Source organism: Dietzia natronolimnaea (assembly GCF_002289575.1).
GTDB lineage: Bacteria > Actinomycetota > Actinomycetes > Mycobacteriales > Mycobacteriaceae > Dietzia > Dietzia natronolimnaea_A.
The window spans coordinates 1-57,671 of the sequence record NZ_NTGA01000006.1; the positions used below are offsets into that span (position 1 = coordinate 1).

The following is a 57,671-nucleotide window of genomic DNA, read 5'->3' on the forward strand; positions in this document are numbered from 1 at the left end:
CCACCCCAGGGAGTCCAGCGGATCGGCGAGTTCCAGGTCGGGATCGTCCTCGGCGAAGGTCCGCATCCTCCCGGGACCGGTGACCGCCGTCTCGAACCTGACCGACACCCGGCCGTGGCCGGAGCCCTGGACCCAGCCGTGCCCGAACTGGGGATGGCGCACGTCCGAACCCGTGCGGAACCTCTCCTGCAGTCCCTGACGCCACGCGCCGATCGCCGGTGGGGCGGAGAGCGGGTCATCCGCGGCCTCCGCACCCGGGCCCGAGGCCTCGTCGTCTGTCGTGACCGTGGTGCCGACCCCGAGGATGTCGGGGAGCTCGTCGAGTTCGTCCTGCCCGGGTCCCTGCCGCGTCCCGGGCAGGAACTCGTGCTCGAACAGGGCGTCCTGGTGGATCTCGGTCAGCCCTGACAGGCCCACGCCCAGCAGCCGGATCGCGCCGAAGTCCAGGGGGTCGGGGGCCAGCGACCGCGCGACGGCGATGATCGTCTCCAGCGAGGTCGTACCCACCGGCAACGTGAACGACCGCGTCATCGACGTGAAGTCCGTGCGCTTGATCTTGACCGTCACGGTCCGGGCCGCCCGCCCGTCGCCCAGTAGCCGCCGGTGTGCGCCCTCCGCCGATCTGCGCACGGCCGCCGCGACCTGTCCGGCGGTGGTGAGGTCAGCCGCGAAGGTGCTCTCGGCGCTGATCTGTTTGGCCTCGGCCCGTTCGTGCACCGGCCTGTCGTCATATCCCCGTGCGATCCGGGCGATCGCCGGCCCCACGGTCCTGCCGAGCGCGTGGACCACGTCGTCGTCGTCCATCGCGGCCAGATCGCCGATGGTGGAGATCCCGAACTGGGAGAGCCTCTCCCCCGCCACCGGCCCCACGCCCCACAGACTCCGCACCGGGAGCGGATACAGCACGTCCGAGTGATCGCGTCGGGGCACCACGGCGATCCCGTCGGGCTTGGCGAGCTCGGAGGCGATCTTGGCGTACTGCTTTCCCGCCCCCGCCCCCACCGAGGCCGGCAGTCCGGTGGACTCGCGTATCGCCGCCCGCAGGTCCTCCGCCCACCGGCGGGTCCGCTCGGCGTCGGCACCACGGAGCTCAGGCGGTTCGAGGAAGGCCTCGTCCACCGACACCTGCTCGACCACCGGAGCGTGCGCGGAGAAGACCTCGAACACCCGGCGGCTCAACGCGCGGTACACCGCCATCCGGGGGAACACGAAGACGGCCGAGGGGCCCACGAGCCGCCTGGCCTGGTGCGAGGGCATGGCGGAACGCGCCCCGCGGGCACGCGCCTCGTACGAACACCCCGCCACCACACCGCGACCCCCCACGCCTCCCACGAGCACCGGCCGACCGCGCAGCGTCGGCCGGGTGAGCTGCTCGCAGGAGGCGAAGAAGGCATCCATGTCCACGTGCAGGACCCACCGGTCCTGCCCGTCAGCCATGCCGGTTCCCGTCTCGGCTCAGGACCGGTCCGTGTCAGACCCGGGCCAGGGTCATCCTGACACCGTCACCGAGCTCCTCGGCGTCGCCGTCGCCCGGGGCCGACGCCTCGACGACCTCGAAATCCGTGGCCAGGACCTCGTCGGCGATCAGGCGGGCGTGACGGTCAGCCCACTCGCGACGGTCCGCCGGGACCTCCAGGCGTACCCGGATGCGGTCGGAGATGTCGAAGCCGGCGGCGCGCCGGGCCTCCTGGATCTCGCGGATCCGGTCCTTGGCCCAGCCCTCGGCCTCCAGCTCCTGCGTGACGGTCAGATCCAGCACCACCAGACCGGCCCCGCCGGGAAGCGCCGCCGTGGACTCCGGATCCGCGGCCACGAGGCGGTGCTCGTACTCGCCCTCCTGCAACTCGACGCCCCCGGCCACCACCACGCCGTCGACCTCGGACCAGTCGCCCGTCTTGGCGGCCTTGATGCACGCCTGCACCTGCTTGCCCAGCCGAGGCCCCGCCGCCCGCGCGTTGACCGCCAACTCCATCCGCCCGTGGGCGGCCACGTCGCTGGTCAGCCGCACCTCGCGCACGTTCACCTCATCGGCGATGATGCCGGTGAACGGCTCCAGCCGCTCGGCGTCGGGCATCGCCACGGTGAGCGCGTTCAAGGGCAGGCGCACGCGCAGGTGCTTTGCCTTACGGATCGAGGACACCGTGGAACACACGTCGCGGACGGCCTCCATCGCCTCGACCAGCCCGGCGTCGTGCGGGAGCTCGTCGTCGGCCGGCCAGTCCGCCAGGTGGACGGACTCCCGCCCGGTCAGCCCGGTCCACACGACCTCCGACATGAGCGGCAGGAGCGGGGCGGCGAGCCGCATGGTCGTCTCGAGCACCGTGTAGAGGGTGTCGAAGGCATCGCGCGAATCCTGCCCCGACGACTCCCCCGCCCAGAACCGCGACCGGGACCTGCGCACGTACCAGTTGGTCAGGGCGTCGGCGAACTGGCGCAGCTCGTCGCAGGCGGCGGCGATGTCCGTGGTGTCCAGGGCCCGGGTCATCGCGTCCCGGGTCGTGGCCAGACGCGACAGGATGTAGCGGTCCAGCACGTGGGGCGAATCCGTCCGCCAGGTGGCGCGCTCGGCGGCGTACAGCTGCAGGAAGCTGTAGGAGTTCCACAGCGGGAGCATGGCCTGGCGCACGCCCTCCCGGATGCCCTGTTCGGTGACCACGAGATTGCCACCGCGGAGGATGGGGGAACTCATGAGGAACCAGCGCATGGCATCCGAGCCGTCGCGGGCGAACACCTCGTTGACGTCCGGGTAGTTGCCCTTGGACTTGCTCATCTTGAGCCCGTCGTTGCCCAACACGATGCCGTGCGCGGCGACGTGAGTGAACGCGGGCCTGTCGAAGAGGGCCGTGGCCAGGACGTGCAGCGTGTAGAACCAGCCCCGGGTCTGGCCGTTGTACTCCACGATGAAGTCGCCCGGGTTGTGGGTCTCGAACCACTCCTTGTTCTCGAAGGGGTAGTGGACCTGGGCGAACGGCATGGACCCGGACTCGAACCAGCAGTCGAACACGTCGGCCACCCGCCGCATGGTGGACCTGCCGGTCGGGTCGTCGGGGTTGGGCCGGGTCAGCTCGTCGATGTACGGACGGTGCAGATCCGTGGGTCGCACGCCGAAGTCGGCCTCGAGCTCGTCGAGAGACCCGTAGACATCCACGCGCGGGTAGGCGGGGTCGTCGGACTCCCAGACGGGGATCGGCGCGCCCCAGTACCGGTTTCGGTTGATGTTCCAGTCCCGCGCGCCCTCGAGCCACTTGCCGAACTGCCCGTCGCGGACGTGCTCCGGCATCCAGGTGATGTGCTCGCGGTTGAGCTCGACCATCCGGTCCCGGAACGCGGTGACCTTGACGAACCACGCGGGCAGCGCCATGTAGATGAGCGGCTGACCCGAGCGCCAGGAGTGCGGGTACGAGTGCTCGATGGTCTCGTGCCGGATCAGCCGGCCCGCGGTCCGCAGGTCGCGGGAGATGGGGGCGTTGGCGTCAAAGACCAGCTGGCCGGCGTACGGCGGCACCTCGGAGGTGAATTTGCCGTCCGGCCCCACCGGGATCACCAGCTCGATCCCGGCGGCGTCGCAGGCGTCCTTGTCCTCCTCACCGAAGGCGGGTGCCAGGTGCACGATGCCGGTACCGGACTCGGTGGTGACGTAGTCGGCCGACAGCACCACGTGCGAGTTGGGGTGGCCGGCGAAGAAGTCGAACGGCGGGACGTACGGCAGCCCCACCAGTGCGGAACCCTTGGCCGTGGCCACCACCTCCGCGTCCTCACCGAACTCGGGGGCGTACACCCCACGGCGGGCCTCGGCCACGACGAAGCGTCGGCCGGCGAGCTCACCCGTGTTCACCTGCACCACGCAGTAGTCGATGTCGGGGTGGACGGCGGCGGCCAGGTTGGACGGCAGGGTCCAGGGGGTGGTGGTCCACACCAGCACCTCGGCCCCGTGGAACGGGCTGGACTGCGGGGCCTCGAGCGGCAGGCCGACCGTGACCGCGGGGTCCTGTCGCATCTTGTACGCGTCGTCCAACCGCGTCTCCTGGTTGGACAGGGGCGTCTGCTCGTACCAGGAGTACGGCAGCACGCGGAAGCCCTTGTAGACCAGGCCCTTGTCGTAGAGGCGTTTGAACGCCCACAGGACGGACTCGGTGAAGTCGATGTCCAGGGTCTTGTAGTCGTTCTCGAAGTCCACCCAGCGGGCCTGGCGGTGGACGTAGTCCTCCCACTCGTCGGTGTAGCGCAGGACCGACGTCTCGCACGCCGCGTTGAACTCGGCCAGACCCATCTCGAGGATCTGCGACTTCTCGGTGATCCCCAGCTGCTTCTCCGCCTCGAGCTCGGCCGGCAGACCGTGACAGTCCCAGCCGAACCGGCGCTCGACCAGGTACCCGCGCATGGTGCGATAGCGCGGGATCACGTCCTTGACGTACCCGGTGAGCAGATGCCCGTAGTGGGGTAGGCCGTTGGCGAACGGGGGGCCGTCGTAGAAGACGTACTCGTGGGCGTCCGCTCGCCTGCGGACGGACTCCCGGAAGGTGTCGCGCTCGTCCCACCGGGCCAGGACGGTCTGCTCGAGCGCGGGGAACGACGGCGACTGCGCGGTGGTGCCGCCGGTGAGGTCGAGAATCGGGTACGCGCTACCCGTTGCGGTGGGCTCGGTGTTCACAGACTCGGTGTTCACAGACTCGGTGCTCATGTGGGCGGACTCCTCGAGGTACGGGCCCGCACGAGCTGGTACCCGTGGGGCCGACAGGCCTGCGCTCGGGGACGAACCGGACGCGACTGGCGCATCCGTCCGCGGTACCACCCCGTTTGGCGTCGACGGTGCGACGCCCACTCGTGGGTCGGGGGCCCTGACTGGCTCCCCCGGTTCGGTTCTACTGAGCCGCCCCCACCTCGGGGCCGACCGTTCTTCCGAGCGCTCCCCGGTGATGGCCGGATCTCAACGCATCCGGCTCAGCGCCGGACATCGGATGATGTTACCTGTCGCTGTGGGCGTCCGTCTCCTCCGCCTCGTCGCTCGCGTCCGGCGGAGTCGCGCCGGAGCCGTCACGGGCCGTCCTCCCGCGGAGAAGATCCATGAGCAGCAACAGCAGGCCGAGGGCGCCGGCCACGATGCAGGCCCACGCCCACCCGATCTGCCCGGTCGCCACGGCCGCGACCAGGAAGGCGAAGCCGAGCAGCGTCAGTCCGAGTGCGGCGACGAGCATGCGTTCCTCCTGCCGTGGTGCGAGTCGTGGAATGCACCGGCTCCGGGGCGGACCCACTCCCCGAATATACGTCGGTCCCCGCACCCTGGGCAGGGGCGGGGACCGGACGCGACGGTGCGGGGTCTACTCGGCGCGGTGGCCGCCGTCCTTCTTGCCACCCTGATCCGGCGCGCCGGCGTTCTCGGCCGGTGCGGTGGGGGCGGCGGACCCGGACTTGCCGAGTTCGGTCAGTTGGTTCTCGAGGTAGCTGGTGAGGCGGCTGCGGTAGTCCTTCTCGAAGGTCCGGAGCTGCTCGATGCGACCCTCCAGCACCCCGCGCTGCTGGTTGATGGTGGCCATGATCTCGGTGTGCTTGCGCTCCGCGTCGGCCTGCAGGGCGTCGGCCTTGGCCTGTGCTTCCTTGATCTGCTGCTCGGAGCGGGTCTGGGCGTCCTTGACGATCCCGTCGGACTTGGTCTTGGCCTCGCCGAGGATCTTGTCGGCCTCCCTGCGGGCATCCCCGACCATCTTCTCCGACTGGTTCTTGGCGTCGCCGACGAGGCGATCGGACTCGCCACGGGCCTTGGCCATGAGTCCGTCGGACTCCTTCTTGGCCTCGCCCGTGAGGCGGTCCGCCATCTCCTGTGCCATCGCGAGGACGCGGGCCGCGCGGAGATGGGTGTCCGAGTTCGCGGAACCGCTGTCCTCGCTCGCGAGGGACGGGGTGGCCGCAGGCGCCGGGGTCGGCGCGGGGGCGGCGGGCGCGGGAGGCGGGGTGGCGGCCCGCGGTTCCTCGACGCGGCCGGCACCCGAACCGCTCGCGGAGTCGCCGGAGGCCTTGTCGGACTTGTCCGCCGACTTGCGGGCCTTCTCGAGGTCCTTGGTCAACTCGTCGACACGCTGACGGAGGTCGTCGTTGTCCTCCACGAGGGTTCCGAGCTCCTCCTCTACCAGGTCGAGGAACTGGTCGACCTCGTCCTCGTTGTAGCCCCGCTTACCGATCGGCGGCTTTGAGAACGCGACGTTGTGCACATCGGCTGGAGTCAAGCGCATGGGATACCCCTCGTGGTCGTCTCGGGTGCCGGCCCGGCGTTCTCGAACCGGACCCACGACTTCATTACTACCTTAACGCGTGCCAATCTAGTCACATTCGGCCCGCGCGTCACCAGCGGCCCGCCTACACGCGTCACCTGTGTCCCGCCACGCCCCTCACGCGACGCTGGTGATCATGATCCGCAGGACCAGTTGGATCACGATGATGATCACGAAGAGCACCAGCACCGACAGGTCCAGGGAGACCTGTCCGAGCCGGACCGGCTTGATGACCTTGCGCAGCGCCTTGACCGGAGGATCGGTGATGGTGAACAACCACTCGAGGACCACCGCCAGGACACCGCGGGGGCTCCAGCCACGGGAGAACGAGGCGATCATCTCCACGACGATCCTGGCGAGGAGCAGATACCAGAAGACCTGGGTGATGATGTAAAGGACCAGCAGGATTTCACGCACGGGACAAGCCTACTGGCAGCGATCGACGCCGCGCCGCGGGCACCCGGTCAGACGGGGTGACCACCCGGGGTCAGCGACGGAACGCGCCGTTGACCGCGTCCCGGACCTCCGCCTCGGTGAGGTCCATTCCGGCCGGCTGCAGCAGGAAGGTGCGCTCGCGATCGGTGACCTTCTCCATGCGGCCGTCGAGGCCGAAGACCAGACCGGCGGCGAAGTCGACCATCCGGCGCGCGTCCCCGGAGGCCATCGTGGACAGATCCAACACCACGGCGCGGCCCGCGCGGAAGTGCTCCCCGAGGCTCTTGCCGTCACCGAATCCCCGCGGACGCTCGACCACGGTCTCGGGGAGGGTCACCAGGCCGTCCTCGACGAAGTCCTCCTCCGGGGCCAGGGCGACGGCGCCGCGGGTGACGGGGACGCCGCGGAGCGAGGCCCGGGCCCCGGCCTCGGCGGCGTGGTAGCGCCTCGGGCGCGGGGCGGGGTCGTCGAGACCGCGGTGGCGACGGTCCGGGGTGGGCTCGTCGACGGGATCGAGGTCACCCAGCCGGGGCCGGGGGGTCGCCTCGTCGCCGTACCGATCGGCGGCGTACCCGTAGTCCGCCCGGCGATCGCGGGCGACTCCGCCGAGGTCGTCGGCCTCGTGCAGCGCACGGGAACCGCGGATGTCGTGGTGGATCGGGCGGTCGTAGTCGTCCAGGTACTCGTCCTCGTACGCCGCGACGGGCGACATTCCGAAGTACTCCTTGAACCGGGCGATTGCGCTCATCTTCCGGGGACCTTCCTGATACGGGTCGTCGCGGGCCGTTCCTCGTGGGGAAGGCCCCACGATGCTGGACCTCAAACTACTGGCCGTGGTCCCAGGATCGCCGTTCCGACACGCACGCAGGTCGAACCGGCGGCGATCGCGGATTCCAGGTCGCCGGACATCCCGGCGGAGAACTCGCGGGCCCCCGGGTGATCGCGCCGCAACTCCTCCGCCACCCGGGCGGCCTCGGCGAAGTGCGCGGCGGGCGGTCCGCTCAACGGCGGCACCACCATGAGCCCGGCCAGCCGGAGGTGGTCCAGCCCCGCGACGTGATCGGCGAGCGCGGGGAGGTCGTCGCGGGCCACTCCGCCACGTGAGGTGTCCCCGTCGAGGCTCAGCTGGAGCAGCACCGGCAGCACCCCGGGGTGGTCGCCGTCCGCCGCGGCCCGGCCCCTGCCCTTGTCGAGGCCGCTTGCGACCTTGACCGAGTCGACCGAGTGCACGCGGTCCGCCCACCCGGCCACCGCGGCGGCCTTGTTGGACTGGATGTGGCCGATCATGTTCCACCGCACGGCCCGCGCCAGGTCCGGTTCGGTCGCCGACAGGTCGGCCACCTTCGCGGCCGCCTCCTGCACCCGGTTCTCCCCCAGGTCGCGCACCCCCAGGCGGGCGAGTCGTGCGACGTCGCCGACCGGGTGGAACTTGGTGACGACGACGAGGTCGACGCCGTCCTGACGGCCCGCCGCCGCCAGCGCCGCGTCCAGTCGCTCCCTGGTCTCGGCGAGCCTGGCGGCCAGTTCCTCGGTCCGGGGATCAGACACGGCTACCGGACACCGGACTGGCGTTTCGCTGCATGTCCGTAACCTAGCGGAGGATCGCGGCCGGTCGCCAGCCGGTCATACCTGCCGCCAGATCACGCTGGCCTGGCGTCCCGTGCGGCCCTGCCTCCGGTAGGAGAAGAGGGACTCGTCGGCGATGGTGCACCGCGGGTCGCTGTCCACGCGGTCGACGCCGAGCCCGGCGAGCTGGCGCGTCAGGCCCGCGCGCAGGTCCACCCCGGACGTCCCCGCGACGGTCCGGGTGAGACTGCCCGGCAGCGCCTTCTCCACCTCGTCCGCGAGCTCGTCGGGCAACTCGTAGTGCTGACCCGCCGCCGCCGGTCCCAGCAGGACGCTGATCCGCTCGGGCTGCGCGCCCAACGAGGTCATGGCCCCGATCAGCGCGGGGACGATACCCCCGACCGCCCCCGCGCGGCCAGCGTGCACCGCGCCGATCACACCGGCCTGCTCATCCGCGGCCAGGACGGGCACGCAATCGGCGCTCAGCACGGCCAGCGCCAACCCTGGCCGGTCGGTCACCAGTCCGTCGGTGGCCGGTACGGCTCCGCCCGTGGGGCGGGTGACCCGGGCGATCCGGGTGCCGTGGACCTGGTCCATCCACACGACGTCCGAGGCCTGCAGTCCCAGTATCCGCGCGAGGCGGGCCCGGTTGGCCGATACCGCGGACGGGGCGTCGCCTACGTGGTCACCGAGATTGAACGAGTCGAAATCCCCCGTGGACACGCCACCGCGCCGGGAGGTGACGACCCGGCGGACCCGGCCCGGGGCGTGGGGCGCCATCCGGTCAGTGCCGCATGAAGGGGGGGACGTCGATGTCGTCGTCCTCGTCCCTGCGGCGCGACCCCTGGGAACCCGCACCGGACTGGCCCGCCTCGCGGCGCTCCTCGCGACGGCCCCCGTCGAGAGGGGTCGACCCGAGCCCGGGGGCACCGCCGGTCTCGCCGGACGCCCCGGGGACCTCCTCGTCGTCGAGATGGTGGCGGCCCCGCCGTGCCCCGCCCGAGCCGGAGGTCTGACGGGAGCCGCCCTCGAACCCCGCGGCGATGACGGTCACCCGCACCTCGTCGCCGAGGGAGTCGTCGACGACGGTGCCGAAGATGATGTTCGCGTCCGGGTGCGCCTCCTCCTGCACGAGGGTCGCGGCCTCGTTGATCTCGAACAGGCCGAGGTCGCTGCCGCCTGCGATCGACATGAGTACGCCCTTGGCGCCCTCCATCGTCGTCTCCAGCAGCGGCGAGTTGATGGCGGCCTCCGCGGCCTTGTACGCCCGGCCCTCCCCCCTCGAGGAGCCGATCCCCATCAGCGCGCTGCCCGCCCCGGACATGACGCCCTTGACGTCGGCGAAGTCGACGTTGATCACGCCGGGGGTGGTGATGAGGTCGGTGATCCCCTGGACGCCGTTGAGGAGCACCTCGTCGGCGGTCTTGAACGCCTCCATCATCGACACGCCGGCGTCCCCGAGCTGGAGCAGGCGGTCGTTCGGGATCACGATCAGGGTGTCGCAGGCCTCGCGCAGGCCCTCGATCCCCGCTTCCGCCTGTCCCCCGCGGCGCTTGCCCTCGAAGGAGAACGGGCGGGTGACGACGCCGACGGTGAGCGCGCCGAGCTTGCGCGCGATGGCCGCGACGACCGGCGCGCCGCCCGTGCCGGTGCCGCCGCCCTCACCGGCCGTGACGAAGACCATGTCGGCGCCCTTGAGGACCTCCTCGATCTCGTCCTTGTGGTCCTCCGCGGCCTTGCGTCCGACCTCCGGGTCCGCGCCGGCACCGAGGCCCCGGGTCAGTTCGCGACCCACATCGAGCTTGACGTCGGCATCGGACATGAGCAGCGCCTGAGCATCGGTGTTCACCGCGATGAACTCGACGCCCTTGAGGCCCTCGTCGATCATCCTGTTCACGGCGTTGACACCGCCGCCCCCGATTCCGACGACCTTGATGACTGCGAGGTAGTTGTGCGGTGAGCTCATCGAGGCCCGGCCTTCCTTTGGGGTGTCGTGCTCGGTTGCATGCTGTCTCGACGAAAGACTCTCGCCCAACTCTCACCCTCTACTTGAGGGTTAAAGTTGCTGGTCAGAGGCGGTTTCCGCCGTCGGGTCACACGGTAGGGGCACCGGACCCGCCCGTCCACGAGGCTCGCGGGCGTGTCGGTCTACCGCGACGCCGGCAGCGCCGGATTGGAGACGTTCCAGATCTCGCCGGGCTGCTCGAGGACCATCTCCAACGCGACCGCCTTCTCGTGGTCGCGGCCGGCGGCCCCCCACTCGACGATCCGACCGTCGACGAGGGTCAGGACGATCGACGCCGGCGTCTCCACGTCCACCGAGGCGATCTCCTGCCCCGCGGTCCCCCGGACCTCGGAGAAGACGACGGACAGGTCACGGACGATCCCCGGCAGGTCGGAGCGGGCCTCCTGCCCCACGGTGAGTTCCGGGGTTCCGGGGGGCGGATCGCCCTGTCCGAAATCGATCCCCTGCCCGTCGACCAGGTGCCTCGCGCCGTCGACCTCGACCACCACCAGGGCCGTCCGTTCGATGAGCGAGATCCGCAGGGTCGACGGGTAGTCGCGGGTGACGGTGACCTGGTCGACCCTCGGTATCCCCGCGACACGCCGCGCCACCGCGTGGGTGTCCACCTGGAGCAACGGGGTTCCGGGGGCCACCGCCGCCCGCTCGGTCACCGCCTCCACCGGGATCGTGCTGGTCCCGGTCACCTGGACCTGCCGGACGGAGAACACCGGCAGGAAGTACATCGCGATGTACCCGACCAGCAGGACGACCAGGGCCACACCGAGCCCGATGTAGATACGGTTGGTGCGCCGTCGCCGCCTGCGCAGGGTGGCCCGGACCGCGGGGTCCGAGTGGCGCACCCGCTCGTCGGAGCGGCGGACGGCGGCCGCGGCGAGCCGTCGGTCGGGATCGTCCGACGTCGTCGGATCCGCCGCGTCCTCGCGTGGCTCGTCGGTCACCGCGGTGTCCCCCTCACGAGGCGGCCCTCGTCATGACCCCGTCCCGCTCCCCGTGGGTCCGCCCACGATCCTCGGGCCGAGCGTCGTGATGTCCCCGGCCCCGAGGGTGAACACCACGTCGTCGGGCCGGACGATGTCGACGACCGTGGCCAGGGCCGAGTCGAGGTCGGGCACGTGGTGGGCCGGGGAGCTGACGTGGCGGGCGACGAGTTCACCGTCGACCCCGGGCTCGGGCTGCTCGCGCGCGCCGTACACGTCGAGCACCACCACCTCGTCGGCGAGGGACAGGGCCCGCCCGAACTCCTCGGCGAAGATGCGGGTCCGGGAGTACAGGTGGGGCTGGAACACGGCGATCAGGCGGCCGCCGTCCGCGGAGACGATCTCCCGCCCCGCGCTCAACACCGCCCTGACCTCGGTCGGATGGTGCGCGTAGTCGTCGAAGACCCGCACCCGACCACCCGGGACGGTGGCGGTGCCCTTGGGCTCGAACCGCCGCCCCACGCCCCCGAAGCCGGACAGGCCGGACAGGAAGTCCTCGACGTCGATCCCGGCGACCCCCGCGACCTCCCGGGCTGCGAGTAGGGCCGCGAGGGCGTTGAGCGCCATGTGGCGACCCGGGGTACCCACGTGGAGGTCCCCGCGCGGGCGACCGTCGAGCGTGAGAACGGCCCGGGTCCCGCCGGAATCGACGTCGATCCCGGCGAGTTCCCCCGCGACCGGCAGGTCGGTCTCCGCGCCGCCCGCGGTGCGGTACCCCACCACCCGGACACCCGCGGACGCCGCACGGCGGGCGCGCTCGACCGCTCCCTCGTCGTCCAGGCACACCACCAGGGCGCCGGTGTCCGGGATCCGGGCGAGGAACGTGTCGAAGACCTCGAAGTACGCCTCCGCCGTGCCGAAGTGGTCGAGGTGGTCGGGCTCCGCGTTGGTGAGGATCACCACGTCCGGCTCGTAGTGCACGAGCGAGCCGTCGGACTCGTCGGCCTCGGCCACGAACACCGGATCCGCGCCGCCGTGCGCGTTGGTGCCGAACTGCAGGACCGTGCCCCCCACCGCGAAGGACGGGTCCGCGCCGGCGGCGAGCATCCCGGCGATCAGCATCGACGTGGTGGAGGTCTTGCCGTGCGTGCCGCACACCATGATCGAGCGACCCGCCCGCGCGAGGTGGCCCAGGACCTGGGACCGGGTCACCACGGGGATCCCCGCCGCCCGGGCCGCGACCAGCTCGGGGTTGTCCGCGGGGATCGCGGCCTTGGAGACCACGACGATCTGCGGCGGGGAGTCGAGCGCGTCCACGGCGGCCGCGTCGTGGCCGACCCGGACCACGGCGCCGAGGGACTCGAGGGAACGGAGGTCCGCCGAGTCCCGGGCGTCACTGCCCGAGACCGCCACCCCGTGGTCGAGCAGGATGCGGGCGACGGCGGACATCCCCGCGCCGCCGATGCCGATCATGTGGACACGACCCAGGGTGTCGGGAACGGACCCCGTCGTGAAGTCGTCCCCGGTGGAGCGGGCCTCCGGTGTGGTGCTCTCGGTCAACGCCGTGCCTTTCCGGCGGCGTCGATCGCGATCCGCGCCACGACCTCCGCCGCATCTCGTGAGCCGCCACTGACGGCGGCCGCGGACATGGTGTCCAGCCGGTCGCGGTCCAGTGCGAGTGGCAGGACCGTGGACCGGAGGTGGTCCGGTGTGAGCGCCGCGTCCTCGACGAGCAGCGCCGCCCCGCCCGCCACCAGGTCCCGGGCGTTGAGCGCCTGCTCCCCGTTGCCGTGCGGGAGCGGGACGAACACGGCGGGCAGCCCCACCGCGGACACCTCGGCCACCGTGATCGCCCCGGACCGGCACAGGATCAGATCGGCCGCCGCGTACGCCAGGTCCATCCGGTCCAGATACGGCACGGTCACGTAGGCGGGGCCGTCCCCCGTCACGACCGGCGCGTCACCGAGGTTCTTGGGCCCCACGGCGTGCAGCACGCCGACGCCGGCGTCGGAGAACTCCTGCGCCACCACGGCCATCGCCGAGTTCAGGGATCGGGCTCCCTGGGATCCACCCACCACCAGCACGGTCGGCGCGTCGGGGTCCAGCCCTAAGGTCGCCCGCGCCTCGGCCCGCAACGCTTCCCGGTCGAGGCCGGCCACCGCCCGCCTCACCGGATTGCCCACCACCCGGGCGTCCAGTCCGGATCCACTGACCGCGGCCAGCGTGGCCACCGCGAACCGTGCGCCGAGCTTGTTGGCGATCCCGGCGCGGGCGTTGGCCTCGTGGACCACGATCGGGACCCGGCCCCTGGTGAGGGCGGCCGCCAGGTACACGGGGACACACGCGTACCCGCCGAACCCCACCACGACGTCGGCCTCCGTCCGGCGCAGTACGGCGCGCGCGCCGCGCACCGCGCGCGCCAACCGTGTCGGCAGGCGGAACAGGTCCCCCCCGACCTTCCGGGGCAGGGGAACGGGGTCGACCAACTCGAGGGGGACACCGCGGCGCGGGACCAACTCGGTCTCGAGACCCTTCGGGGTGCCGACAGCGGTGACACGGGCATTCGGATCCAGCTCGGCCACGGCCTCACCGACGGCCAGGGCGGGTTCGATGTGGCCCGCGGTACCGCCTCCCACGACCAGGACTGACAGAGCGTCGGTGCGCGGCGCGCTCATCGCTCCCGTCCCCGGTGGATGGGACTGGGTCCAGCACCGCCCGGCGACTGGCGGGATCCGGGGTCGGCCGCGGGTCGCCGCGGCCGGCGCCGGTCGTCGTCCCGGGCTCGGACGGGCTTGGCGTTGCGCCCGGTCATGGCGGTGGCCCCACGGCGTCGGTCCCGGGCGGCGTCGGCCGGGATCGGCATCGACTCGTACCGCGGACCGGCGGGCGCACCGCGCGCCGGCCGCGGTGCCGGTGCGGGCTGGGCGGCCCTGCGTCGGGGCGACGGTTGGCGGGTGACGGGCTCGCCGTAGCGCCGGGCGCCGGCGCTCGAGCGGCCGGGGGCGTCCGAGGCGGGAACCGGGCGCTCAGGGGTGTAGGGGCGCGGATCCGGGAGGGTGAACCACCGACGCCGGCGCCGCTCGGGGGAGCTGAGGATCGCGGAGATGGCCTCGGGCTCGTGCCGGGCGCAGTTGGCGAGGAGTCCGAGCGACACCAGGGTGACCACCGCCGAGGTGCCACCGTTGGAGATCAGAGGTAGCTGGAGGCCGGTGACCGGCAGCAGGCCCACCACGTACCCGATGTTGATGAACGCCTGCAGGACGATCGTCGTGGTGATGGTGCCGGCGAGCAGTCGCCGGAACGGGTCGGCCGAGCGCAGCGCGATGCGCATACCCGCCCATCCCAACGCCAGGTACAGCGAGACGACGACCGCGGCCCCGAACCAGCCGAGTTCCTCTCCGATGATCGCGAAGATGAAGTCGTTGGTCGCCTCGGGGAGGTAGAACCACTTGGCACTGGACTGACCGAGGCCGACCCCGAACAGGCCGCCCTCGGCCAGGGAGAGCATCCCCTGATACGACTGGTACGCCGATCCCTGCGGGTTGGAGAAGTCCCCGACGAAGGTGTTGGCGAACGTCCTGACCCGTTCGAACCGGTAGGCGAACGTCACCGCGAGCACGCCGAACACGACGGTGCCGAAGGCGATCACCCACACGAAGTGCCGGGTCGGATACCCGGCGAACCACAGCACGCACAGGAAGGCGAGGGTCACCGCCGTGGCCATCCCGAGGTCGGGGGCGACGACGACGAGGGCGGCGACCACCCCGTAGCCCACGATGGCCGGGAAGAGCAGATCGAGCCAGTACCCGGTGCGTATCCGCTTGGCCACCACCGACGAGGCCCAGACGATGAACGTGAACTTGGCGATCTCCGCGGGCTGGATCGCGAAGAACCCGAGGTCGATCCATCCGCGGGAGCCGTTGATCTCCATGCCGACGCCCGGGATCAGGACGGCGATGAGCAGCCCGATGGACACCAGCAGCATCGGCAGCGCGGCTGCTCGGAGAAGCTCGAACCGCATACGCAGGGCGACCACGAACCCCACCCAGCCGATCGTCACGAAGACCGCCTGGCGGAGGAAGATGTCGAAGGGTGTGCCGCCACCGGAGAACGCGAGGACGTTGGAGCTCGAGAGCACCATCCCCAGGCCGATCACCGTGAGCAGGGCGGTGACCACCATGACCACGTGGAAGGAGGTCAGCGGCGCACGGTTGATCGCCGCCAGCGGCGCGGCGATACGACCCAACAGGTCGGGCCGGGGTGCGGTGCCGGCATCGTCGGCGTTGTCCCGGCGAGCGGATTCGTGAAGTGTCATGCCCTACCTCCCGGCGACCCGGCCCACGGCGAGCGCGAAGCTGCGCCCGCGGTGGCCGTAGTCGGTGAACATGTCCATCGACGCGGCGGCGGGGGCGAGCAGCACGGTGTCGCCTCCGGTGGCCATCCGTGCGGCCTCGGCGACCGCCCGGTCCATCGTCTGCTGCGGCTCGTCGGGAGCCGCCGCACCGTCATCGTCTCCCGAGGCCAGCTCCACGACGGGCACCCCCGGCGCGTGTCGGGACAATGCCTCGGCGATCCGCGCCCGGTCGCGGCCGATCAGGACCACCCCGCGCAGGACGTCCGCCACCTCCGCGACCAGGGGGTCGACATCGGCGCCCTTGAGCAGTCCGCCGGCGAGCCACACCATCGTCCCGCCCGCGAGCAGCGACGTGCGGGCCGCATGCGGGTTGGTCGCCTTGGAGTCGTCCACGTAGCGGACCCCGTCCACCGTGTCGACCAGCTCTGCGCGGTGCGCGGCCACCGTGAACCCCCGGAGACCGGCGGCGACGTGCTCCGCCTCCGCCCCCACCGACATCGCGACAGCCGCGGCGGCGAGAGCGTCGAGCACGCCCGCGGGTCCCGGCGGTCGGACGTCCACGGCCGGCAGCAGTGGCACCTCGTCGTCGTCCCCGCGGCCACCGATCCGCGCGGTGAGGACACCGTCGACCACCCCCAGCTCCCCGTGACGGGGCGCGCCGAGGCGCACCCCGATCCGCGCGGACGCGGGCGCCTCCTCCAGTAGTCGGGAGGCGATCGGGTCGTCGTTCCCGGCCACCGCCACCCGCCCGGTGAGGACCTGCGCCTTGGCCGCGGCGTACGCCTCCATCGACCCGTGCCAGTCCAGGTGGTCCTCCGCGACGTTGAGGACTACCCCCACGTCGGGTCGGCAGCTCGGCGCCCAGTGGAGCTGGAAACTCGACAGTTCGGCCGCGAGCACCTCGACCCTCGGCTCGGCGAGCAGAACCTCCGTCACGGGCAGGCCGATGTTGCCGCACGCCCGCACGGCCATGCCCGCCTCCCGGCAGATCGACTCGAGCATCGAGGTGGTGGTGGTCTTACCGTTGGTACCCGTCACCGCGAGCCAGGTCCGCGGCGGTCCGAACATCCCGGCCGCATCGGCCCGCCAGGCCAGTTCCACGTCCCCCCACAGCTCGAGGCCGGCCTCGGTGGCGGACCGCAGCAGCGGGGAGTCGGGCCGCCACCCCGGGCTCGTCACCACCAGGTCGATCCGGCCGGGGCCCGTGTCGAGAAGCATCTCGGCCGCGCGATCGAGGCCGACGCCGGTACAGCCCACCCCCTCCGGTAGCGAGGCCTGGAGCAGCTCGACGGCATCCGGTCGCGAGTCCGCCACCACGGGCTCAGCGCCGAGCGCGTGGAGTATCCGGACCGCCCCCGGGCCGGACACCCCGGCGCCGAGGACCAGGACGCGGGCTCCGGCGAGGTCGCTGATGCCGAGACCCTGCCCGGAGCCGCCGATCCCTGCCGTGCTGAATGCTCTCGTCTCGTGCTCTGTCGTCTCGTGCTCTGTCGTCTCGCGCCCTGTCGTCTCGCGCCCTGTCACGTCCGTCACCCCGATGTGCTCGCGAGCCAGTCACCGTAGAAGAGCGCGATCGCCAGACCGCAGGAGATGGCCACGAGGAGCCAGAACCTGATGGTGACGGTCGTCTCGGCCCACCCGCCGTTCTCGAAGTGGTGGTGGATGGGTGTCATGCGGAACGGACGACGGCCGGTGGTGCGGAACGCCACGACCTGGATGAGGACCGAGACGAACTCGATCACGAAGACCGCGCCGACGACGACCATGAGCAACTCGGTGCGCGAGACCACCGAGACGCCCGCGACGATGCCACCCAGGAACATCGACCCCGTGTCGCCCATGAAGATTTTGGCCGGGGCGGCGTTCCACCACAGGAAGCCCAGACACGCCCCGAGCGAGGCCGAACACACCACCGCGATGTCGAGTGGGTCACGCACCTGGTAACACCCGGACAGATCCACCCCCTCCGCGGTGGAGAAGCACGAGTAGCGGAACTGCCAGAAGCTGAACACCACGTAGGTGCCCATGACCATGGCCATCGACCCGGCGGCCAGCCCGTCCAGACCGTCGGTGAAGTTGACCGCGTTGGACCAGCCGTAGACCAGGACCACGATGAAGATGAGGAAGACGACCACCGGGAAGGTGACGGCGACGAAGTCGCGCATGTAGCTCAACGAGCGGCTGGCGGGGGTCAGCCCGTCGTCGTTCCGGAAACCCAGGACCAGGATGCCGAACGCGAGAGCCGCGAGCACCTGGCCGACGGTCTTGGACAGGATGCCCAGACCCTTGTTGTGCCGCTTGAACACCTTGAGGCCGTCATCAATCATCCCGACCACCGCCAAGGCGGTCGCCAGCCCGAGGATGAGCAGACCGGAGGCGGTGAATCCCCCGCCGCCGACCGTCACCAGTCCCACCAGTCCGGCCACGATGTAGCCGAGCCACACCGCGGCGAGGATCGCGATGCCGCCCATGTTGGGGGTGCCGCGTTTGCTCATGTGGGACTGCGGGCCCTCCAGGCGGATCTCCTGCCCGAAGCCGTGGCGACGGAAGTAGATGATGAGCACCGGGGTGAGGAAGATGCTCACGACGAAGGCGACGATGCCAGCGACCATGATCTGGGTCATTCGGACGTCTCCTCACCACGCGTCGCGAGCAGATGCTCCGCGACGCTCCACAAACCCACAGCCGCCGAGGCCTTGACCAGCACGATGTCCCCCGGCCGCACCTGCTCGTCCACGACGGCGCACGCCTCCTCTGCGGTCCCGACGTGCTCCGCCTCCGACCCCCACGACCCCTCCTGCACCGCACCCTGGAACAGCGCGCGCTGGGGGCGACCCCGGCCGACCACCACCAGTTGGGACACGTCGAGGCGCACGAGGAACCGACCGATGAGGTCGTGCTCCGTCACCGAGTCCTCGCCCAGTTCGGCCATCTCGCCCAGGATCGCCCAGGTCCGGCGGTGTCCCCCGCCCGACCGCGCCATCACGGCGAGTGACTTGAGCGCTGCCCGCACCGAATCGGGGTTCGCGTTGTAGGAGTCGTTGATCACGGTGACGCCGTCGGCGGTCACCCGCACGTCCATCCGCCGCGCGGACGCGGCCCGGGCGGTACCGAGGGCGCCGGCGATCGTCGAGACGTCCATCCCGCAGGCCAAGCCCACCGCGGCGGCCGAGAGGGCGTTGCCCACCTGGTGCTCCCCGTGGACCCGGAGGGCCACATCGGCCTCGCCGTCCGGGGTCACCAGCCGGAAGGAGGCCCGCACCTCGTCGTCCACCCGCACGCCCTCGGCGCGGAGGTCAGCGGACCGGCCAGACCCCACCGTCACGACCTCAGCGGAGGTCCGTCCGGCCATGACCAGGACCCGGTCGTCGTCGGCGTTGAGCACCGCGACGCCGCCATGTGCCGCGTCCGGCAACGCCTCGACCAGCTCGCCCTTGGTGGCGGCGATGACGTCGCGCGAGCCGAACTCACCGAGGTGCGCGGTCCCCACGTTGAGCACCACCCCGATCCTCGGGGGCGCGATCTCAGCGAGCTCCCTGATGTTGCCCGGCGCGCGCGCACTCAGCTCGAGCACCAGGAAGTCGGTGGACTCATCGGCGCGGAGGGCGGTCCAGGGATGGCCGATCTCGTTGTTGAACGACCCGGGCGGCGCGACGACCGTCCCGGCGGCGGAGAGGACCGCGCCGATGAGGTCCTTGGTGCTGGTCTTGCCCGAGGATCCGGTGATCCCGACCACGACGAGCCCGTGGTCGGCGACCAGCCTGTCGACACTGGCCCGCGCCAGGGCTCCGAGCGCCGCGAGCACCGCCGCGCCGGACCCGTCGGAGTCCGCGGCCAGGGCCATGGCGTTGGTGGCGCGCCGGTCGACGGGGGGCACCACGATCTGGGCGCCCGCCGCCCCGGGGACGTCGGTGACCTCGCGTGCGACCAGAGCGGCCGCCGCCCCGGCCTGCAGGGCGCGGCCGACGAACTCGTGGCCGTCGACCCGCTCGCCGGGCAGGGCGAGGAACAACCCGCCGGGCTCGATACGGCGGGAGTCGAACTCCACGGAACCGGTGACCGCGGTCGAGGGGTCGCCGCCGACCAACCGACCGCCGACGATCCCGGCGATCTCGCCGAGGGTGAGGTCGATCATGAGGTGGTGTCCTCCGTCCGGACCGATGTGTCGGTGTATTCCATGCGTCTGACGAGTTCCTCGGCCGCGCGGGTCCGGTCGTCGAAGGGGAAGACCACCCCGTCGATCTCCTGTCCGGTCTCGTGGCCCTTGCCCGCGATCACCACCGCGTCGCCGGAGCGCGCCCAGTCGATCGCCGCGGCGATCGCGGCACCCCGGTCCGCTATCTCCTCGATGCCGGTCCCCTCGCCGGCCGCGGCCTCGGCACCCGCACGCACCGCCGCGCGGATCGCGGCGGGGTCCTCGCTGCGCGGGTTGTCGTCGGTCACCACCACGAGGTCCGCGACCTCCGCGGCCGCCGCGCCCATCAGCGGTCGCTTGCCCGGATCCCTGTCCCCGCCCGCACCCAGGACCACGGCGACCCGTCCCCGGGTCTGCGCACGCACGGACCTCAGGACCGCGGCGACCGCGGCCGGTTTGTGGGCGTAGTCCACGAGGACGCGGAAATCCTGCCCGCGGACGACCGGCTCGAGGCGCCCCGGCACCCGCACGCTGCTCAGTCCGGCGGCCGCGGCCCGCACGTCGAGCCCGAGGGCGTCGACGATCGCGAGTGCGACGAGTGCATTGGTCACGTTGAACCGGCCGAGGAGCGGTAGATCGACCTCCACGGTCACCCCGTGCGGCCCCCACGCGGCGAACGCCTGCCGATCGTCGTCGGTGGTCAACGCCTCGCCCGCCGTCCAGTCGGCGGACCCGCGGGGATCGGCCGAGACGGTCACCGCGTCCGGGCGGGACGCCAGCAGTCGTCTCCCCCAGTCGTCGTCGACCACGATCACTGCCCGCTCGGCGGGCCGCACCGCGGAACCCGAGTCGGCGTCGGGGTCGAACAACCGGGCCTTGGCCCGGAAGTAGTCCTCCATGCTCGGGTGGAAGTCGAGATGATCCTGGGAGAGGTTGAGGAAGGCACCCACGGCGAACCGCGTCCCGTCCACCCGACCGAGCCGCAACGCGTGGCTGGAGACCTCGGCGGCGACGGCGCGGGCACCCCCGGCTCGCATCTCACCCAGCAGGGCCTGGAACTCGGGCGCTTCAGGCGTGGTGAGACTGCTCGGCAGGTGCCGTCCGTCCACCCTGCTGCCCGTGGTGCCGATGAGCCCCGCCACGAGGCCACAGCCCGCGAGCGCCGCCTCCACGAGGTAGGTCGTCGTGGTCTTGCCGGACGTCCCGGTGATCCCCACGACGTCCAGGTCGGCGGAGGGGTCCCCGACGATGGCCGCCGCCACCTCGCCCAGGACGGACCGGGGTCGCGGGTGCAACAACACCGGGACACGGTCGGCCACGGGACCCATCAACTCCAGGCCCTCGGTGTCGGTGAGTACGGCCGACGCGCCCGCCTCGACCGCCGTCGCGCAGAAGGAGGCACCGTGGATCCTCGACCCGGACAACGCCGCGAAGAGCGTGCCGGGTCCCGCGTCCTGGGCCCGGATGGTGGCGCCGGTCAGCTCCGCGTCGGCTGCCGCCCTGTCACCGAGGAGGCTCGCCTGCACCGCGTCCGCCAGCTGTGCTGCTGTCGTCATCGCCTGTCCTCGACCCGCCTCTCGTTGTCCGTGACCCCTCGTGAACCCGCTACACGCTACCTTGCCGGTCGCGCGTCACTGCGCCTGCAGGATCAGGTCCGGCGCGGGGGCGGACGGCGGGATGTTGTCCCGGTTGACCAGCCACGAGGCGATGTCGTGGAAGAGGGGTGCGGCGGATGCGCCGAGGGTGCCGCGCTGGGGTGCGTCGAGCATGATCGAGATCACGTACCTCGGATCGTCGGCGGGCAGGATGCCCGAGAAGGTGATCCAGTACCGCGAGTTGGAGTAGCAGGCACACGAGGGGTCGATCTGCTGGGCGGTGCCGGTCTTGCCGCTGATCTGGTACCCCGCCACCGCGGCCTGGGGGCCGGTTCCCGCCTGCGCCCCCGGGCCGGACTGGACGACCGAGCGGAACATGTCACGCACCGTGCGAGCGGTCTGCTCGCTGACCACCCGCTCGCCCTCCGGTCGATCGGCCTCGTGGACCTCACCGTCCGGGTCCACTCGCTCGGCGACGATCCGTGGCGGCACCCGGACCCCGTCGTTGGCGATGGCCTGGTAGATGCCCGCCATCTGCAGGGTCGTCATGGACAACCCCTGCCCGATGGGCAGGTTGGCGAACGTCCCGCCCTGCCAGTTCTGCAGGTCGGGGACCAGACCGTCGGACTCGCCGGCGAGTTCGATGCCCGACCGCTGACCCAGCCCGAACTTCCGCAGGTACTCCGAATACGATTCCTTGCCGACGCGCTGCGCCAGCATGAGGGTCCCGACGTTCGAGGACTTCCCGAAGATTCCCGTGGTCGTGTAGGGCGTGGGCCCGTGCTGCCACGCATCGGAGACGGTCACCCCCTCCATACTGATGCTCCCGTCCACGGAATGGACCTCATCCGGGTCGGTGAGTCCGGCCTCGATCGCCGCCGCGGCGGTGATGATCTTCTGCACCGAGCCGGGCTCGAAGGGCGAGGTGATCGCCGGGTTGCCGAGGTCCGCCCCGCGCTCGAGTTCGGCGCCGATGCCCACCGCGGGGTTGAAGGTGTTGTCATTGGCCATCGCGCGGACCTCTCCGGTCCGGGAGTCCAGCACGACCGCCGAGGCACTCTGCGCGCCCGAGGAGTCCTTGGCGGACTGCACGGCCTTCTGGACGTGCCACTGCAGGTCGGCGTCGAGGGTCAGACGGATCGTGTCGCCGTCGCGCGGGGCCGAGACGTTCCGCAGCGTCCCCGGGATCACCGTGTCGTCCTGGGCGCGGTCGAAGGTCTGGCGACCGTCCTCGCCGTCGAGTTCGTCGTTGAAAGACGCCTCTATGCCCTGCAGACCGATGAGCTTCCCGTCGTCGCTCTTCGATGTGGCTCCCACCACGTTGGCCGCGAGCGCTCCGCCCGGGTACTCGCGGATGTCCACACGTTCCGCACCGATCATCGGGAACTTCCGGGTGATGGCGTTGGCCTGGGTCACGTCCACGTTGCGGACGAGGTAGGTGAAACCACCCTCGGAGGTGAGTTTGGCCTCGATCTCCTGCCGGTCGATCTTGTCCCCGAGCACGGACTCGAACTCGTCAGCGATCTGGTCGACCAACTCGTCCCACGTGGGGTTGGTGCGGTTCAGTTCCCTGCGCGCTTCGGCGTTGCGTTGCTCGACCAGCGGCTGGATGGACAAATCCCGGGCCTCGCGGGTGAACGCGATCGGGTCGCCGTGGACGTCGACGATCGCGCCGCGGGTGGCGGGGAGCACCTGGTGGACCTGTCGTTGGCTCTCCGCGCGTGCCGCGAGTTCGGTGCCGCCGATCGTCTGGACCCACAGCAGCTTGACCAGCGCTATCACCATGATGACGGCGAAGGCTGAGCGCATCCACGTGAACCGCCGGTCCGTCGAATCGGCGGTGAGGACCCTGCCGGACCGGGTGGGCGGCCGACCGTCGCCCGGGCGGCCGCCGCGAGGTGCCCCCGAAGGGACCCGCGGGCCCTGTCCCGGGGTGCGTCGATCGGTCATCGAGGGGCCTTTCGCAGGTCGTGTCGTCAGTAGAGCGGGCCGGGGACCGGCGCGAGTGTCGCGACATCGCCAGCCGGGGCCGGCACGGGGGCCGGGGGGTCGGGGGCCACAGCGGGAGCCGGGGCGGCGGGTTCCTCCATCGGGGCGGGCGGTGCGACCGGGACCGGGCGACCCGCGAGCGGTGGATACGGGACGGGGGCGACCCCGCGAGGAGTCCTGTCCTGCGGCGCCTGCGCGGGCGGTGCGTCGAATCCGCCCCGCTCGGGCGACGTCGACGGTTCGGACGCTACCGGAGCCGGCTGCAGCGGCCTGACCGGCGCGCCGAGCTTCGCCTCAGGCTCGCCGACCACCTCGATCACACCGTCCGAACCCCTGGTGAGGATGGGGGCACTGGCGACCCCGACCATTCCGAGCTTCTCGGCGCGCTGCGCCAGGACCTCCGCCGACCGGGCGCGCTCATTGGACGCCCGGAGCGTCTCCATGCGCTCGACGAGCTCCACGTTGGCGTCGCGCGCGTTCTTGAGGTCGTAGGTGTCCTGCGTCGTCTGCGCCGACAACAGCAGGGTCCCGCCGACGCCCGTGCCGATGAGGAGGAGCATGACCACCACGAAGGGGATTCGACCCGCCAACTCGGCAGGACTCAGTCGTTCGGCGGGGACGACCACCGTCCTGCGCCCCCGCACCGAACGGGTGACCGGTTTGCGGCGTAGCCCCACCACCCCGACGCCCGGGGACCGCCCGGGCCGCTCGGTGGTGGGGGCGGACCGGGTATCGGAGCCGTCGGCGGGATCCGCCGTGTCGATGGTGCTCGTCATGGGGTTCTCCCGTCGATACGCCGGACGCATCGCACCCGGACCGAGGCCGAGCGCGGGTTGTGGTCGATCTCGGACTGTGACGCCTTCTCCGCGCCGCGGGTCACGGACTCGAACTCGGGGCCGTGCCCCGGCAGTTCCACCGGCAGTCCGGCGGGGGTGCGCGAGGCCGTCCGAAGGGTGAGTTCCCGCTTGACGATCTTGTCCTCGAGCGAGTGGTACGCCATGAACACCGCCCGACCGTCACGCCTCAGGAGGTTGAGGTACCCGGGTACCGCGTTCTCCACCGCCTCGAGCTCGGCGTTGACCTCGATACGCAAGGCCTGGAAAACGCGCTTGCCGGGATGCCCGCCGGTGCGGCGTGCGCCCTGCGGAATGGTGTCGTAGAGGAGTTCGACGAGCTGGGCACTGGATGAGATGGGATCGGTCTCCCGGCGGCGCACGATGGCGGAGGCGATCTGTCGCGCGAACCGCTCCTCGCCGTAGACCCGGAAGATCCTCGCGAGATCGTCACGCGGGTAGTCCGCCAGGATGTCGGCGGCGGTCGGACCCGTGGTGGGGTCCATCCGCATGTCCAGCGGCGAGTCGACCGAGTACGCGAATCCACGCTCGGCCACGTCGAGCTGCATGGATGAGACCCCGAAGTCGAGCAGTACCCCGTCGATCGCCGGGCCGGCATCGTCCCTCGACTCCGCGGGAAGACTGTCCACGATCAGGTCCAGGTCATCGAACCGGGCGTGCACGGGAGTGAACCGGTCCCGGAAGGCGGTGAGCCTCCGGGTGGCGATCTCGAGGGCAGCCGGGTCGCGGTCGACCCCGACGATGCGCAGGTCGTCGAAGGCGGCGAGGAGGTGTGAGGTGTGTCCGCCCAGGCCCAACGTGCCGTCCACGATCACCGGCCTGCGGCCCGCGGTGGCGGCGGCGTCGATGACGGGTCGGAAGAGCTCGATGGTGCGGTCGAGGAAGACGGGGACGTGGCCGAACCGGGCCGCGGCGCGGTCGGAGCCGGGATCTTCCGCCATGTCGCCTCCCTCCCGTCCGGATGTCATCGGTGCTCCGGTTGTGGTGGAGCCCCCTGGTCCCCGTCCGGTACCCACCTGGCGTTGGGGAAGTACGCCAGGGTGGTGCCGGGCAGGGGCCGGGGGGCTCCGTCCGTCGTGCTGTCGTGCTGTCGTGCTCTCGTGCTCTCGTGCTGTCGTGCTCTCGTGCTGTCGAGATGCGGTCTCGACCGTCCGGTCTCGGTCCCGGCGATCAGAATTCGATCCCCAGGGATGTGCCCTCCATTTCGGAGAACACAGGGAGGTTCTCCGCGCTGTAGCGATCCCAGGCGTCTGCATCCCAGACCTCGAGGCGTTCCCCCAGGCCGTTGACCACGCAGTCCTTGTCGAGGCCCGCGTAGTTTCGCTGACTCACCGGGATGGAGACCCGCCCCTGTGAATCGAGTTGTTGAACCTCCGCGCCGCTCACCAGGAGACGGAAGAACGCCATGTGCCTCTCGCTGAGGTTGGCGGTCGGCCGCACCTTTCTGACCAGCGCGTCGAACTCGCGCTCCGGGAAGACCGAGAGTGTGTTGGTGAACCACCCACACACCACCACCCCGTCCGACAGGCCTGGCCTGAACCTGGCCGGGATCGTCAGCCGTCCCTTGTCGTCGAGCTTGGGACGGTGTGTCCCGTACCCGACGAAGGCTCGTTCGCGCTCGGAGTCGTTGAGGTCGGTGTCGGTCACCCGCCACCTCCTGGGATCAGGCCCCTTCGAGCTCCTCGCGTCCCCCACTGTACCCCACAATGCCCCACAAACAAGGCCTGCGCCCCACTTCTCCCCACTCTGTCTTGTCTTTGCAGTTCAGAACGTCCGGTCGCGGGACAACTCCGCTACCGGGACCGAAAGTGGCGCGTCCGCGCGGACGCGTTCCCGGCGGTCAACTGTGATTGGTGTGACTGGAGCACGCCTATGGGATAGAACAGCGGATCCCGGTGGGGCAAAGTGGAGAACGGGGGGGGGCGAGCGGTGGGGACTGACGCCGCCGAACTCGACGCCGAACTCTCGGGTGACCCTGAGCTGGGCCACGCCGGGACTCGTACGGAGCCACGGGAACGGGCCGACGCCGCAGCAACGGATCGGCGCCACCGGAGTGTGTCGACGCCAGTGGGGCAGCGGCGCGGGCCGGCGCTCAGACGTGGGCCGGCGCTCAGACGTGGGACAGCGCTCGGACCCGGGCCGGCACCTCGGACCCCGCTACCTCACACGCGGGCCGGTACCCCACAAATAGGAGCGAGGGGCGAGCGCAGATGCGCTCGCCCCTCGCCGGAGCTCGTCAGTCGTCGTGGTTACTGCTCGAACCGACGGCGGAAGCGGTCCTCCATACGCGAGGAATAACTCTGCCCGTCCGCCCCCTTGGAGGACGACTTCCCCGCGCCCGGCACCCGGGTTCCGCCGGAGGCGCCGGTCGACGACGACCCCGTGGAGGGCGCCGAACGAAGAGCCATCACGCCCGCCGCGAACATCACGAGGAAACCCACGAGACTGAGGACGGGAAAACCGCCGGGCTTGAAGTCGAGTGCCAGCCCGCCCACGAGGAGTGCGACCCCCACGATTCCGAGGGCCACCACCACACCGGCGGGTCGCCGACCACCGGTCCCACCGGTCTTTCGAACGGACGACGCGAACTTGGGGTCGTCGGCGTAGAGCGCATTCTCGATCTCGTCGAGCATGCGCTGCTCGTGCTCGGACAGGGGCACTGCGACCTCCTCAGAACGCTCGTGGTTACGAGCTCGGCCGGCTCGGCCGTGTGACGGGAACAGTCTACGGGGATCGGCCGGTCGAGGGTTCCCCCCATCATACGAGCGCAACGCGGTGGTGACCACCGCGATTCCGCGTGACGACGGGAAGCCTGCCCCGCGCGTCGTCCACGGCGTCACGCCGCCGGCCCCAGAACCCCCAGCCGCTCGTCCACGAGGTCCAGGAATCGGCCGACCGCCCAGAGGAAATCGTCCGCCATACGGTGTGTGACGTCGCGGGGCAGGCCGTCCTCCACAGCGGCGGCGAGGGCCGAGTAACCGCCGAACGCGGAGGCCCATTCCGCCAGTTCGGGCACTTCCACGGCGAGCCTGTGCCACACATCGGAGGGCCCCCGTCGACGCGGCCCCGGGGACACGAGCGCCGCCGCCGCCGACCTCGCCGCGCGGTACGACTCGAGAAAGCGGTCGGCGGGTGACGCCGCGGCGACCGCACGGCCCCGGTGGATCTCTGCGCGCTCCGCTCGACCGAGGAACCCGACGGCACCCCCGGTCGGCGTACGAACCGACGTTCTCGAACCCATCTGTCCTGCACCTCCCCTTCTGCGGCTCACGGTATCGGCGGGGTACGACACAATCCCGGTCGCGAACGCGCGCACGTGATGAGATGGGGTGGATGGACACCGTGATCACCAGCCTCGACGCCGGCGAGTTCCGAGACCGACTGCCCGAGGCGCTCGGTGTGTACGTCGACGCCATGGGCTACCCGCCCCAGGTGATCCGGTCCCGCGCCCCCGCGTGGATGGAGCACAGTCACCGCGACGGATGGTCCGGGGTCGCGGCCTTCGAGTCGCCGCGTCGGCGGTTTCTCGGTCACGCCCGTGGGCCGCTGGTGGCCATCTGTTACGGCTACCGGGGCGCCCCCGGCCAGTGGTGGTACGAGCAGGTCGCCCGGGGCCTGGGTGATCAGGGCCGACAGCTACCGACGGATTACGTCGAACTGACGGAACTCCACGTGTCCCCCCGATATCAGGGGCGCGGGATAGGAACGGAGTTGCTCCGACGCTTCCTGGCGGACCGTACGGAGCGATCCGTGCTGCTCTCGACCCCCGAGGTCCCCGAGGAGGCCAACGGGGCATGGCGGCTGTACCGTTCGCTGGGCTTCTCGGATGTACTCAGGGCCTACAGGTTCGAAGGCGACGCCCGGCCCTTCGCCGTACTGTCGCGTTCGCTCCCCCTCACCCAACACGGAGGCTCGCGTGAACAACCGTCATGACGTCGTGGTGATCGGTTCCGGCCACAACGGACTCATCTGTGCCGCGTATATCGCGCGGTCCGGCCTCGACGTGCACGTGGTGGAGAAGGACACCGTCCTGGGCGGTGCCACCTCCACGGTCGAGCGCTATCCCGGCCACCGCACGGATCGTGGATCGTCAGCCCACCTGATGATCCGACACACCGGTATCCCGGAAGAGTTGGACCTCGCCGCTCACGGCCTCAGGTATGTGGACTGTGACCCGTGGGGATTCGCCCCCGCCCCGCCGGGCAGCGACGACCCCCCGATCGTCTTCCATCGCGACCTCGACGCGACCTGCGCGAGTATCGCCGCCGCCTGCGGCGAGACCGATGCGCACGCGTACCGCGGATTCGTCCGCCGGTGGGGGGTCCTGGCCGGACGGATGATGAAGGGGTTCGGCGTCCGTCCCACGGCGTCGCGACTGGGAGCGGCGTTCCTCGGTCGGGACGATCTCCGGGATCCCTTCGGCGCGGTCCAGACCTTTCTGGCCTCCGGCGACGCCCTGCTCGACCAGACTTTCACGTCCGAGCGGCTCAAGGCCGCCCTGTCCTGGTTCGGCGCACAGTCCGGACCACCGATGTCCCATGCCGGCACCGCGCCGATGATCGGCTTCGCGGCGCTCATGCACCAGACCCCTCCCGGCCGTGCGATCGGTGGGTCGGGCGCCCTCGCCGACGCACTCGTGTCTGCCGTCCGGGCCGCCGGTGGATCGGTCACCGCGGGTGCGGGAGCGACGGCGATCCGCCGCGCGGGGTCCGGGTGGCGGGTGGAGACCGCGGGGGGCGGGTCGCTGCACTGTTCGGCCGTCGTCGCGGCCTGTCATGTCCACACCACGCTCGACCTCCTCTCCCACGAACTCCCCGCGGCAGGACTCGACGCCTGGCGCCGGCGGATCCGACCGGGGTTCGGGCTGGGGATGGTCGTCCGGCTGGGCACGACGGATCTGCCGCGTTACCCGGGAGTGTCCACGACGACCAGTGCGCACGGTCTGCAACTGCTCGTGACGGACCGTCGCCGACTCGACCACCGGTACGGGGTCGCCGCGGCGGGACGGCTCGACGCGGAACCCGCCGTCCTCGCGATGAGCTTCAGCTCTCTCGACCCCTCGCTCGCGCCGGCGGGCCGGCACGAGCTCACACTGTGGTCGCAATGGCACCCACGGCACCTCGCGGACGGGCGCTCCTGGTCCGAGGCGGGTCCCGGGGAGGCGGACCGGATCATCGCGGCCGCGGAGCGCTTCGCGCCCGGGCTCACCGACTCCATCGTCCACCGCCACGTCCAGACGCCGCAGGACCTGGAGACCGAGCTCGGCCTGATCGGGGGCAACGTGATGCACGTGGAGATGTCCCTCGACCAGATGCTCCCGATGCGACCCCACCCGGACTTGGCCGGTCACACCGTCCCCGGCGCCGACGGCGTGTTCCTCGCGGGCGCCTCCACCCATCCCGGCGGCGGCGTCATCGGCACGAGCGGGAGGACGGTGGCACGTCTCGTCGGCCGCCGGCTCGGCACGTCGACGCGGCGTCGGCATCGCACGCGGGCACAATGACGAGCGTGATCGAACCGAGCGGCACCGCGACCAACCCCGTGACGGCCCCGCACTCCCCCGCGGGCCGCCGGCTCGTGGGCGTCACCGCCCTGATGACGATGCTGTTCGTCCTCACCGGGTGTCTCCAGCTGAACGCGCAGATGAGTGTGCGGAAGGACGACACCGTCTCGGGTCGCATCCTGGTGGCCGGCGACCAGCCGGCGCAGACAGCGGCGCTGGAACGGCTGTCGACTCCGTCCGGCCTGGAGCAGAAGGTGCGGATCACCGCCTACTCAGCGGACGGTTTCACCGGCAGGGAGATCTACTTCACCCAGTTGACTTTCGCGGAGGTCGACGCGCTGTCACTGGCCATCGAGGTCGAGGGCGCCCGGCCCTACACCCTGGGGTTCCGGCGGAGCGGCGACACGGTCTCGTTCACCGGCTCGGTCGACCTCTCGGGGATCCCCGCGGACCGCGCGGAGTCCGCGACCACGCGGGTGGACCTCACCTTCCCCAACCGCATCGGCGAGACGAACGGCACGCTTGGTGGGGGCAACTCCGTGAGCTGGACGCCGGCGCCGGGCTCCATCACGCGGATGCAGGCGTCCTCGTCCTACCCGGACCCCGCCACCCGCGGGTTCGCGGTGTGGATGATCGTCGGGATCGGCGCGGCCCTGCTGGTGTCGATCGGGACCATCCTCGCCGCGCGGACCTCCCGCGCCCGCTCGGACCGCCTCGTACGCTGACCCGCACAGTCTCCCGCGACGGCACCGGCTCCCGCGACGGCGCCAGCTCCCGAAGCCGCCCGGAGCGGGCGGTCTCAGACCCCGCTCGCCACCACGTCCGGCGACGGGACCATCGACAGGTTGGCCAGCACCTCGTGGGTGGCGCGGGAGAAGTTCAGGGTGTTGAAGTGCAGGCACGGCACGCCCTCGGCGATCAGGCGCTCGCAGAGTTCGGTGGCGAACTCGATCCCCACCTCACGCACCGCGGCACGATCCTCGTCGGGTCCGTCCCCCGCGGCCGTACGCAGCCTGCCGGACAGTCCGTCCGGCAGCGCGCACCCGGACAGCTCCACCATGCGGCGGACCTGACGGAGGCTCGTCACGGGCATGAGCCCGGGGATGACCGGCTTGACGGCCTGTTCCGGGTCCGCGGACTCCAGTCGATCCCGTAGGCGCAGGTAGTGCTCGACATCCCAGAACATCTGGGTGATCGAGTACTCCGCGCCGGCGCGGAGCTTGTTGAGCAGGATCTCGGTGTCGTGATCGAGGTCGCGCGCCCGGTAGTGCCCCTCGGGGAAGGATGCGACGCCCACGTGGAGGTCACCGACCTCGTGGATCAGTCGGACGAGCTCCTCCGCGTAGTGCAGACCCTCGGGATGCGGCGTCCAGTCACCGAGCGGGTCACCGGGGGGATCGCCCCGGAGCGCGAGGATGTTGGTGACCCCCACGTCGACGTACATCTGGATCATCTCGCGTAGTTCGGCGACCGAATGGCCCACGGCCGTCAGGTGCGCGATGGGCACCAGGTCGGTCTCCCGGACCACCCTCTCCACCACCTTGACCGTCCGGTCGCGGGTGGAGCCGCCCGCACCGTAGGTGACGGACACGAACGCCGCCCCCAGTTCGGAGAACACCGAGGCAGCGCGCCACAGACGGGCCTCCGCGGCCTCGTCCCGGGGTGGGTAGAACTCGACGGAGAACGGCACCCTGGGGGTGCGCGACGAGGCGATGCGGTCCACGATGCTCGGGTGTCGGTCGCCGCCCGCCGGTACGAGGTGGGGTAGCTGGGTCACCGGACCAGGGTAGCCCGACACGCGCCGGTGCCGACCCTCGCCCGGCGACTAGGATCACTGCCACGAGGGCTGCCGGACGGCGGCGCCCCGAAGGGATGGTGACCGTGGTCACGGCGACTCGCCCGGACGACGCAGAACGGGTGCTCGGCGCACTCCGCCGCCATCTCGACGAGCGGCGGCGGGTGGTGTCCGGGGTCGACGACCGTGTCGACGCCCTCGCGGGACGGTTGTCGGACTTCGTCCTCAACGGTGGCAAACGGATCCGACCCCGTTTCGGCCTGGCCGGGTGGTCGGCCGCGAGCCCGGCGGACGCGACGGTCCCGGATGAGATCCTCACGGCCTGCGCGGCACTCGAATTGATCCAGGCCTGCGCCCTCATCCACGACGACATCGTGGACGCCTCGGACACCCGTCGCGGCCGACCGACGGTCCATCGTTCGATCGAGGCGGCACACCGGGACCTGGGATGGTCCGGTGACCCCGCCCGATACGGCGTGTCGCAGGCGATCCTCGTCGGGGACCTGGCCCTGGCCTGGGCGGACGAGATGTTCGTGACCTCGGGCGTCGACCCCGCCGCGCTCGGCCGCGCACTGGAGCCGTGGTACGCCATGAAGACCGAGGTGCTCTCGGGGCAGATGCTGGACATCCTGGCCGAGTCCTCCGGTGCGACCGACGAGGAGACGCCGGCCCGGGTCAACCGCTTCAAGACGGCCGCCTACACCGTCGAGCGGCCCCTGCACATCGGTGCCGCGCTCGCCGGGGCGGCACCGGACACCGTCACGGCGCTGCGCGAGTTCGGGGTGGCCGTGGGGCAGGCCTTCCAACTCCGTGACGACATGCTCGGCGTCTTCGGGGATCCGGAGGTGACCGGCAAGCCGTCCGGGGACGACCTCAGGGAGGGCAAGCGGACCCTCCTGCTCGCCCGCGGTACGGCGCTGGCGACGGCCGGGGAGGCGGACTTCCTGCTCTCGGTCCTGGGCACCGATCTCGCCCCCGCCGAACTCGAGCGCGCCCGCCGGATACTGGTGGACTGCGGTGCGGTGGCCTCCGTCGAGGCGGAGATCGACACCTTCACGGTCCGGGCCCTGGACGCGATCGGTTCCGACGCGGTGAGCGAGCACGGTCGGGTCACACTCCGCGCCCTGGCCGAGGCCGCCACCCGTCGACGGTCGTGACGGTGGCGCCGGAACCGACCCCGGGGGCCGTGGCGTCCCACGAGTCGGATGCGTCGGCGCCGGCGCGCGCCGCCGCGAACGCCCGCTCGCTCACCTCCTCCGCGCGCTCGGCCCTCACCGGGCCCTGCGGCCCCGCGCTGTACCGGGGGATGCTCGGGTCCGGGCTCCTGACGCTCGGGGGCTTCGGCGCCGGAGCGCTGCCGGTGGACGGTGGGCCCGCCGTCGCCGTCGGCCTGCTCGGGTTCACCTTCGGTCACGGTGAGATCCTGGCGCTGGCGCTGTGCTGGATCGGCATCGCGCTGCTCTTCAGCGGCTGGCTGGCGCTGGGACCGCGGGCGCTGTCCGGTCGGCTCCCCACGCGGGACGCGGTGTGGGCCACTGCGCTGTGGTCGCTTCCGACCCTGCCCGCGGTGCCGATGTTCAGCCGCGACGCCTGGTCGTACCTCGCCCAGGGGGCGATGGCCGCCGCGGGCGTCGATCCCTACGAGTTCGGTCCCGAGGCCAACCCGGGCGCGTTCTCGGACGAGGTCAGCCCCGACTGGCGGTCGACCGCCACACCGTACGGACCGCTCCACCTGCTGCTCATGAGGGGCGTGGTGGCCGTGTCCGGCGGCAACCCGGCGGTGGGGGTCGTCATCCTGCGCGTCGCGGTGTTGTCCGCACTGGCCGCACTGACCGTTCTGCTCGTCATGGCCGCTCGCCGGGCCGGTGTCGACGCGGCGGCCGCGGTCTGGCTGGCGTGCGCGTCGCCACTCGCGGTGATCCACCTGGCGGGCGGGCTGCACAACGAGATCTTCCCGCTCGTCGCCTGCCTCGGGGCGGTCGTCCTCACCCTCGACGGGCGGGCGACCTGGGCGGGGGCGGCTATCGGGATCGCGGTGGCTTTCAAGGCGACCGCCGTGATCGTGCCCCCGTTCCTGCTGTGGATCGCGCTGTCGCGACGCCGCGAGGACAAGGCTGTCGCCAGACCGACCCTCCGGGCGCTCGGCGACACGGCGCTCGCCGCGGCGGTCGCGATCGGTGTGCTCGGGCTGACCACCCTCGCGTCCGGTACCGGAATCGGGTGGTTCGACGCGATCGCCGTGTCCGACAGGGTGATCAACTACCTCAGCGCTCCGACGGCGGTTGCGCATCTCATCCACGCGGTCACCGACTCCCCCGGGTTCGAGGATGTGCTGGCGGTGGCCCGGCAGGTCGGGCGGGTGGCCCTCGCCGTGGCGCTGGTGGCCGTGTGGTGGCTCCATCGCCGGGACCGGATGACGGCGCTGCGGGGAATCATGCTGGCGCTGCTGGCCTTCGTCGTACTGAACTCACTCGCCTGGCCCTGGTACTACGTGTGGGTGGCCGCGTTCTGGGTCCTCGCGAGGCCGGGGCCACGAGCCACCACCGCCGCCGTCGGGGCGACCGTGTTCCTGGTCATGGCGATAGGACCCAACGGATCGACCAGCCTCTACAGTCCGGTGCTCTCCGGGGTCGCGGTGCTCGCCTCACTGGCGGTGGCCTGGTGGTGGTGGCGGGCCACCGACGCCGATCAGAACGCCATCGCCTGAGCGCGCCGGATGACCTCCCGGGCGCGGTGACCATGGAGTGCGTCGGCGGGCCGCCCCGGCAGGCTGTCGTCCTCCGTGAAGAGCCACCGCAGGATCTCCTCGTCGCGGTAGCCGCCGTCGCGCAGGACCGACACGAGCCCGGGCAGGAACCGCACCACCTCGTCGTCGTCGTCCAGGAAGACCGCGGGGACCACCACCACGCCGCCACGCCGGACGGCGATCAGTCCCCCTTCGCGGAGCAGGTCGTGCACACGGGTGACCGGGATCCCCAGTCGACTCGACACCTCGGGCAGATTGATCGTCTCGACGTCACCGGGTAGGACGTCATCACAGTGCGGAACGGTACTCACGGTGACCACGTTAGTCCCGGCGAGGCCCGGCGGTCACCACCGCGGGGACCCCTGCCGGGCGCACCGCCCGGTCGCGTGCCGATATCGCGACGCCGGCGGGCAGAATGGACTCCATGACCACTCACGACGGGCAGCTTCCAGGGCCGGGCACGGTGCTCGACGGGCGCTACCGGCTCGACGCCGTGATCGCCCGGGGCGGGATGTCGATCGTCCACCTGGCCACAGACGAACGGCTCGACCGTCACGTCGCCGTCAAATTGTTGGACCCCGCCCTCGCCGGAGACCGCGCCTTCGTCGACCGGTTCACCCTCGAGGCACGCTCGGCCGCGCGACTGTCCGACCCGGGCATCGTCCAGGTCTTCGACCAGGGGGTCGAGGGGGACACCGCCTTCCTCGTCATGGAACTGGTCCCGGGCGGGACCCTGCGCGAGCTCCTCGACGAACGCGGGCCCATGCCCCCCTACGCGGCCGCCGCCGTACTGCGCCCACTGCTCGGGGCACTGCGCGAGGCTCACTCTGCCGGGTTGGTGCACCGCGACATCAAGCCCGAGAACGTCCTCATCTCGACGACCGGCGCGGTCAAGCTCGCCGACTTCGGCCTCGTCCGTGCGGTGGCCGAGTCCAGAGCGACCTCCCGGAGCGTGGTGATGGGCACCGCCGCCTACCTGTCCCCCGAGCAGATCTCCGGCACCGACACCGATGGACGCTCCGACCTCTACTCCCTCGGCGTCCTCGCCTACGAGATGCTCACCGGGGAACCCCCGTTCAACGGGGACAACTCGATCGCCGTGGCCTACCGTCGCCTGGACACCGACGTCCCCGCCCCGTCCGACCAGTCCGATTCCGTGGCGGAGGATCTCGACCACCTGATCCTCCGGGCGACACGCCGCAGCCGCGAGGACCGGTACCCGGACGCCGCGGAGATGCTCGACGACCTCGACCGGGCCGCCGAGATCGGACGGTTCCCCACGTACGTCGTCCCTGCACCGCAGCAGTCGTCCTGGTCCAGGGCCCGGGCTGCCGCCGCCCGGTCGGCGCCCGACGGCGCGGCCGAGTTCGACGCCGCTGATCGCGAGAGCGGTGAGGCACTCGGCCGCGGTGACGGACCGGTGCCGACGCGGGTGCACACGAGGGTGGGCCTCGATGCGGCTCCTCCGACCCCGCCCGCCGGGGCCCACCATGCCCGGGGGGAGGTCGAACCGGTCCCCGACCGGTCGCCTGTCCGTCCGCGCCGCAGGCTCGGTCTGCTCTGGCTGATCGTCGTGCTCGCGCTCGCCATCGTCCTGGCCGTGGCCGGATGGTGGCTCGGGTCCGGCCGATTCGTCACCGTCCCGGCGGTGCAGGGGATGTCGGTGGGTCAGGCCACCGACGCCGTGAACGCGGTGGGGTTGTCGGCCACCACCCGTGACGCGTTCAGCAACGACGTGCCCCGGGCGGGACTGGTCGGGACCGATCCCGAGGCGGGGGCCCGCGTGCCCCGCGGTGACCCGGTGGCGGTCCTGGTCTCCGTGGGACGGCCGGTCGTGCCCGAGGTGGGCGCCGGGCGCGATGTCGACACCGTCTCGGCCCTGCTGCGGGAGAACTCTCTCGAACCGGTCCGCGGCGGGACCGAGCACTCCGACTCGGTCCCGGTCGGGCAGGTGGTGGCTCTGGAACCACGGTCCGGTACCACTGTCGACGTGGGGACCAGGGTGTCGATGGTGACCAGTTCGGGGCCCGCTCCGGTGAGCGTCCCCGATGTCGCGGGCCTCGAGGAGGACCAGGCCCGGGCCGCGCTGGAGGGATCCGGGCTCTCCGTGTCGGAGGTCCGCCGGGTCTACGACGACGAGGTGGACGGCGGGCTCGCCGTGGGCACCGACCCCGACGTCGGAACGGACGTGGCCCGCGGGGACGGCGTGACGCTGCTGATCTCCAACGCCCTCACCGTCCCCGACATCAGGGACGTACCGGTGGACGAGGCCACCGACGTGCTCACCAGGGCCGGTTTCACGATCGTCCGCCAGGCGCCGGTCACCGACCGCCGCATCGCCGATGGCCGGGTGGTCAGCACCGACCCGCCCGCCGGCCGGAGGCTGGATCCCGCCAACGCCGTACTGCGGATCGTCCCGTCGAATGCGGTGACCGTCCCCGTCGTCCTGGGGTCCCGGGCCTCCGACGCCCGGCAGACTCTCCGCGAGGCCGGGCTCGAGCCCACCATCGACTCGGGGTCACCGAGCGGGATCGTCTACGGTCAGAACCCGCTGCCCGGGCGAGTCGTGGCCCGGGGCAGCGAGGTCGAGATCGACGCACTGGGCTGAGTCCGCCGGACCCGTGGCCCGGTGCGGACCCGGCTCAGTGGCGGAGCATCTCCGCGACCAGGTAGGCCAGTTCGAGAGACTGCTGGGTGTTAAGCCTCGGGTCGCAGGCGGTCTCGTACCGTCCGGCGAGGTCGAGATCCGAGATATCCTGGGCGCCTCCCAGGCACTCGGTCACGTCCTCGCCCGTGAGCTCGATGTGGATCCCGCCCGGGTGCGAACCGAGGGCGTGGTGGACCTCGAAGAAGCCCTGGACCTCGTCGATGATCCGGTCGAAATGTCGGGTCTTGTAGCCGTTCGACGTGGAATGGGTGTTGCCGTGCATCGGGTCGCACTGCCAGATGACCTTGTGCCCCGACGCCTCGACGGCCTGCACGATCGGGGGGAGGGCGTCCCTGACCTTGTCGTTGCCCATACGGGAGACCAGGGTCAGACGTCCGGGACGGTTGCGCGGATCGAGCTTCTCCACGTACTCCACCGCGAGTTCCGGGGTCGTGGAGGGGCCGATCTTCAGTCCGATCGGGTTCTCGATGAGCGAGGCGAAGGCCACGTGGGCGTCGTCGATCCCGCGGGTGCGCTCCCCGATCCACAGGAAGTGTGCCGAGAGGTCGTACAGCCCCTGCTGCGCGTCGCCCGTGAGTCCCGTGCCGTCGTCGGCCAGGCGCAACATCGCGCGCTCGTAGTCCAGGACCAGCGCCTCGTGGGAGGAGAAGATGTCCGCCGACCGCAGGTTGTGGTCGGCGACCCCACAGGCGTCCATGAACCGCAGTCCGCGGTCGACCTCCGCGGCGAGCGCCTCGTATCGCGCCCCCGCGGGGGAACCGGCGACGAACTCCATGTTCCATTCGTGCACGCGGTGCAGGTCCGCCGTGCCCGACGCCGTGAGCGACCGGACGAGGTTCATGGCCGCGGCGGCGTTGGCGTAGGCCCGGACCAGGCGGGACGGGTCGTGCTCACGAGTGGTCTCGTCGGCGTCGAACCCGTTGACCATGTCCCCGCGGTAGGACAGCAGGCCGGTGGCGTCCCGATCGGCGGAGCGCGGCTTGGCGTACTGGCCGGCGATCCTGCCGACCTTGACCACCGGCATGGAGGCGCCGTAGGTCAGGACGACGGACATCTGGAGGAGCGTGCGGATCACGCCCTTGATGTGCGGCTCGGTGTTGGCCTCGAAGGTCTCCGCACAGTCCCCGCCCTGGAGGAGGAAGGCGCGGCCGTGCGCGACGTCGGCCAACCGGTCAGACAGGTGCTCGACCTCCGAGGCCACGCAGATCGGTGGCACACTCTCGAGGACCTTGCGCATCGCCGCAGCGTGATCGGCATCCCACGACGGTTGCTGCAGCGCGGGTCGCGACAGTGCGTCCGCCAGCAGCCGGTCGAGGTCCGCCGAGAGCGGGGGGAGGTCGGGAAGCTGCGCGATGTCGACGTCGACTGTCCAGTTGCTCACCCGGCGAGGATACGCCACCGGCACCCTCGCGGACCTCAGAGGCCCAGGTGGGGTGCTGTCGCGGCGATCGCCCGGAACCTCATCGCCGCATGACGCGCATCACCGAGGGCGTCGTGGGCTCCGCCGGGGTGTGCGGGCAGATCCGGCTGCCCGGCGAGCTCCCACAGCTGGCGCACATCCCGGGTGAATCTCGGCATCGCCGCCGGGAGTTCGGTCATGTCCCCCCAGAGCTGGCACACGGCGACGTGGTCATACGCCCCGATCCATGCCCACAGCTCCACCGGACCGGAGACCGGCGCGGTGACGAAGTCGTACAACTCGTCGCGGATCGACGCGCGCGAACTCCACGCCGCCGACGAGGGATTGGGAAGCTTCGGCAGGACGTTGCGTCTGACCCATGGCCCGGCCTTCGCCGGATCGAACTCCGTGGAGACCGCGTAGAACTCACGTCCGTCCTCGGCCACCACCCCCACCGAGACCAGGTCGATGGTGGTGCCGTCCTCGATGAACTCGCAGTCGTAGAAGTAGCGCACCGGCGTCAGCGCTGCCCCTCGACGGGAGCGTCGAGGAGGTTTCGTCCCGACTTCCGGACCGCCTCGTAGCGCTTCTTCATCTCCGCGCCGTAGACGTCCGGGACATACTCCTGACCCGTCAGCGACTGGATACGCCGCATGAACTCGTCGGTGATCTCGCGCTCGGCCACGCGGTCCCCCTCCCGACCGGCCCACGGCGTCAGGTCGAGCGGTTCCCCGATCATCACGCGGACCGGGGTCCGACGATGCGGTCGGGTGACCTTGCGGATGTAGTCACCCGTCCCGACCACCCCCACCGGGATGATCGGGACCCCCGCGCGCAGCGCGAGCCGGGCCGGCCCCGTCTTGCCCCGGTACAACCGCCCGTCCGGGGTGCGGGTTCCCTCCGGGTAGACGCACAGGATCTGACCCGAGGACAGGACCTCCATGCCCGCGTCGAGCGCCGCCTGCGCTGCGTCCGCATTGGTCCGGTCGATCGGGTACTGACCGGTCCCGGCGAAGAACCACCGGCTGAGCGCACCGCGGATCCCGCTGCCCGTGAAGTAGTCGCTCTTCGCCAGGAAGGTGACCCGCCGGGGAAGGAGCAGCGGGGTGAACAACCAGTCGCCCACGGACTCGTGATTGCCCACCAGGACCGCTGCCCCGTTCGCCGGGAAGTTCTCCTCACCGGTGAGGACCGTCCGACTGGTCATCCGCAGGAAAGGCCCGATGATCACGTACTTGAACAACCAGTACAGCACCTGGGTCACCGGTCTTTCTCATGGTTGGGAGGTCGACGAAAGCGGATACTACCCGGATCGGTCCGCGAATCCGGACGGGACGAGATTCGGCGGCCAGAGCTCGGGATCCGGGACGAATCCGGCGACCACGGCACCCGCCACCGGATCATGGTGCGACGCGACGAGGGTGCACCGGGACAGCAACGCGGGAAGTCGCAGCACCGTCCGGACGCCGGCGAACTCCAACCGGAGGCCGTCGCCCTCGATCGAGGGCGGCGTCGTCGGCGGTGCGGGCACCGGGAACTCCGCCCGGTAGCCACCGTTGCCGTCCGCGGACACGACGGGGGTGACCGCGCCGCGGGCGAGTGCCGCCAGAGCCGCCGTGCGGTCCGGAGCACCGCCGACGACGATCACCTCGACCGGCCCGGCGAGGAACGTCGAGACCTCCCCGGCCAGGAGGGACAACCGGTGCGCCTCGCGGGTCCGGGTGTCGGCGCGGTCCCCGGCCGCCATGGACGCGAACCGGACGTGCGCGGGCCACCGGGACTCCACGAACCCGGCCAGCTCCCCCGCTGCTGAGAGCCGCCGGACGGCCGCCAGATCACCGTCGAGGTCCACCATCACCACATCCCACACCCCCGCGGCGGCCGCCCGCCGGGCGTACTCCCATCCCAGTACCGCGGCGAGGGGGGCGTCACTTCCGGTGGCCAGGGCCGCGAGCACCTCGTCCTCCGGGTCCACGGCACCCGACCTGTACGCCTCGAGTCTCGCGGTGGCGTCGTCGGCGCGGACCTCCACGGGCCCCTCGTCGGTCGTGTCCAGTCGGGGATCGACCGAACCGGGGTCCCCGGTCAGGATGAGAGCGGTCCCACCGGCGTCCACCAGGTAATCCGCCACCGCCGCGGACCTGCCCGCCGGGTCGCCCCCCAGAACGATCACGACCCTCGACCCGGTCACCTCGACTCGGTCCGGCGTTTGAGTGCACGGAGGGCCTCGGAGAGGATCCGCCGCTCGGCCCGGTCGCGGAGCCGACCGATCACCGGCACCACGAGCTCGATCTCCAACTCGTAGTCGACCCGGGTCCCGCCGTCGACGGGCTCGAGTCGATAGGAGCCCTTCTGCGCGCGCTGGAGAGTGGAACTCTCCAGGCGCCACTCGACGGCCCTGTCGTCCGCCGACCAGGAGTAGACGAGGACGTAGTCGTCGACGATCGCGCCGGCCTCCAGTGCGAACCGGACCCGGTCGGGCCGGCCGTCCGCGCCGCTCGAGAGGACCTCGGCGACCCGGATCGACGTGGACCATTCCGGATACGAATCGAAGTCCGAGATGACGGCCATCACGTTCTCGACCGTCGCCTCGATCACGGTGGAGTCGCTGGTCGGCCACACCTCGGGGGCGCCGTTGTCCTCACTCATATCCCCAGCTTCACATATCTCCCGCCGGGATGCGCTCTCCGGCTGACGCCCGGGCGCACGGGTGGCGTGGATGCCGTCCGCCCCCGGGGATAGTGTGTCCTCACTGCGATTAGACCATCGATCGTCTCCACCAGGAGGACCCTTTGCGCGAATACGTCGCCGCCCCCGCCACATTCACCGTCCCCGACGACTGGTCCTGTGCCCAGTCGGCGTACGACCGGGCGGAGCGGACTCCGGACAACGTGGCCTTTCAGCGTCCGGTCGACGGACGGTGGACCGATGTCACCAACCGGGAGTTCGCCGACACGGTCCGCCTGGTGGGTCGGGGCCTGGTCGCCCGCGGGATCGGGGCCGGGGACAGGGTCGCCCTCCTGTGCTCGACGCGATACGAGTGGAACGTGATCGACTTCGCGATCTGGGCGGCGGGCGCGGTCACGGTACCCGTCTACGACAGTTCGTCCGCAGAACAGATCCGCTGGATCATGGAGGACTCGAGCGCTCGGCTCATCATCGTCGAGAAGGAGACCCACGCCGCGACCACCCGCGAGGGGATCGCCGACCTGGGGGGGTCCCCCGACATCCTGGTGATCGAGGGTGAGACCCCCGCGTTGGACCTTCTCCTCGCCGGGGCGACCGACGTCGCCGACGCGGTGCTCGACGAACGTCGCGCCGGGGTGAGCGCGGACTCCCCCGCGACGTTGATCTACACCTCAGGCACCACCGGGCGACCCAAGGGGTGCATGCTCACCCACCGCAACTTCATGTCCGAGGCCCTCGCCGTCCTCGAGACCCCGTTCAACCAGTACCTCCGGCAGGACGCGACCACGGTCATGTTCCTTCCCCTGGCCCACGTGCTGGCCCGCGCCATCACCTACGCGGGGTTCCACGCCGGCGTCCGGATCGCCCACTCGTCGGACCTGACGAATCTCGTGGACACGTTCTCCGAGATGCGGCCCCACTACATCCTGGCCGTCCCGCGCGTGTTCCAGAAGGTCTTCAACAAGGCCCAGGCCACCGCCCAGGACGGCGGTGCCTTCAAGGCGTGGATGTTCGACAAGGCCACCGACACCGCCGTCGCCTACTCCAAGGCCAACCGCGGTGGACGGGTGGGGCCGCTGCTCAGGCTCCGCCACGCGCTGTTCGCCAGACTCGTCTACGCCAAACTCGTCACCGCACTGGGTGGACGCTGTGAGATCGCCATCTCGGGTGGCGCGCCGCTCGGCGAACGCCTGGCCCACTTCTTCGACGGCATCGGTGTCAACATCTTCGAGGGGTACGGACTCACGGAGACCTGCGCGGCGATCGCGGTCAACACCCCCGGCCAGATGCGTATCGGGAGCGTCGGCCAGCCACTACCCGGGTGCGCGGTCCGGATCGCCCCGGACGGCGAGGTCGAGGTGAACGGCCCGGTGGTGACCTCCGGCTACTGGCGCAACGAGCGTGCGACCGCCGAGGCCTTCTCCGACGGCTGGTTCCGGACCGGGGACCTCGGATCGCTGGACGAGGACGGCTACCTGACGATCACCGGCCGCAAGAAGGAGATCATCGTCACCGCGGGTGGCAAGAACGTCGCTCCGAACCAGCTCGAGGACGCGCTCCGGGCGGACCCGCTCGTCGCCGAGGCCGTGTGCGTGGGCGACGGGAAGCCGTTCATCTCGGTCCTGCTCACCCTCGACCCCGAGGCGCTGGACCGGTGGAAGACTCACCATGACAAGACCGGTTCACTGTACGAGCTGCTGCGGGACGCGGACATGATCGAACATCTCGACCAGGCGATGTCCCGGGCCAACAGCACCGTCTCCCACTCGGAGGCCATCAAGAAGTATCACGTGCTCCCCGACCAGTTCACCGAGGAGACCGGCGAACTCACCGCCTCGCTCAAGGTCAAGCGGAACGTGGTGCACCAGAAGTTCGCGGCACAGATCGAGGACCTCTACAGCTGACGTACCCAGCCCGATCCACGCCCGGATCGGGAGTCGATCGGACGCTAGTCCCCGGAGAGCACTCGCCGCATGTCGCGCGCGAGGTCTTCCCATCGCCAGGAGTCGAGAACCCAGGTGCGGCCGCGGACGCCCATCGACGACGCGCGTGGCCGGTCCGAGAGCAGACCGGCCACGGCGTCGACGATCTCGCCCGTCGAGGTCCCGTCCACCACGAGCCCGGTGGTCCCGTCCAGGACGGTCTCCGGGGCTCCGCCGCTCCGGCCGGCCACGACGGGGACGCCGCAGGCCGAGGCCTCCAGGTACACGATCCCCAGCCCCTCCACGTCGAGTCCCCCACCCCGGGTGCGGCAGGGCATGGCGAACACGTCCGCCATCCGGTGGTGGTCGACGATCTCGTCCGCCCGGATCCGGCCGGTGAAGATCACCCGGTCCGACACCCCGTGCCTGCGGACCAGACCCTCCAGCGTCCGCCGGTACGGGCCACCCCCGACGACGACGAGGACCGCTCCCGGGACGCGGCGGGCGATCTCGGGCAACGAGCGGATGAGCGCGTCCTGCCCCTTCCTCGGGACGAGGCGGGAGAGGCACACGATCACCTCACGGTCCGCCACCCCGTAGCGCTCGCGGATCGACCTGCGGCGGACGGGATCGGGCCGGAACCTGTCCGTGTCGACTCCCCCGGGCTGGTGCACGAGCCGCGCGTGCGGGCCGAACGCCGCCGCGACGCGTCGTCTCGTGTACTCACTCACGTAGGTGACGGCGTCCGTGGACTCTCCGATCATCCTGAGCACCTGCCGCGAACCAGGCAGCATCGACCACCCCACCTCGTGACCGTGGGTGCTGGCGACGATGCGGGTGACGGGACCCTCCCGCAGGACGGGTGCCATCGCGGCCAGGGGTGCCGCCGCACCGAACCACACCGTGCTCGCCCCGAAGTCCGAGGCCAGTCTCCGGGCCCGCTTCGCGAGATGCGGAGTGGGCAGAAGCATCTCCGTCGGGACCCGCTCGACCAGATAGGGGCGGGAGTCGTCGTACTCGATCGAGTCCCGGCCCCGGAACGTCGAGGCGAGGACCGCCACGTCCTCCGGGTCCAGGTGCGCCAGGTAGGTCTCCAGGTATGACTGGATACCACCGGGCCGCGGCGGGTAGTCGTTGGTGATCAGCAGGGTCTTCGTCATCACATCCGAGACTGCCACACCGCCCGGGGACCTCCTGCCCGGCGCCCATGGGTCAGTAGCGACGGATCCCGCTGATCGGCATGGCGTCGACCTTCTCGAGCTTGACCGGCACCCCGTAGGTCGGCGCGTGGAGCACGAGTCCGTCGCCGGCGTACATGCCGACGTGGGTCGCACCCGCGTAGTAGATGACGAGGTCTCCGGGTTGGATGTCCGCCATCGCGACGGGCGCCCCCGCCACCGCCTGCGCCTGACTCGACCGGGGAAGCGCCTTGCCCTCCTGCGCGTATGCCCACACCATGAGGCCGGAGCAGTCGAACTCGGACGGTCCGGTCGCCCCCCAGGAGTACGGGGCACCCAGCCGGGTGAGGGCCACGTTCAACGCGGCCGTGTTGACACCGTCGATCGCCGGGGCGACGTACCCCGGGGGCACCAGGGGACCGCCGGCCCAGAGTGCACGCTGCGCGTCGGAGAGAGCGTCCACACGACGCCTCACCTCGTCGATCCGCACCGTCATCTCGTCCGACCGCCGATCGAGGTCGTCCGCGCGTCGCTGGGCGTCCCGGGCCGAGGCGCGCGCGACCTCCGACGCGGCATCCGCCTCCAGGCGGAGACGGGCGGCCTCCGCCGAGGCGGCCCGCGAGGAGTCGAGGGCACTGGTGGTGGCGCCGGAGAGCCGCTGCAGGGTACCGAGCCGGTCGACCAGATCTCGTGGGCTCTCGGCGAGGACGGCGGCCCGGGTGGCACCGGTATCGCCCCCGCGGTAGCGGATCGTCGCGAGTCGGTCGACGAGCGACTGGTCGCGCGACGCCCCCACATCGGCGACGACGGCGAGTCCGGCGGCCACCCCGGCCTCGCGCTCGCGCCGCTGCCGTTCGGCGTCGGCCCGCTCCAGATCCGCCCGCGCGAGGTGCAGCTCCTCCCCGAGTGCCCCGGCCTCCGCGGACAGCCTCGCCAGCTCGACCAGATCCTCACCGGGGGCCTCGCCCGACGAGGCGGGTCGTTCCTGCGCGGTGTCCTGGGCCGGGTCCGCCGTACCGGTGCTCTCGGCCCCGACCGGGCCCGCCGTCCCGGGATCCACGGTCTGGGCCGACACCGTCTGGGCCGACACCGTCACGCCGCCGGAGCCCAGGAGGACCAAAGCGACAACGGTCAGGGCGACCGACCGGACTCTCTGGGTCATGGGTAGATGCGGCGCTCTCGGATCGTGTGTCGGTGACGAACGGAGCGCGACGGATGTCGCGTCATGCTCCGTGGTCGGGATAGTCGTGATCGAGATAGTACAGACGACGAACCCCGCCGACACCGGTTACGTGACCGGGGATCGGCGGGGTCCGCTGGAGAGCGTGTGCGGGACGACTCAGTAGTAGCGGGTCGCACCGTAGAAGGGCATGGAGTCCAGCGGCGCGTAGCTCACCGAGGTGCCGGAGTACGGGGCGTGGACGACCTGGCCGTTGCCGGCATAGATGCCCACGTGGCTGGCGCCGCTGTAGAACGCGACGATGTCCCCGGGCTGCAGGTCGGCCTTGGCGACCTGGGTGCCGCCGCCGATCTGGGCCTGGCTGGTACGCGGGATGGAGATTCCCGCCTCCTTGTACGCCCACGAGGTCAGGCCGGAGCAGTCGAACGAATTGGGGCCGGTGGCGCCCCAGGCGTAGGGCGAGCCGACGCGGGTGCTCGCGGCGTCGAGGATGCGCTGGCCGGTGGAGATCTCCGGCGCCGGGGTGGCGAACTCGACGGGGGCGGCCTGGGCTACCGGGACGAGGCCGGCGGGCAGGGCGATGCCCTCTGGGAGATCGACGGTGACCTGTGCGGGCACACCGGGCAGACGCAGTTCGACGGGCACGTCGACGGTCACCGGTGCGGCGGCCGCGGTCCCGGCGCCTGCGACGGCGGCGCCCGCTGCGAGCAGTCCTGCGGTGGCGACACGGCGCCCGGTCGAGCTGGCCTTGATGCTGTGGGCTCCCACGAGAGTGATTTCCTCTTTCTTCCTGGACACCGACCGGGTTAGCTGACGGGTTCGGACACGGAAGTCTGTCCTACGCCCCGACCTCTCGGCCGTCGGGCGATTCACCCCAGTGGAACGTGGTTCCCCGGTGCGCCGTGGTGGCGCTTTGGTGGCGACCCCGGCCCCCACCGGTGGGCGGGTGATGACTTCCGAGGTCTCGAAAAGGTTACGAAACCATCTCGCCGAAGTCCAGCCCATCCGCTAAGCGGCCGATTCGGCACCCACGATCTCGAGCGTCGAGACCATCCCGAGCGCCATGAGCACCTCGATCGCCGAACGCACCTCGGGCTCGAGAACATACCCGCACGACTCCTCGGAAAGTGCATCTAGCTGCACCTCTTCGGACAAGAGCACGGAGACGACACAATCCTCGCACCCGCCCGGCCGGGCCGGACACCGTGAGCAGTCCATCGAGAACATGATCTACATCACACTCCGTCCTGGGCGTGTTGCCCATTCGTTATCGGGCCGCGATTTGCGGCTCGGGGCAGACCGTAACGGCCGGGTACGACACCGCACCCCTGGGACACCCACCGCCCGCAACGGCGGCCGGTGGACTGCGGGGCGCGGACCGCGGGGTGCGGGGTGCGGGGTGCGTCGGACGTCTCTGTCGGACCGGATCGTTACCGTGTGCGCCATGCCCTGCCCCCCGACTCGAGAACTGGCCCGCTCCCCGGGGGCCACGGGGGTCCAGGCCGCCTTCGACGAGCTCGAGCCGATGCTCTCCGAGGTGACGTTCGTCGTCGTCGACCTGGAGACCACCGGCACCCGGCCGGGAACGGATGAGATCACCGAGCTCGGCGCGGTCCGGGTACGGGGTGGCGAGGTCCGGGCCGAGCTGTCCACCTTCGTCGCCATCAACGGCCCGCTGCCGGGGCACATCAGCAGGCTCACCGGGATCGCACCCGTCCATCTCGTCGGGGCCCCTGCACTCGGTGAGGTGATGGCGACGTTCCTGGAGTTCTCCCGCGGCGCCGTGCTGGTCGCCCACAATGCCCGGTTCGACCTCGGATTCCTCCGCGCCGCCACCGAGTCGACCGGCCACCAGTGGCCCGATCCTCCGTCGGTGTGCACCCTCGCCCTGGCCCGACGCATCCTCCATCGCGGCGAGACCCGTGGGCACCGCCTCGGCGAACTCGCCTCCCATCTGGGATCGACCGTCGAGCCGAACCACCGGGCGCTCCAGGACGCCCGCGCCACCGTCGACGTCCTCCACGCACTGATCTCCAGGGTCGGCGACTGCGGGGTGTCGACGCTCACCGAGCTCCGTTCCTACGACGGTCGCCTCGCCCCCGCGGTCCGGCGCCGGGCCTCCCTGACCGAGTCGCTCACCACCGGCCCCGGCGTCTACCTGTTCCGCGACGCGTCGGGCGGCGCGCTGTACGTGGGGTCTTCCATATCGGTCCGGCGCAGGGCCCGCTCCTACTACTCCGGAGCCGATCCGCGCGGCAGGATGCGGACGATGGTCGGCCTGGCCGAGAGCGTCGAGTCGGTGCCGTGCGCGCACCTCCTGGAGGCGTGGACCGTCGAGGAGCGGCTCATCGACTCGCTACAACCGCCCTACAACCGACGGTCCAGGTCTCCACGCCGAGGTTGGTGGCTCTCCCCGCCGTCGGGACGTGCGATCCGGGGGCACGTCACGCGGGCCCCGGAACACCCGTTCGCCCTCGGACCTTTTCGGAGGGCCGAGGACGCCAGGGCCGCATGGCTGGATCTGGCGGATGCCGCCGGTTCGCCACCCGGCGACGAGGAATGGGAGGCACTGGTCACCGGCCGGGACTCCACGGCCGTGAGGGCGATGGTCGACCGGGTCGACTCGCTCGCCGCGGGCGGAGCCTTCGAGCGCGCGGCCCGGCTGCGAGATCGCGCGGCGGCGCTGGTCCGGACCCTCGCCAGGCACCAGGAGCTCTCCGCCACCGCGGGCCTACGCGAGCTCGTCCTGGCCCAACCCGCGGCCCAACCCGCGCCCGGGCGCACCTGGGCGGTGGCGGTCGTGCGTCACGGTCGTCTCGCCGGTTCGGGGACGGTGCCCGCCGGAGCAGCTCCCCTGCCAGTGATCGACTCGCTCAGGGCGGGCGCCACGACAGTGCAACCCGGCCCCGGGCCGTTCGCCGGAGCCAGCGCCTCGGACATCCGCAACGTGCACAGGTGGATCGATTCCGGACCCACCCGCATCGTGTCGGTCACGGGGTGCTGGGCCCTGCCCGTCGGCGGTGCCCACACACTCGCCGAGTGGGCGGATCGAGCCGAGCAGGCGGCGTCGGCGAGAAGTGGAGCGGGTGTCAGGACCGTGCGGCGCTGAAGGCCGCCCACCTGTCCAGGAGTCGGGCGGCCTCGCCGTCGTCGACCGCCTTCGCGGCGCGCTCCACTGCCGACCTCATCGCCGGCACGAGGTCCGCACCCCGCTCGAGACCGTCGAACGCCACCAACGCCGCCGCGGAGTTGAGCAGCACCGCGTCCCTGACGGGACCTCTCACTCCCGACAGGAGCTCCCGGGCCACCGCCGCGTTGTGTCTCCCGTCGCCCCCGCGCAGTTCCTCGACCGCGCACGTGGCCATCCCGAAGTCCCCGGGCGCGATCTCGTCCTCGTCCACGTGGCCGTCTGCCACCCGCAGCACGCGGGTTGGTCCGGTCATCGTGATCTCGTCGAGGCCATCGGAGCCCCGCACCACCAACGCCGATCTACCGCGGAGCGCGAACACCTCGGCCATCACGGGCATGAGGCGCTCGAACGCGCACCCGATGAGGTTGGCCGTGGGCGCTGCGGGGTTGGTGAGTGGCCCCAGAACGTTGAACACCGTGGGGATCCCGATCTCCCGGCGGGGTGCGGCGGCGAATCGGAGCGCCGGATGGAACACGGGCGCGAAACAGAAGGCCACACCCACCTCGTCCACGCTCCGTGCGACGTCCTCCGGTCCCAGGTCGATCGCGACGCCGAGAGCCTCGAGGACATCGGCCCCTCCGCTCTTCGAGGACGCCGCACGGTTGCCGTGCTTGACCACGGGCACCCCGCAGGCGCTCACGACGAGAGCGGACATCGTCGAGATGTTGACCGTTCCCTGTCGGTCGCCACCGGTCCCGACGATGTCGACGCAGGGCCGGGAGGTCGGAACCCGACGGGAGTAGTCCAGCATCGTCGAGGACAGGGCGTCGAGTTCCGGGCCCGTCACACCCTTCATGTCGAGCGCGACGCCGAACGCAGCGATCTGGGCGTCCGTCGCGAGACCCTCCATGATCCGGGACATCGCCCAGCGGGCGTCAGCCGGTTCCAGGTCCCGGCCCGACGTGAGCGTGCCGAGTACCCCGGGCCAGGACCGGCCCTCGTCGAACGCTGCAGAACTCCCCACGTGTCCCGACCTCTCTCTGGATCCCGGCGGCCCGCCAACCTCGGGACCGCGCACCGACAATCGTGCCACCAGCCACCCCACCGGTGCCCGCGGACTCCCATCTCCGGGCCCCTGAGGTCGACCGCCAGATAGGCTGAGAAGCCCCTGATACCCCTGCACGGGGTGCGTCGTCGGACGCCGTTCCCGGGAGTTCTAGGAACGACCTGCGAAAACGCTGTGCGGACACGCCGAAATCGGGGGTCCCTGCAGCCTCCGCCCACCTCAGGGGTCATACTTGGCCTCGTGACGAGCGCAGTGGATAACTCAGGATCGGCGATGGCTCAGCGCGTTCATTCGCTGAACCGTCCGAACATGGTCAGCGTGGGCACCATCATCTGGTTGTCCCAGGAGTTGATGTTCTTCGCGGGGCTGTTCGCGATGTACTTCGTCTCCAAGGCGAACTCGGGAGGTGACTGGCCCTCCTACCCGACGCACCTCAACGTCCCGTTCGCTCTGACCATCACGGCGATCCTCGTGGCGTCCTCCGTTACCTGTCAGATGGGCGTCTTCGCCGCCGAGCAGGGGGACGTCTTCGGCCTCCGTCGCTGGTACATCATCTCCGCCCTGATGGGGACGGTCTTCCTCATCGGGCAGGCCTACGAGTACTACGAGATGTACCTCGAAGGCACCACGATCTCCTCGAGCGTCTACGGCTCGGTCTTCTTCATCACCACCGGTTTCCACGGCCTGCACGTGGCGGCCGGCATCCTGGCGTTCGTCGTCCTCGTCATGCGGACCACCATGTCCCGGTTCACTCCCGCCCAGGCCACTGCGGCCATCGTCGTGTCGTACTACTGGCACTTCGTCGACGTGGTCTGGATCGGCCTCTTCGTCACCATCTACTTCATTCAGTAGTCAGCTGGCCGCAGGACGCTGCGTCCAGCAGGTCCCAACTCCAAAGGGAACTCACAATGAACTCACCTCACCCACCCGCTGCGGACACGCCGTCGCCGGAGCCCGCGGTGAACCCGGCACGTCCGGCCTCGTCGAAGCGTCGCCGTAAGGCGACCGGCGCGCTCGTCATCGCCGCCGGTCTGCTCGGCGCCGGGGCCATCGCCACGGCGGTCGTCCCCGAGCCCCAGGTGGCAACGGCCCAGCAGGACCAGGCCGCGCTCATCGCCGAGGGCAAGTCGATCTACGACGTCGCGTGCATCACCTGCCACGGGCAGAACCTGCAGGGTGTCGAGGACCGTGGTCCGTCGCTGGTCGGCACGGGCGCGGGGGCGACCTACTTCCAGGTCCACTCCGGCCGTATGCCCGCCGCCAACAACGAGGCCCAGGCCGAGCGGAAGAAGCCGCGCTACAGCGAGCACCAGATCATCGCGCTCGCGGCGTACGTCGACCTCTTCGGCGGTGGCCCCGAGATCGTCACCGATCCCGACGGTTCCATCGCCCAGGAGTCGCTCCTGGGCGCCTCGGGCGAGGCCCGGGCCGAGGAGATCGCGCGTGGTTCCGAGCTCTTCCGCCTCAACTGCGCCTCCTGCCACAACTTCACCGGTCGCGGTGGCGCGCTGTCGGCGGGCAAGTACGCCCCGATTCTCGATCCTGCCAACGAGCAGGAGATCTACCAGGCGATGCTCACCGGGCCGCAGAACATGCCCAAGTTCTCGGACCGGCAGCTCACCCCTGACGAGAAGAAGGACATCATCGCCTACATCAGGGACACGGACTCCAAGGTCTCGCCCGGCGGTTACGCGCTCGGCGGACTCGGCCCCGTGACCGAAGGTGTGGCCATCTGGCTAGTCGGCATCGTCGCCCTCATCGGTGCGACCCTCTGGATCGGATCCCGTTCATGAGTGAGAACCCCAAGAACCCGTCCGCCGCGGACCTCGACCGGATGAGCGACGCCGAGCTCGTCCGGCTGGGTACCGAGCTCGACGAGGTCGACGTCCGATTCCGCGAGGGACGGTGGCCGGAGGGTGTCACCTCCCGTGCCGAGAAGCGCGCCGCACGCGTCGTCACCACGTGGTTCGCGCTGTCCGCGGTCCTCGCGCTCGCCTTTGCCGTGATCTACATCGCCTGGCCGTGGGAGTACCGCGGGCAGGGCGAGGACGGCTACTGGCTCTACATGATGTACACGCCCCTCCTCGGCCTGACGATCGGGCTGTCGATCCTGTTCCTGGGCTTCGGGGCCGTGCAGTTCACCAAGAAGTTCATCCCCGAGGAGATCTCGGTCCAGACCCGCCACGACGGGCCGTCCGAGGACATCGACCGTCGGACGATCGTCGCCGGTCTCAACGACTCCTGGAAGACCTCGACCCTCGGTCGCCGCAAGGTCATGGGCGGGTTCCTCGGCGCGAGCGTGGCTCTCATCGGGTTGTCCGCGATCCTGCCTCTCGGCGGCATGATCAAGAACCCGTGGCGCCGCGGGGAGATGACCATCGCGGGAGACGGCACGCTGCACACCACCGGATGGACCCTCGCCTCGGACACCCGGCCGGACGGGCTCCCCGCCGAGAAGGTGTACCTCGGTCGCGACACCGGCAAGGTCTTCCCTGACGGCCATCCGCCCGCGGGTGAGGGTCGCCTCGAACGGATCCACGTCGAGGATCTGGCGGCCGGCGGGCTCGAGTCGGTGTTCCCGCTCCCCGCGAGCGCGCTGGGCGACTTCGAGGAGCACATGCACTCGATCCACGGAGCGCGGAACTCGGTCATGCTGATCCGCTTCCGCCCGGCCGACTCGGCCAAGGTGATCAAGCGCAAGGGCCAGGAGAACTTCAACTACGGCGACCTCTACGCCTACTCGAAGATCTGCACACACCTCGCATGCCCCACCTCACTGTACGAGCAGCAGACGCACCGCTTCCTCTGCCCGTGCCATCAGTCGCAGTTCGACGCGCTCGAGTACGCGAAGCCGATCTTCGGCCCCGCCGCGCGCGCACTGCCGCAGTTGCCCATCGCGGTTGACAGCGAGGGATACCTCGTCGCCAACGGTGACTTCATCGAGCCGGTCGGACCTGCCTTCTGGGAGCGTCGTTGATGAGTAACAACACCAAACTCGCGGAGGTCGGGAACAATCTCGACTCGCGATACACCATGGCCAAGGGCATGCGCCGGCAGATCAACAAGGTCTTCCCCACGCACTGGTCCTTCCTGCTGGGCGAGATCGCCCTGTACAGCTTCATCATCCTGCTGATCTCGGGTGTGTACCTCACGCTCTTCTTCGACCCGTCGATGTCGAAGGTGATCTATCAGGGCGCCTACGCTCCCCTCAACGGCATCGAGATCTCCCGGGCCTACGAGACCGCGCTCAACATCTCGTTCGAGGTCCGTGGCGGGCTCTTCGTCCGTCAGATCCACCACTGGGCGGCGCTGCTCTTCGTCGCCTCGATGGTCGTCCACATGATCCGGATCTTCTTCACCGGCGCGTTCCGTCGCCCGCGTGAGGCCAACTGGGTCATCGGCTGTGTACTGCTGCTGCTGGGTATCGTCGAGGGCTTCCTCGGCTACGGCCTGCCGGACGACGTCCTGTCGGGTACCGGTATCCGGATCACCTCGGGCATCATCGTCGGACTCCCGGTCATCGGGACCTGGATGCACTGGATGATCTTCGGCGGGGACTTCCCCGGCGATCTCCTGATCCCGCGCTTCTACATCCTGCACGTGCTGATCATCCCCGCCATCATCCTGGCGCTCATCGCCGCGCACCTCGCGCTGGTCTGGTACCAGAAGCACACGCAGTTCCCCGGGCCCGGCCGCACGGAGAACAACGTCGTCGGCGTCCGCATCCTCCCGGTCTTCGCGGTCAAGTCGGTCGCCTTCGGCGCCATCACCGTCGGCATGCTCATGCTCTTCTCCGGCATGTTCACGATCAACGCCATATGGAATCTGGGGCCATACAACCCGTCCCACATATCCGCCGGCTCGCAACCCGACTGGTACATGCTGTGGACCGAGGGTGGCGCCCGCGTGATGCCAGCGTGGGAGATCTACCTGGGCAACTACACCATTCCCGCAGTGCTCTGGGTCGCGGTGATGCTCGGCGCGATGGTCGCGATCATGTTCCTGTACCCGTGGATCGAAGCCAAGCTCACCGGCGACACCGCGCACCACAACCTGCTCCAGCGTCCGCGCGACGTGCCGGTTCGTACCGCGGCCGGTGTCATGGCCATCACGTTCTACGTGATCCTGGTGTTGATGGGATCCAACGACCTCATCGCCTATCACTTCAACATCTCACTGAACGCCACTACATGGGCGGGCCGGATCGGCCTGATCCTCCTGCCGCCGCTCATGTACTTCTTCACCTACAGACTCTGCCTGGGCCTTCAGCGGGCTGACCGGGAGGTTCTGGAGCACGGAATCGAGACCGGCATCATCATGCGGATGCCGCAGGGTGAGTTCGTCGAGGTCCACCAGCCGCTCGCAGGGGTTGACGAGCACGGTCACGCGGTGCCGCTCGAGTACGCCGGTGCCAAGGTGCCCACGAAGATGAACCAGCTCGGTGCCGCTGGTCGCCCCCCGCGGGGTGCACTGACGGCGGACCCGGCCGACGAGGTCCACATGCTCGACGAGTCCGATCACGGCAAGCACGACCGGGAGCACTCGATGCTCACCACGTTGCAGGAGGAGAACCGTACTCGTCGCCACGACGAGCACTGATCCGCCTAGGACATACGACCGCGGGCCGGGCCTCCGAGAGGAGGTTCCGGCCCGCGGTCGTGTCGGCTCGTCGCCGGGTGGAGGGCCCCCGGTTCAGGGAGTGATGGTTCAGTGAGCGAGGGCGCCCGGATCCACTGCGAGCGTGTCACCGGCCATGTCGGCCACGGCCCGGAAGGCCATCGTCATGCCCGACCCCAGGGGCACCCCGGGGCCGGGGTACGCCTCGCCTGACACCGAGGCCGAGGAGTTGCCCGCGGCGTACAGACCCGGGATCGGTGCGCCGTCGGTATCCAGGACGGCCCCGTCGTGGTCGGTCACCGCGCCCCCCTTGGTGCCCAGATCCCCGAGCACGAGACGTACCGCGTGGAAGCGCTCGCCTTCGAGTGGCCGCAGGCACTCCTCCGGTGTAGACGCACCGAGGAAGAAGCGGCCATAGGGGTCCTCGCCCCGGCCGAAGTCCTCGTCCTTCCCCCGGGCGGCGAAACTGTTGTACCGGGCAACGCTCTCCCCCAGGACGACCTCGTCGACGCCGATGGCCTCCGCGAGCTCCGCGATCGATCCAGCGGTGTGCCAGAGCCCTGCCTGACGGTGCTGGTCGGGATCGGGGCCGGGGACGCAGATCGCCGGGTACCCGCCCGCTTCGGCGTCGTCGAAGACGAGCCAGAACTCCTCGCCGCCACCGTCGTCCATCCGAGCGTGCATACGCCGGCCCATCTGGTCGTACGGCAGGAGTTCGTTGGCGAATCGCCGACCGGTGCCGTCGACGATGATCCCGGAACGGACACCGAGCGTGAATGCGGCGTGGCCGTTCGGGAACAGCGTCGCCGGGCACCACCACGACTGGTCGAGCAGGTCCAGTCGGGCTCCGACCTGGTCGAACATGCGGACGGCGTCACCTGTACCGGTATCCGGATGGGATGCAGACCATGCGGCGGTCGGCATCCGCTGCCACCGACGCCGCAGATCCGTCGACCGCTCGAAGCCACCTGCGGCCACGAGCACACCGCGCCGTGCACCGATCGATCGCGACCCCGAGGCGTCGCGCACCTCGACCCCCACGACCCTCCCGCCGTCGTCGCGCAGGAGCCGCTGTGCCGCCGTCGACAGCCGGAGCTCCGCGGCCTCCATGGCGTCCAGCGCCAGCACGAGTCGGGCCACCCAGGCGCGGCCACCCTCCACTCTGGTGGGGTGCTCCGGGGCCCCGAACTGGTCCGAGGGGACCGAGGCGCGGATGTCGCCCACGCGCTCGCCCACCTCGTCGACAGTGATCGGTTTGGGATAGATGCTCCGGCCCGTCTGCTGGCGACCGGGTGCGTCGAAGTAGTCCGGGAACGCCTGGAACCGCATGGGGATCCCCAGGGTGTCCAGTAGATGGTCGACGACCATCGGGCCGGTGTTGAGGTACGCGTCTTGTAGGTCGGGGTCGGTCCGGTCGCCCACCACGGCACGGAAGTAGGTTCTGCCCGTCTGGACGGAGTCCTCCACCCCGTCGCGCGCGAGCACCCGGTTACCGGGCAACCACACCGCGCCTCCGGAGTACGCGGACGTGCCGCCGAAACGTTCCGTCTTCTCGACGAGGCACGTCGCCATGCCGCGGGACGCCGCCACGGCCGCCCCGAAGAGGGCCGCGACGCCTGAACCCACCACGACGACGTCGAACTCCGTCTCGCCCCTGCTGTCCTGCTCCCCCACGGGCTCTCCTCGTCTCGTCGTCTCCGGGCTTCCGATCCGGCAGTCGGCCACCGGCCCGCGCTTCTAGAACACGTTCCACAGTAGCGGGACGCCCCCTGTCCGCGGGGTGAACTACGCGGGGTGAACTACGCGGGGTGAACGACCGGACCTGTGACACCCTCACGGCGGGCGGGCATGATCGCGGTGTGACGAGCAACCAGGTCGACCACACCGATGACGGCCACTACATCGTGGTCAAGGGACGACGCTGGCGGGCCACCGATCCGTCGATCCCCGACGCGCTGAAGACCGAGTTGGTCTCGGCGCTCATGACCGGCCGCCGACTCGTGAAGTCCGACGGCGACGCCGCCCGGGTGATGGTGCACGATGCCAAGGTGGCCCTGGGCGAGCGTGGCGACCCCTGGTGGGAGCCCACCGAGCAGGGCACACGGGACCGGTTGGCCGCGACCATGCGGACACTTCTGCGCTCCCGGGGCGGGAGTTCGATCTGCCCCAGCGACGCCGCCCGTACTGTCGGCGGCGACGACTGGCGAGAGCTCATGGCGACAGCGCGGGAGGTCGCGCTGGACCTGCGAGCGGACGGGGTGGTCGCCGTGACCCAGCGGGGCGAGGTCGTCTCCGGCACCGATCTGCGTGGGCCCATCCGCATCATCGCCGGGGACACGCTCGACTTCCGGCCGGGCCCGGACGGCAGCGCCACAGCGACGTGAAGCTACCAGCGGGTAACCCGCGCCGTGCCGCCATCCACTGCCTTGTACGATCAGGGTCGGTAGGAGACATTCACCTCATCGGCCCGTCCCCCTCTCATGGCGGGTCGTCCAATGGAAAGGCACACCCTTGCGCCGCACAGTGTTCAACGAAGACCACGAGGCCTTCCGCCAGACAATCCGCGCCTTCATCGAAGCCGAGGTGTCCCCGCACTTCCAGGAGTGGTTCGACGCGGGCATGGTGCCCCGTGAGTTCTACTACAAGCTCGCCGACCTCGGCGTCTTCGGCATCAACGTCGACGAGGAGTACGGCGGAGCCGGGATCGACTCGCACAAGTTCGAGGCCATCCAGTCCGAGGAGACCGCCCGCGCCGGCGTGAACTTCGGCGGGTCGGGTGTTCACGTCCTGCTTGGCCTGCCCTACATCAAGGCTCTGGCAACCGACGAGCAGAAGCAGCGGTACCTGCCCAAGTTCGTCTCCGGTGAGGAGATGTGGGCCCTGGCCATGACCGAGCCGGGGACCGGTTCGGACCTGGCGGGAATGAAGAGCACCGCCAAGCTCTCCGAGGACGGCACCCATTACGTTCTCAACGGCGCCAAGACCTTCATCACCGGAGGTGTCCACGCCGACCGCGTGATCGTCTGCGCCCGGACCGCTCCCCCCCGGGAGGACGACCGTCGCTTCGGGATCTCTCTTCTGGCCGTCGACACCTCGCTCGAGGGTTACTCCGTGGGACGCAAGCTGGACAAGGTCGGCCTGAGGACCTCCGACACCGCGGAACTGGCCTTCAGCGACGTCAAGGTCCCGGTGGAGGACCTGCTCGGCGAGGAGAACCGTGGCTTCTACTACCTCGGGCAGAACCTGCCGTCCGAGCGCTGGGGTATCGCCTACGGGGCGTACGCCCAGGCCGCTGCCGCCGTCCGCTTCGCCAAGGAGTACACCCAGCAGCGCACGGTCTTCGGCAAGGAGGTGGCTTCGTTCCAGAACACCAAGTTCGAGCTGGCCGCCTGCCAGGCCAAGGTCGACGCCGCGCAGGCCGTCGCCGACCGGGCGCTCGAGGCACTCGACGAGGGAGAGCTGACCGCGGCAGAGGCCGCATCCGCCAAGCTGTTCTGCACCGAGATCGCGGCCGAGGTCATCGACCGTTGTCTCCAGCTGCACGGAGGCTACGGGTTCATCAACGAGTACCCGATCGCCCGACTGTACACGGACAACCGGGTCAACCGGATCTACGGCGGGACCAACGAGGTCATGAAGACC

Annotated in this window: 50 protein-coding genes and 1 riboswitch (1 of these 51 running past the window's edge); of the genes, 14 read left to right on the forward strand and 36 right to left on the reverse strand. The window is 70.7% G+C overall.

All coding sequences use genetic code 11. The features are described from left to right. The 23 genes from CEY15_RS03475 to CEY15_RS03585 all read right to left on the reverse strand — a co-directional run. Positions 1 to 1,437: DNA polymerase IV (locus tag CEY15_RS03475; protein ID WP_095717330.1), on the reverse strand; the 1,437-nt coding region annotated here is incomplete at its 3' end. Positions 1,438 to 1,471: 34 nt separating this feature from the next. Beyond that, complete coding sequence (gene ileS / locus CEY15_RS03480) at positions 1,472 to 4,681, reverse strand: isoleucine--tRNA ligase (protein ID WP_095717331.1); 3,210 nt, start codon at positions 4,679 to 4,681, stop codon at positions 1,472 to 1,474. 283 nt (positions 4,682 to 4,964) lie between these two features. Next, a complete protein-coding gene (locus tag CEY15_RS03485) occupies positions 4,965 to 5,195 on the reverse strand; it encodes a phage holin family protein (RefSeq protein ID WP_017835519.1) in 231 nt (76 codons plus the stop codon). A 123-nt stretch (positions 5,196 to 5,318) separates the two neighbouring features. Beyond that, entirely contained in the window at positions 5,319 to 6,227 is a 909-nt protein-coding gene (gene wag31, locus CEY15_RS03490; protein WP_095717332.1) for a DivIVA-like cell division protein Wag31, read from the reverse strand. 156 nt (positions 6,228 to 6,383) lie between these two features. Beyond that, positions 6,384 to 6,683, reverse strand: a complete 300-nt coding sequence (locus CEY15_RS03495) for a YggT family protein (protein WP_017835521.1) — start codon at positions 6,681 to 6,683, stop codon at positions 6,384 to 6,386. A 70-nt stretch (positions 6,684 to 6,753) separates the two neighbouring features. Then, positions 6,754 to 7,449 carry a cell division protein SepF gene (locus CEY15_RS03500; RefSeq protein WP_095717333.1) on the reverse strand — a complete coding sequence of 232 codons (696 nt, stop codon included), beginning with the start codon at positions 7,447 to 7,449 and terminating at the stop codon, positions 6,754 to 6,756. Between the two features lie 71 nt (positions 7,450 to 7,520). Further along, entirely contained in the window at positions 7,521 to 8,249 is a 729-nt protein-coding gene (locus CEY15_RS03505) for a YggS family pyridoxal phosphate-dependent enzyme (RefSeq protein WP_095717334.1), read from the reverse strand. 75 nt (positions 8,250 to 8,324) lie between these two features. Next, positions 8,325 to 9,047: a peptidoglycan editing factor PgeF gene (gene pgeF / locus CEY15_RS03510; protein WP_095717335.1), complete on the reverse strand. Its 723-nt coding sequence runs from the start codon at positions 9,045 to 9,047 to the stop codon at positions 8,325 to 8,327. A gap of 4 nt (positions 9,048 to 9,051) precedes the next feature. Then, the gene (ftsZ, locus tag CEY15_RS03515) at positions 9,052 to 10,233 is read right to left on the reverse strand and encodes a cell division protein FtsZ (protein WP_095717336.1); all 1,182 of its coding nucleotides are present in this window, start codon (positions 10,231 to 10,233) and stop codon (positions 9,052 to 9,054) included. Positions 10,234 to 10,415: 182 nt separating this feature from the next. Further along, entirely contained in the window at positions 10,416 to 11,231 is an 816-nt protein-coding gene (locus CEY15_RS03520; protein WP_095717337.1) for a cell division protein FtsQ/DivIB, read from the reverse strand. Between the two features lie 30 nt (positions 11,232 to 11,261). Then, complete coding sequence (gene murC, locus CEY15_RS03525) at positions 11,262 to 12,683, reverse strand: UDP-N-acetylmuramate--L-alanine ligase (protein ID WP_217987075.1); 1,422 nt, start codon at positions 12,681 to 12,683, stop codon at positions 11,262 to 11,264. 83 nt (positions 12,684 to 12,766) lie between these two features. After that, the gene (gene murG / locus CEY15_RS03530; protein WP_095717339.1) at positions 12,767 to 13,885 is read right to left on the reverse strand and encodes an undecaprenyldiphospho-muramoylpentapeptide beta-N-acetylglucosaminyltransferase; all 1,119 of its coding nucleotides are present in this window, start codon (positions 13,883 to 13,885) and stop codon (positions 12,767 to 12,769) included. After that, positions 13,882 to 15,525, reverse strand: coding sequence for a putative lipid II flippase FtsW (ftsW, locus tag CEY15_RS03535; RefSeq protein WP_245847195.1), 1,644 nt, complete (start codon positions 15,523 to 15,525; stop codon positions 13,882 to 13,884). The genes murG and ftsW overlap by 4 nt, the downstream gene beginning before the upstream one ends. 3 nt (positions 15,526 to 15,528) lie before the next feature. Next, positions 15,529 to 17,097, reverse strand: coding sequence for a UDP-N-acetylmuramoyl-L-alanine--D-glutamate ligase (murD, locus tag CEY15_RS03540; protein ID WP_428844181.1), 1,569 nt, complete (start codon positions 17,095 to 17,097; stop codon positions 15,529 to 15,531). Further along, the gene (mraY, locus tag CEY15_RS03545; protein ID WP_095717340.1) at positions 17,094 to 18,188 is read right to left on the reverse strand and encodes a phospho-N-acetylmuramoyl-pentapeptide-transferase; all 1,095 of its coding nucleotides are present in this window, start codon (positions 18,186 to 18,188) and stop codon (positions 17,094 to 17,096) included. Before mraY ends, murD begins: the two co-directional genes overlap by 4 nt. After that, positions 18,185 to 19,699: a UDP-N-acetylmuramoyl-tripeptide--D-alanyl-D-alanine ligase gene (locus CEY15_RS03550; protein WP_095717341.1), complete on the reverse strand. Its 1,515-nt coding sequence runs from the start codon at positions 19,697 to 19,699 to the stop codon at positions 18,185 to 18,187. Before CEY15_RS03550 ends, mraY begins: the two co-directional genes overlap by 4 nt. Beyond that, a complete protein-coding gene (locus CEY15_RS03555) occupies positions 19,696 to 21,255 on the reverse strand; it encodes a UDP-N-acetylmuramoyl-L-alanyl-D-glutamate--2,6-diaminopimelate ligase (RefSeq protein ID WP_095717342.1) in 1,560 nt (519 codons plus the stop codon). Before CEY15_RS03555 ends, CEY15_RS03550 begins: the two co-directional genes overlap by 4 nt. Positions 21,256 to 21,330: 75 nt before the next feature. Then, positions 21,331 to 23,244 (reverse strand): peptidoglycan D,D-transpeptidase FtsI family protein, encoded by a 1,914-nt coding sequence (locus CEY15_RS03560; RefSeq protein WP_095717343.1) that lies wholly within the window; start codon positions 23,242 to 23,244, stop codon positions 21,331 to 21,333. 26 nt (positions 23,245 to 23,270) lie between these two features. Then, the gene (locus tag CEY15_RS03565; RefSeq protein ID WP_095717344.1) at positions 23,271 to 24,059 is read right to left on the reverse strand and encodes a hypothetical protein; all 789 of its coding nucleotides are present in this window, start codon (positions 24,057 to 24,059) and stop codon (positions 23,271 to 23,273) included. Beyond that, positions 24,056 to 25,078 carry a 16S rRNA (cytosine(1402)-N(4))-methyltransferase RsmH gene (gene rsmH, locus CEY15_RS03570; RefSeq protein WP_095717374.1) on the reverse strand — a complete coding sequence of 341 codons (1,023 nt, stop codon included), beginning with the start codon at positions 25,076 to 25,078 and terminating at the stop codon, positions 24,056 to 24,058. The genes CEY15_RS03565 and rsmH overlap by 4 nt, the downstream gene beginning before the upstream one ends. Positions 25,079 to 25,307: 229 nt before the next feature. Beyond that, positions 25,308 to 25,784 carry a division/cell wall cluster transcriptional repressor MraZ gene (locus CEY15_RS03575; protein WP_017835536.1) on the reverse strand — a complete coding sequence of 159 codons (477 nt, stop codon included), beginning with the start codon at positions 25,782 to 25,784 and terminating at the stop codon, positions 25,308 to 25,310. A gap of 602 nt (positions 25,785 to 26,386) precedes the next feature. Then, positions 26,387 to 26,797, reverse strand: coding sequence for a DUF3040 domain-containing protein (locus CEY15_RS03580; protein ID WP_095717345.1), 411 nt, complete (start codon positions 26,795 to 26,797; stop codon positions 26,387 to 26,389). 176 nt (positions 26,798 to 26,973) lie between these two features. After that, positions 26,974 to 27,378, reverse strand: coding sequence for an SAV_6107 family HEPN domain-containing protein (locus tag CEY15_RS03585; protein ID WP_017835538.1), 405 nt, complete (start codon positions 27,376 to 27,378; stop codon positions 26,974 to 26,976). 92 nt (positions 27,379 to 27,470) lie between these two features. Between CEY15_RS03585 and CEY15_RS03590 the strand changes: the two genes are divergently transcribed. The 3 genes from CEY15_RS03590 to CEY15_RS03600 are packed head-to-tail and all read left to right on the forward strand — an operon-like array spanning position 27,471 to position 30,365. Beyond that, positions 27,471 to 28,070, forward strand: a complete 600-nt coding sequence (locus CEY15_RS03590) for a GNAT family N-acetyltransferase (RefSeq protein ID WP_095717375.1) — start codon at positions 27,471 to 27,473, stop codon at positions 28,068 to 28,070. Next, positions 28,054 to 29,640: a phytoene desaturase family protein gene (locus CEY15_RS03595; protein ID WP_095717346.1), complete on the forward strand. Its 1,587-nt coding sequence runs from the start codon at positions 28,054 to 28,056 to the stop codon at positions 29,638 to 29,640. The genes CEY15_RS03590 and CEY15_RS03595 overlap by 17 nt, the downstream gene beginning before the upstream one ends. Next, on the forward strand, positions 29,637 to 30,365 hold the full coding sequence (locus CEY15_RS03600) for an LppM family (lipo)protein (protein WP_095717347.1): 729 nt from the start codon (positions 29,637 to 29,639) through the stop codon (positions 30,363 to 30,365). Before CEY15_RS03595 ends, CEY15_RS03600 begins: the two co-directional genes overlap by 4 nt. A 74-nt stretch (positions 30,366 to 30,439) precedes the next feature. Here the strand turns inward: CEY15_RS03600 and metF are convergent, their stop codons facing one another. Beyond that, positions 30,440 to 31,417: a methylenetetrahydrofolate reductase [NAD(P)H] gene (gene metF, locus CEY15_RS03605; protein ID WP_176475009.1), complete on the reverse strand. Its 978-nt coding sequence runs from the start codon at positions 31,415 to 31,417 to the stop codon at positions 30,440 to 30,442. A 95-nt stretch (positions 31,418 to 31,512) separates the two neighbouring features. On the opposite strand from metF, the gene CEY15_RS03610 reads away from it, so the two are divergent. Further along, on the forward strand, positions 31,513 to 32,592 hold the full coding sequence (locus CEY15_RS03610; RefSeq protein ID WP_095717349.1) for a polyprenyl synthetase family protein: 1,080 nt from the start codon (positions 31,513 to 31,515) through the stop codon (positions 32,590 to 32,592). Between the two features lie 2 nt (positions 32,593 to 32,594). After that, positions 32,595 to 34,142 carry a polyprenol phosphomannose-dependent alpha 1,6 mannosyltransferase MptB gene (mptB, locus tag CEY15_RS03615; RefSeq protein ID WP_245847197.1) on the forward strand — a complete coding sequence of 516 codons (1,548 nt, stop codon included), beginning with the start codon at positions 32,595 to 32,597 and terminating at the stop codon, positions 34,140 to 34,142. Here the strand turns inward: mptB and CEY15_RS03620 are convergent. Further along, positions 34,124 to 34,492 carry an Rv2175c family DNA-binding protein gene (locus CEY15_RS03620; protein WP_031264471.1) on the reverse strand — a complete coding sequence of 123 codons (369 nt, stop codon included), beginning with the start codon at positions 34,490 to 34,492 and terminating at the stop codon, positions 34,124 to 34,126. The genes mptB and CEY15_RS03620 overlap by 19 nt on opposite strands. Before the next feature lie 113 nt (positions 34,493 to 34,605). Between CEY15_RS03620 and pknB the strand changes: the two genes are divergently transcribed. After that, complete coding sequence (pknB, locus tag CEY15_RS03625; protein WP_245847199.1) at positions 34,606 to 36,789, forward strand: Stk1 family PASTA domain-containing Ser/Thr kinase; 2,184 nt, start codon at positions 34,606 to 34,608, stop codon at positions 36,787 to 36,789. Between the two features lie 34 nt (positions 36,790 to 36,823). On the opposite strand, the gene CEY15_RS03630 is transcribed toward pknB, so the two are convergent. The 5 genes from CEY15_RS03630 to CEY15_RS03650 are packed head-to-tail and all read right to left on the reverse strand — an operon-like array spanning position 36,824 to position 40,897. Continuing rightward, positions 36,824 to 38,230, reverse strand: a complete 1,407-nt coding sequence (locus tag CEY15_RS03630; protein ID WP_017835547.1) for a class II 3-deoxy-7-phosphoheptulonate synthase — start codon at positions 38,228 to 38,230, stop codon at positions 36,824 to 36,826. Between the two features lie 35 nt (positions 38,231 to 38,265). After that, complete coding sequence (locus CEY15_RS03635) at positions 38,266 to 38,763, reverse strand: polyadenylate-specific 3'-exoribonuclease AS (RefSeq protein ID WP_017835548.1); 498 nt, start codon at positions 38,761 to 38,763, stop codon at positions 38,266 to 38,268. 5 nt (positions 38,764 to 38,768) lie between these two features. Beyond that, a complete protein-coding gene (locus CEY15_RS03640) occupies positions 38,769 to 39,512 on the reverse strand; it encodes a lysophospholipid acyltransferase family protein (protein ID WP_017835549.1) in 744 nt (247 codons plus the stop codon). Between the two features lie 39 nt (positions 39,513 to 39,551). Continuing rightward, on the reverse strand, positions 39,552 to 40,421 hold the full coding sequence (locus CEY15_RS03645) for a hypothetical protein (protein ID WP_245847202.1): 870 nt from the start codon (positions 40,419 to 40,421) through the stop codon (positions 39,552 to 39,554). A 14-nt stretch (positions 40,422 to 40,435) separates the two neighbouring features. After that, a complete protein-coding gene (locus CEY15_RS03650) occupies positions 40,436 to 40,897 on the reverse strand; it encodes an SRPBCC family protein (protein WP_095717353.1) in 462 nt (153 codons plus the stop codon). 143 nt (positions 40,898 to 41,040) lie between these two features. Between CEY15_RS03650 and CEY15_RS03655 the strand changes: the two genes are divergently transcribed. Next, positions 41,041 to 42,840 carry an AMP-dependent synthetase/ligase gene (locus CEY15_RS03655; RefSeq protein ID WP_095717354.1) on the forward strand — a complete coding sequence of 600 codons (1,800 nt, stop codon included), beginning with the start codon at positions 41,041 to 41,043 and terminating at the stop codon, positions 42,838 to 42,840. Between the two features lie 44 nt (positions 42,841 to 42,884). Here CEY15_RS03655 and CEY15_RS03660 read toward each other — a convergent pair whose 3' ends face one another. From CEY15_RS03660 to CEY15_RS03675, 4 genes are all read right to left on the reverse strand, one after another. Further along, positions 42,885 to 44,018: a glycosyltransferase family 4 protein gene (locus CEY15_RS03660; protein WP_095717355.1), complete on the reverse strand. Its 1,134-nt coding sequence runs from the start codon at positions 44,016 to 44,018 to the stop codon at positions 42,885 to 42,887. A 52-nt stretch (positions 44,019 to 44,070) separates the two neighbouring features. After that, positions 44,071 to 45,198: an NlpC/P60 family protein gene (locus CEY15_RS03665; protein ID WP_095717356.1), complete on the reverse strand. Its 1,128-nt coding sequence runs from the start codon at positions 45,196 to 45,198 to the stop codon at positions 44,071 to 44,073. A gap of 177 nt (positions 45,199 to 45,375) precedes the next feature. Next, positions 45,376 to 45,984, reverse strand: coding sequence for a C40 family peptidase (locus tag CEY15_RS03670; protein ID WP_017835555.1), 609 nt, complete (start codon positions 45,982 to 45,984; stop codon positions 45,376 to 45,378). A gap of 13 nt (positions 45,985 to 45,997) precedes the next feature. Continuing rightward, positions 45,998 to 46,145, reverse strand: a riboswitch (cyclic di-AMP (ydaO/yuaA leader). Positions 46,146 to 46,224: 79 nt separating this feature from the next. Beyond that, a complete protein-coding gene (locus CEY15_RS03675; protein WP_238556208.1) occupies positions 46,225 to 46,377 on the reverse strand; it encodes a hypothetical protein in 153 nt (50 codons plus the stop codon). A gap of 283 nt (positions 46,378 to 46,660) precedes the next feature. Between CEY15_RS03675 and CEY15_RS03680 the strand changes: the two genes are divergently transcribed. Next, positions 46,661 to 48,325 carry a DEDD exonuclease domain-containing protein gene (locus tag CEY15_RS03680; RefSeq protein ID WP_095717357.1) on the forward strand — a complete coding sequence of 555 codons (1,665 nt, stop codon included), beginning with the start codon at positions 46,661 to 46,663 and terminating at the stop codon, positions 48,323 to 48,325. Here the strand turns inward: CEY15_RS03680 and trpD are convergent. Then, the gene (gene trpD, locus CEY15_RS03685; RefSeq protein ID WP_017835558.1) at positions 48,306 to 49,370 is read right to left on the reverse strand and encodes an anthranilate phosphoribosyltransferase; all 1,065 of its coding nucleotides are present in this window, start codon (positions 49,368 to 49,370) and stop codon (positions 48,306 to 48,308) included. The two genes, CEY15_RS03680 and trpD, sit on opposite strands and share 20 nt — an antisense overlap. Before the next feature lie 282 nt (positions 49,371 to 49,652). On the opposite strand from trpD, the gene ctaE reads away from it, so the two are divergent. The 4 genes from ctaE to qcrB are packed head-to-tail and all read left to right on the forward strand — an operon-like array spanning position 49,653 to position 54,011. Beyond that, complete coding sequence (gene ctaE / locus CEY15_RS03690) at positions 49,653 to 50,264, forward strand: aa3-type cytochrome oxidase subunit III (RefSeq protein ID WP_095717358.1); 612 nt, start codon at positions 49,653 to 49,655, stop codon at positions 50,262 to 50,264. Between the two features lie 56 nt (positions 50,265 to 50,320). After that, positions 50,321 to 51,205 (forward strand): cytochrome bc1 complex diheme cytochrome c subunit, encoded by an 885-nt coding sequence (gene qcrC, locus CEY15_RS03695; RefSeq protein ID WP_031264478.1) that lies wholly within the window; start codon positions 50,321 to 50,323, stop codon positions 51,203 to 51,205. Further along, positions 51,202 to 52,389, forward strand: a complete 1,188-nt coding sequence (qcrA, locus tag CEY15_RS03700) for a cytochrome bc1 complex Rieske iron-sulfur subunit (RefSeq protein ID WP_095717359.1) — start codon at positions 51,202 to 51,204, stop codon at positions 52,387 to 52,389. The genes qcrC and qcrA overlap by 4 nt, the downstream gene beginning before the upstream one ends. Continuing rightward, entirely contained in the window at positions 52,389 to 54,011 is a 1,623-nt protein-coding gene (gene qcrB, locus CEY15_RS03705) for a cytochrome bc1 complex cytochrome b subunit (RefSeq protein ID WP_017835562.1), read from the forward strand. Before qcrA ends, qcrB begins: the two co-directional genes overlap by 1 nt. A gap of 108 nt (positions 54,012 to 54,119) precedes the next feature. On the opposite strand, the gene CEY15_RS03710 is transcribed toward qcrB, so the two are convergent. Continuing rightward, the gene (locus CEY15_RS03710) at positions 54,120 to 55,703 is read right to left on the reverse strand and encodes an FAD-binding protein (RefSeq protein WP_095717360.1); all 1,584 of its coding nucleotides are present in this window, start codon (positions 55,701 to 55,703) and stop codon (positions 54,120 to 54,122) included. Positions 55,704 to 55,888: 185 nt separating this feature from the next. Between CEY15_RS03710 and CEY15_RS03715 the strand changes: the two genes are divergently transcribed. Continuing rightward, a complete protein-coding gene (locus CEY15_RS03715) occupies positions 55,889 to 56,413 on the forward strand; it encodes a DUF3253 domain-containing protein (protein ID WP_245847205.1) in 525 nt (174 codons plus the stop codon). Positions 56,414 to 56,540: 127 nt separating this feature from the next. After that, positions 56,541 to 57,671 carry the 5' portion of an acyl-CoA dehydrogenase family protein gene (locus CEY15_RS03720; protein ID WP_031264480.1) on the forward strand. Its footprint extends 27 nt past the window's final position, so the window shows 1,131 of its 1,158 coding nt (coding positions 1-1,131); its start codon is at positions 56,541 to 56,543; its stop codon lies off the right edge, out of view.

What these genes read in the sequence shown, in the direction of transcription:
- ileS (WP_095717331.1), bottom strand. Translation starts at nt 4,681, where the DNA reads ATGAGCACCGAGTCTGTGAACACCGAGTCTGTGAACACCGAGCCCACC.
- CEY15_RS03485 (WP_017835519.1), bottom strand. Translation starts at nt 5,195, where the DNA reads ATGCTCGTCGCCGCACTCGGACTGACGCTGCTCGGCTTCGCCTTCCTG.
- wag31 (WP_095717332.1), bottom strand. Translation starts at nt 6,227, where the DNA reads ATGCGCTTGACTCCAGCCGATGTGCACAACGTCGCGTTCTCAAAGCCG.
- CEY15_RS03500 (WP_095717333.1), bottom strand. Translation starts at nt 7,449, where the DNA reads ATGAGCGCAATCGCCCGGTTCAAGGAGTACTTCGGAATGTCGCCCGTC.
- pgeF (WP_095717335.1), bottom strand. Translation starts at nt 9,047, where the DNA reads ATGGCGCCCCACGCCCCGGGCCGGGTCCGCCGGGTCGTCACCTCCCGG.
- ftsZ (WP_095717336.1), bottom strand. Translation starts at nt 10,233, where the DNA reads ATGAGCTCACCGCACAACTACCTCGCAGTCATCAAGGTCGTCGGAATC.
- murC (WP_217987075.1), bottom strand. Translation starts at nt 12,683, where the DNA reads ATGATCGGCATCGGCGGCGCGGGGATGTCCGCCGTCGCCCGCATCCTG.
- murG (WP_095717339.1), bottom strand. Translation starts at nt 13,885, where the DNA reads ATGAGCGCGCCGCGCACCGACGCTCTGTCAGTCCTGGTCGTGGGAGGC.
- ftsW (WP_245847195.1), bottom strand. Translation starts at nt 15,525, where the DNA reads ATGACACTTCACGAATCCGCTCGCCGGGACAACGCCGACGATGCCGGC.
- mraY (WP_095717340.1), bottom strand. Translation starts at nt 18,188, where the DNA reads ATGACCCAGATCATGGTCGCTGGCATCGTCGCCTTCGTCGTGAGCATC.
- CEY15_RS03550 (WP_095717341.1), bottom strand. Translation starts at nt 19,699, where the DNA reads ATGATCGACCTCACCCTCGGCGAGATCGCCGGGATCGTCGGCGGTCGG.
- CEY15_RS03555 (WP_095717342.1), bottom strand. Translation starts at nt 21,255, where the DNA reads ATGACGACAGCAGCACAGCTGGCGGACGCGGTGCAGGCGAGCCTCCTC.
- CEY15_RS03560 (WP_095717343.1), bottom strand. Translation starts at nt 23,244, where the DNA reads ATGACCGATCGACGCACCCCGGGACAGGGCCCGCGGGTCCCTTCGGGG.
- CEY15_RS03565 (WP_095717344.1), bottom strand. Translation starts at nt 24,059, where the DNA reads ATGACGAGCACCATCGACACGGCGGATCCCGCCGACGGCTCCGATACC.
- rsmH (WP_095717374.1), bottom strand. Translation starts at nt 25,078, where the DNA reads ATGGCGGAAGATCCCGGCTCCGACCGCGCCGCGGCCCGGTTCGGCCAC.
- CEY15_RS03585 (WP_017835538.1), bottom strand. Translation starts at nt 27,378, where the DNA reads ATGGGTTCGAGAACGTCGGTTCGTACGCCGACCGGGGGTGCCGTCGGG.
- CEY15_RS03590 (WP_095717375.1), top strand. Translation starts at nt 27,471, where the DNA reads ATGGACACCGTGATCACCAGCCTCGACGCCGGCGAGTTCCGAGACCGA.
- CEY15_RS03600 (WP_095717347.1), top strand. Translation starts at nt 29,637, where the DNA reads ATGACGAGCGTGATCGAACCGAGCGGCACCGCGACCAACCCCGTGACG.
- CEY15_RS03610 (WP_095717349.1), top strand. Translation starts at nt 31,513, where the DNA reads ATGGTGACCGTGGTCACGGCGACTCGCCCGGACGACGCAGAACGGGTG.
- pknB (WP_245847199.1), top strand. Translation starts at nt 34,606, where the DNA reads ATGACCACTCACGACGGGCAGCTTCCAGGGCCGGGCACGGTGCTCGAC.
- CEY15_RS03650 (WP_095717353.1), bottom strand. Translation starts at nt 40,897, where the DNA reads ATGAGTGAGGACAACGGCGCCCCCGAGGTGTGGCCGACCAGCGACTCC.
- CEY15_RS03660 (WP_095717355.1), bottom strand. Translation starts at nt 44,018, where the DNA reads ATGACGAAGACCCTGCTGATCACCAACGACTACCCGCCGCGGCCCGGT.
- CEY15_RS03665 (WP_095717356.1), bottom strand. Translation starts at nt 45,198, where the DNA reads ATGACCCAGAGAGTCCGGTCGGTCGCCCTGACCGTTGTCGCTTTGGTC.
- CEY15_RS03680 (WP_095717357.1), top strand. Translation starts at nt 46,661, where the DNA reads ATGCCCTGCCCCCCGACTCGAGAACTGGCCCGCTCCCCGGGGGCCACG.
- qcrC (WP_031264478.1), top strand. Translation starts at nt 50,321, where the DNA reads ATGAACTCACCTCACCCACCCGCTGCGGACACGCCGTCGCCGGAGCCC.
- qcrA (WP_095717359.1), top strand. Translation starts at nt 51,202, where the DNA reads ATGAGTGAGAACCCCAAGAACCCGTCCGCCGCGGACCTCGACCGGATG.
- qcrB (WP_017835562.1), top strand. Translation starts at nt 52,389, where the DNA reads ATGAGTAACAACACCAAACTCGCGGAGGTCGGGAACAATCTCGACTCG.